Genomic DNA, 56,580 nt, shown 5'->3' with positions numbered 1-56,580 from the left:
CACAAAGGGATGTGGCGCAAATACGCTTCGCGGTCACTTTCCCGTCACAATGGTTTGGACGACCAATATTATTCAAGAACCTCAACGCCGGACAACGTCTACAGCTCATTTGCGAGGCGTTTCCCGAGGCGCGTATAATTTTCATTCAACGTGATCTCGATGCAACCGCCCGATCCATACTTCAAGCACGGCGGAAATTTAATGTCCCGGCGGGAACCGTCTGGAGCGTCCGACCACGCATTTGCGCCGATCTCGGCGAATTGCCAGAAGAGGAGATGTGCCGAGAGCAAGTGCGACGGCTCGAGGCTCAGATTGACGAAGACCTGAAGCTGTTCCCAGCGAGTCAAATATTTCGAGTTTCACATTCTGATTTGTCGCCCGCACTCATCGACCGATTGCGGCAATGGATTGGGGTTGGCTATCGTGATGGGTATTCGCTGCCCGTTTTTCAGAAAGCTCCAAGTGCCAAGGGCTAAAGGAAACGCTATGACCGGCAACCTCGCTGAGCAAACGCCCATCGACCTCTATCGCGCTCATTGTGCCGAAGATCCATCGGTGCCCATCTTTTGTCAGGATTGGTGGTTGGATGCTGTTGCGCCGGATGCCTGGAACGTCGCGCTGGTTAAACAATCAGGGCGGGTGCAGGCTGCACTGCCGTACGTTATCCAGCGACGTTTCGGGATGAGGTTCATCGACCAACCTGCTTTGACCCAGTTCACAGGGCCATGGCTGGCCGAGCGCTCTGGACGAGAGCAAAACCGGCTCACAGCCGAGAAGGATATTTTTTATTCGCTGATAGATCAGCTACCTGATTATGATAGCTTCAGGCAAAATTGGCATCATTCGCTGGCGAATTGGTTGCCATTTCATTGGCGCGGTTTCTCCCAGACGACACGATACACCTATCGTCTAACTGATTTAGCCGATCTGGATGCGGTCTGGAAAGGCTTCAGCTCGAATATCCGTAGCGACGTGCGGAAAGCAGAAAAGCGGTTCGAGGTCAGGTTGCGTAAGGAGCCGACCCTGGACGCGCTGCTAGCGCTAGCACGAAAGACCTTCGAGCGACAGGGCAAGTTGATGCCCTATACGGCCAATTTGGTCGGCCGAATCAATACCGCATGCGCAGCGCGTGGGCAGCGGCGGATTTTTATTGCAGAGGACAGTCAGGGGCGCGCCCATGCCGGATGCTACTTGGTTTGGGATGATCAATGCGCGTACTATTTGATCGGTGGTGGAGACCCTGAGCTACGAAATAGCGGTGCGACCAGCTTCGTGGTATGGGAGGCAATCCGATTTGCTGCCGGCATCTCAAGCAGTTTTGACTTCGAGGGATCAATGTTGGAACCCGTCGAACGGTTTTTCCGTAGCTTCGGCGCGACACAGACCCAGTATTTCAATGTCTCACGCATCAATTCGAGATGTCTTATTGCAGTGCATGCCCTGCGTTCCATGCGGAGATTGGGACGATGACGTCAGGCTTGGCCAAGTATTTAGGGTCGGCTCCTGCACTACGAATAATCACGCCTCCCGGCTCTGACGCTGAGTGGGAATGGATCTTGACAGTGGTTCTCGAGGATTGGCTGGGTGTAACTATCCAGCGAGAAGTGAAAGCCGGAGCAAAGCACATAACACTCGCTTCGGGCGTAGAGCCAAGTGCGGAAGCCCCCCTGATTCTTGGCGCTGATTTCTGGTTGCGACAGGCAGGCCAGTCCGAGGGGTATTCTAACCCAGTTGAGCCCCTTGGTTCTTGGACTGCCGAGTTGCCGGATCAACGACAGGCGCTCATCGAACCACAAATCCCGGTGCTGTTCGGTTCAGCACCAGGTGCCGAAATTCCGATCGACATTTTCGGGTCGGCATTCTGGATGCTGGCCCGGATCGAAGAGCTGTCAATTGGAGTGCTTGACGATCACGATCGTTTCCCCGGAGCATGTACGCTCGCTGTGCGGCAGGGGTTCCTCGACAGACCAATCATTGACGAGTATGTCGCATTGTTGCGCAACGAGTTGTCGACCCGCTTTCCCTCGCTGCGGTTACGCCGTTCAAAATTCCGTATGCACGTCTCGCATGACGTCGACGCGCCCAGCGAATTCGGTCTCGGCATGTCGATGCCTTGGATAAAAGGAGTTGTCCGCCAGGTCCGCAAAAGGCGAAATGCAAAGGGGCTAACTGTCGCTGCCCATAGGCTGGTAAGGACGCCGCGCAGCATTGAGCCCAGCGATCCGATGAACACTTTTGAGTATTTGATGGCTCAATCCGAAATGCGGGGCCTCAAGAGCGCCTTCTATTTCTTCGGCGGGCGAACAGACCCACGTTCCGATGCCGGCTATTCGCTTTCGCATCCAGCGATCCAGTCGTTGCTAAAAGAAATTCACGCGCGCGGGCATGAGATAGGTCTGCATCCGAGCTACCGCACTTATCTGGCTCCAGACGTCCTCGCAGCGGAGGCGCAGTCACTATTCGATAATTGCCGCCAGCTCGGCATCGAGCAAGAGCAATGGGGTGGACGTATGCATTTTCTGCGATGGCGTTGGCCGGATACGGCACGGGCATGGAATGACGCCGGCATGAGTTATGACAGCACTTTGGGATTTGCCGATAAGGCTGGGTTCCGGTGTGGCACGAGTCATGAATACACTGCGTTTGACCCGATTCGGCGCAAGCAAATGTCACTACGTCTGAGGCCGTTGATAGTCATGGAATGCACGGTCGTTGCACGACGCTACATGGGATTGGGTTATAGTGAAGCCGCCTACGAACTGATTTTCAGACTCAAGGATCGGTGCCGGAAATTTGGAGGGGGTTTCTCTTTCCTCTGGCACAATTCGCATTTTACTAGTGCGGACGATTATGCGTTGTATGAAGCAGCACTCGACCGATAGCATAAGTATCTGAAAGGGTGCGGAGATGAAACTCGTTACCATCATCGGGGCTCGGCCACAGTTTATCAAGGCAGCGACCGTCTCTCGGGTTGTTGCGGACCGCGCTGAGATTCGGGAGATGATAGTCCATACCGGACAACACTATGATGCCAATATGTCCGATGTCTTCTTTGAAGAATTGGCAATTCCGAAACCCGACTACAACCTGGGGGTTGGTGGGGGCATGCATGGTAGCATGACCGGTCGTCAGCTTGAGGCGATCGAACGTGTTCTGCTCGATGAAAAACCCGATTGGGTGCTGGTTTATGGTGACACAAACTCGACGCTGGCCGGGGCGCTGGCCGCGGTCAAACTGCACATCCCAGTCGCACATGTCGAGGCGGGGCTGCGCAGCTTCAACCGGCGGATGCCAGAGGAAATCAACCGGGTTCTGACCGATCACGCGGCGGATTTGCTTTTTGCCCCCACTGATACAGCGGTAGGCAACCTTAAAACCGAAGGATTGCCGATTGAGCGCATCGAACTCTCTGGCGACGTAATGTACGACGCTGCATTGTTCTACAGGCACAGGGCTCGGCAGCCTGGCTGGTTCGCAAAGCTTGGACTGAAGATCGGCGACTTTGTTCTGGCCACCATACATAGAGCCGAGAATACCGACAATCCCGCTCGCCTCGCCGGAATTATCGACGGTTTGGCAAATTCCGAAGAGCCAGTTGTGCTCCCGCTCCATCCGCGGACGCGCGCCCGACTATATGATTTCGGAATTAAGACGCCAGGGAACATTCATATTGTTCCGCCTGTCGGATATCTTGAGATGGTTTGGCTGGAAGTCGCCTGCAAGGTCATCGCGTCGGATTCCGGAGGCCTTCAGAAGGAAGCCTATTTTCATAATCGACGCTGCATTATTCTGCGGGACGAGACCGAATGGGTGGAACTTGTCGACGCCGGTTACAATTTGATTGCCGGGGCCGATTCTGCGCGTATCGTTTCGGCCCTGTCCAAACCTTTATCAGATGTCGACGGCGCACCTCTCTATGGGACTGGGGTCGCGGCGGACCTCATCATCGAAAGGCTGATATCTTGAGCCCGTTGCGCATTGCGATAGTCACCTATAACTGGCCGCCGCGTAACGCTATCGGCACGCACAGGCCCTATGCTTGGGCGCGATACTGGAGCGAAGCTGGGGCGGTGGTGACCGTTTTGACCTCCGTGAAGCAGGTCTTTGATGAACCGCTCGATATGCCCCTGCCTTATCTCGACGGGGTCGGCGTGGTTTCCATTTCCTATGGCGGTGTCAGGAGCGGCCTGATCAACCGGCTGCTCAAGTTTCAACGCGCGCGGAACCTGGCCAAGAAAGTCAAGTCTTGGCTTGCGCGGAGTGTGGGGACCAACCGCGATCCCAGACTGGCTTGGCGTGCGGCTGCAAGGGATACTGCAATCCGGCTGGCAACAGAGTGCGATGTCGTAGTCAGTACCTATGGGCCGTCAGCTTCACATTTGATCGCGAGCGACATGAAGAAAGCTAATCCGTCACTACACTGGGTTGCGGATTATCGCGACCTCTGGAGCCAAAAGCATTTGGGAGAGGTAACAGAGCGCTCGCGCAACGAGTCGCGCGAGACGGAACTTGCCGCCGTAGGGCGCTATGCGGACAGTCTGACCGCAGTGTCCAACGACATGGTTCAGCAACTCGGTGATCTCACGTCGAAGCCGGTAAGAATGTTTCCGAACGGTTTTGATATTGACGAGGATCTGGTTCGCAAGCGTTTGCGGGAGCCTATACGCCAGCCAATCGGTACCTTGCGCATCGTGTATACCGGTATGATATACAAAGGGCATAGGGATCCAGTGCCGCTGCTCGACGCTTTGGCAAGCTTGGCTGCGAAGGGTAAATTAGCACCGGAGAGCGTGACCGTCGATTTCTACGGTGCCCGAGTAGATGTCGCTCGCGAGCTCTCGCAGAATCCGAAATACGCACCATTCATTCGCGTTATGGGCCATGTATCGCGGCAGCAGGCGTTGGATGCCCAACGCAACGCTTGGCTGCTTCTCCTTCTGGAGAGCTCGGAAACAGAGGCCCGCGGCGTTTTAACCGGAAAGATATTCGAATATATTGCGGCGGGGCGCCCGATCCTTTGTGTTGGAAGCCGGCCTGATTTCGAAATTGGGCGAGTTCTATCGCAAACCGGCACAGGAACGGTTTTCGCGAAAAACGAACAAGTGAGACTGGAAGGGGCAATTTCGGAAACCCTATCTGGGAGGGGGCTCTACGACAGCTATCGCCCTAACTTTCAACAGGTTTTACGGTTCTCGCGAAAACGGATTTCTTTCGAATTCCTCGAAATGCTTGAAGGAACTTCAACAAAGAATTTGCAGATTTGAACCAGAAAATTGAATAGAATTACAAAATATTTAATTATTCTTGGGGTTGCACTTTTGCCCGTCTACGTTTTTGATTCGGGCGGGATGCAGCCATCTCATTTATTACTGTTCACCTATTCTATTATTATTCTCATAGCTCGTGGATTTCCCGTAAGGCCATGGTCTGTGGCATTAGTCGCTTTATTCCTTTACGCCTCCGCTGTTGAAAGTTTTTATGTGATCTTGGGCGGCGATCTCCTATTTCTTATTAATGCAGTTTTCTTTCTCTTCAACTTTATTGTTGTTGCCGCAATCTATACGCATGTGCGGGAAACAGGCCTAAAAACATTGCGGTTCGGAGTAATGTTTACCGCCGCGATCGCCTTTGGGGCGGTTGCCTATTTCGGGGTCAATCTCAGCGAACTCGATGGTCAAGGCCGACCAACTGGCGCATTCAACAATCCAAACCAACTTGGTTACTTTTCTGTTTGCCTGTTGTCGTTTACTTATCTGCTCTACCGGGAAAAACAGCTGAGTTACTGGATGGCTGCTGCAATCTTTTCAATTGCAATGTTCCTTGCCATTGCCTCTCTTTCCAAGGCCGCCATGATTTCAAATTTTGCAGTGATTGTTCTAGCATTGAAGCCGGTGAGATCACGCAGCGCGGTGCTAGGCTGGGCGCTGGCCGGCCTAATTGGACTATTATATCTCTTTCAACAATACCAGGGTGGTGCCTTTGACGATCTACTTTTCGTGAAAAGACTGGCGAACATGGCACGCGAGGGGGATAGTTCCCTGGAGGCGCGAGGGTACTTTGCCTTTCTGCATGGTACGCCACTGCATTTACTTTTCGGAATGGGTACGCAAAATATCAATGAAATCGTCGGGCATGAGGTCCATTCAACCTTTGCCAGCATCTTAAACAATTATGGCCTTTTTGGTCTGATGATTTTTTCGGCCGCCATCTTCATTTGGGCGGCTCGACTTTGGCAGTATTTCGGGTTGGTAGGCTTCATCTGCTTGACGGTGCCTCCGATGGCTTATGGGATCACCCACGACGGAACGCGCTTCACCTTTTTCTGGCTGCTCTTTGCCGCCTCCATGGCTCTTGCGGAGCGTGAAAGGCGGAGTTCATCTTTGCAGCCAATGGCAAAAAGCATTGGAAGTGTCCGGGTTTGACCGGCCAATCAAAACATATTTTGCTTCTGGCGTCCTCGCCGAGATCGCTGGTGAATTTCCGGGGGCCGCTCATTCGTGATTTGCTGTTCGCGGGGCACAAGGTTAGCGCCGGAGCTCCCGACATCACGCCCGAGCTTCAGGTTCGGTTGCAGAAGATGGGCGCAGCGGTTCATGAAACGCCGTTGCAGCGGACGGGAGCCGGCATCCTTGCCGATATTCGTTACGGTGCAGGATTACAACGGCTCATGGCACGTGAACGCCCCGATATCGTTCTCACCTACACAATCAAGCCGAACATCTGGGGTGCGTTCGCTGCGTGGCGCCTTGGCATTCCCTCCGTGGCCATGGTGACGGGACTTGGCTACGCCTTCACAGAAGGCGGTACTAGGAAGCTCAGACAGCGGCTAGTGCGAGGCATTGCACGACGGCTGTATCGAGCCGCCACAGACCGTAACCGCAAAGTGATCTTCCAGAACCCGGATGACCCAAGGGACTTCGTGGCACTCGGATGTCTAAGGGATGAAACAAAGATAGCCATTGTCAATGGATCGGGCGTAGATCTGCAACACTACGTACGCACTCCCCTGCCTGAGGCGCCGGTCTTCTTGATGATCGCGCGCCTTTTGCGCAACAAGGGGGTAGCCGAATATGGCGAGGCAGCGCTGCGCGTGTTGGCGAAGTATCCGCAGGCACGTTTTCTGCTTGTCGGTCCATTTGACGAAGGGCCGGATACGATCACGCGAGCCGAGCTTGATCGCTGGGCTAATGGCGGTCTTGAATACCTTGGCCCCAGCAGCGACGTGCGCACTGTGCTGGATCAAGCTCGTATCTTTGTATTGCCTTCATATCGAGAAGGAACGCCGAGGTCCGTGCTCGAAGCCATGGCGACAGGGCGCTGTGTGATTACGTCAGACGCACCGGGCTGTCGCGAGACCGTCCACGATGGCCAGACCGGCTTTCTCGTTCCGGCTCGAGATGTGGATGCCCTTTCGAAGGTAATGGAGATCGCCATCAATGATCCGGAGCTGATCGCCTGTATGGCTGAGGCTTCTTGGCGCCTCGCCCGTGATCGCTACGAAGTCGGTGCTGTAAATCGTGAGGTCATGCGCCACCTAGGTTTGTAGGCAACGCACAACGCGCCGTGTCTCGATGTGCATCGCATTTGCCAATTCAGCATGTTAAGAAGGTCCGATCATCGTCTGTATATCGATCAAACGGAATGTCCCTAAAATGAAATTAAATGCAATATGAAAAGATTATTAGATATATTTGGCGCAGGACTAGGCCTTATCCTTCTTTCTCCAATAATAATTCTTTCTATCTGTGCTATTAAAATTGATGGCGGGCCAGTATTTTTTAAACAAGAGCGCGTGGGATTGGCAGGACGCATCTTCCAAGTCTACAAACTGCGTTCGATGATCGTGAATGCTGACCACTATCTTGACGCACAAGGCGAACCAACGCGAGAGCGGGTTACTACAGTTGGAAAAATCATCCGCAAGCTTTCGATTGACGAATTACCTCAGCTCCTCAACATTCTTATCGGCGACATGTCTCTGATTGGACCTCGTCCGATCCTGCCACAGATGCTACCCTATCTTACGGTGCGCGAACGGGGCCGCTTTGCGTTGCGCCCGGGAGTGACTGGCCTGGCACAGGTCAAAGGCCGAAACCACATAAAATGGAGCAGGCGATTTCATTACGACTTAATCTACGTGCGTCATAATTCGATCGCCCTTGATCTCTGGATCTTTTGGCGCACCCTAAAGATTGTAGTAGTTGGCGACGGCGTAGCTCATGATCGCAACTCTGGGCAAGTAGACGACATCACCATCCGCCCTCTTCAGGCACACGAGGTATGAAATCGTGAACCCGGAAGCCGCCTTCTCTGCGCTCAACGCAGCGATCAAAACGATGGACCCCATGCCTGTCGCGGCCGAGGTACCGCCGATAGTGTTCATATGCGGTGCACCGCGCTCAGGTACAACGCTCGCCTATCAGACGCTAAGCCATGGCGGCGGCATGGCCAGCACCACGAATCTCGTCGCCCGATTTACAACCAATCTCGTACTGGGCGTGCGACTGGCGCAAGCTCTTGACCTTCCCAGCCAGTTCAGCGGCCAGTCGACCTATGGTCAGACCCAAGGCCTGAGCGAACCGCATGAGTTCGGGCGAGGCTGGCTGCGCATACTCGGGCTCGACGGACTTGCACAACCAATCGAGCGGCGGCTGAAAGACGGCGCGGCCGCAGAGATCGCCCGCTTTGCGGCCGCGTGGGAAAAACCTGTTGTATTCAAGTCCTTCCCTTACCTATGGTTCATTGAGGAACTAGCTGAGGCCCTGCCCAATTCGCTTTGGTTGCGCATCCACCGCGATCCCGAGGCAAACGCCGCGTCCCTCGCGCGCCTATACCGCTCCCGTGGTAACTGCGGGACCGCTGAGACTTGGGAAAGCGCCGTCTGCCGCAAGACCATGAACGAGAGCGGGGGCCTCCCACTCGTAGCACGCACACTCGCCCAAGTTCGCGACATCGACGCCCATATCTCAGAGAGCTTTGCCCGCTTGCCCGCCCGACGACAAATGTGCGTGTGCTACGAGGACTATGCGACTGCACCGCGTGCAACGACAACTTCTATCCTATCTCACTTCGGTCTGCCCGCGGTGCCAGAGCAAATGATGGACATTCCACAATGACGTGCCCTCAGGTGTTCGACGACCCCGCATTTGTATCCCTTGAAGCTAACCGCCTCGGCGGCCGTCCAGCCTTTTTCGACCTTGGGGGCGGGCCAGTCCTTGGCCTCATCGCACAGGCAATTTCTGCCACGAGAGCGACCGACCTCGTTTCGGTTTACGGCTATCCGGACAACTTCGCAGTCCCCGATGAAGCAGGTATAATCGATACTGATGCCCGACTCGCGGAAATGGGCGAAACGGCACGCAGGCAGGGACACATCGCAGCCTATCTGCGCCTTGGCCTCGCCAACGAAACCCCAGCTCCGCTACCGGAAACCAAATCCTCGGGCGTCTCGGCCATTCGTGTCGAAGTGGGGGAAGTTGTGGCCATCGATTTGACTCAGAGCGTTGAAGACTTGATGGCGGGCTATCGGAAACAACTCCGCTATGATCTACGAAGAGGTCATGACCTTCGTATAGAGCGCTCAGACGACGCCGCTGCCTTTCACCATATATATACCGAAAACATGCGGCGGGTCGGAGCCTCTGCCATCTACCACTTCAGCGCCGACTATCTTGCGGCGCTATGCAGCTTACCGGGGGCCGAACTATGGTTGGCGCACGACGCTGAGGGAGTGGCGACTGGGGGAATCTTCCTGCGACAAGGAGAGATCACCTACTATCACCTTGGCGCCACGGCTGACCGGGCAATAGCAGCGAGCCCACTGAAGCACTTACTCCATAATCGCATCGCGACACTTGCCATGAGTGGCTCGACTCGCCTCGTCCTCGGAGGGGGGCGCGCTGGGGCAGACGACGCACTCTTGCGCTTCAAGCGCGGTTTTTCTCGGCTGACTGTGCCCGTTCACGCGCTGCGCGTAATTCTTGACCCTAAGTCCTATGCTCGCCTCTCCGGTCTGCCGGTGCAACCGCCGCCGGCTAATGGTTTCTTTCCGACTTACCGAGCGCCCTGAGAAGTCGCGTTGCCCCTAAGGCAGGATCACCAGATGCGCATCCACCTCTCCCGCCCCCATATGTCCGGCCAGGAGCAGTGGCGCGTCGCCGAGGCCTTTGCTTCTAATTTTGTGGCCCCCCTTGGTCCGCAACTCGACGCTTTCGAAGCGTCCGTGCGAGAGTACCTCGGCGCGGATGTGCATTGCGTTGGCTTATCATCGGGCTCTGCTGCTCTGCATCTTGCGCTGCGCATCGCCGGTGTCGGTTCGGGCGACGAGGTTTGGATTTCTTCCATGACCTTTGCGGGCGGCATCTTTCCTGTGAATTACCTTAACGCCAAACCGCGCTTCTTCGATCTCGATCCGACAAGCTGGACCGTTGATACCGCATGGCTGTCCGAAGAACTTGCCAAGGCTTCGCGGGAAAACCGTTTGCCCAAAGCCATCGTGCCCACTGACCTCTACGGCCAGTCGGTGGATCTTGAGCCTTTGCAAGCCTTGGCAGAACAGTATGGCGTTAGGCTGATCGTCGACAGTGCCGAAAGCCTTGGCGCCACCTACAAGAACGGGCGCAAGGCAGGGACGGGTGGCGATGCTGCGATTCTTTCGTTCAATGGTAATAAGATCATCACCACTTCGGGCGGCGGTATGCTGGTCACCCGTCACAAGGCCTGGGCTGCCGAGGCGCGCTTTCTCGCAACCCAAGCGCGAGATCCGGCGCCTCATTACGAACATTCCACCTTTGGCTACAATTATCGCCTGTCCAACATCTGTGCCGCCATCGGGCTCGGTCAGATCGAGGTTCTGGACGCTCGCGTCGCACGCCGTCGCGAGATCTTCGCGCGCTACAAAGGCGCTCTCTCGCGGCCTGGCATTGCGTTTATGCCGGAGCCCGATGGATTGCACTCAAGCCGATGGCTCACGGCTTTAACCATCGACCCTACCGAAACCGGCATTGCGCGTGAAGATATCCGCCTGACACTTCTGGAACACCGGATCGAGTCCCGCCCACTCTGGAAACCAATGCACATGCAGCCGCTCTATGCAGGAGCACCTTACCACGGCGCCTGCGTCGACGAGCGCCTCTTCGCCAACGGTCTCTGCCTACCCTCGGGCAGTGACATGACCGATGAACAGCAGAACGAGGTGATCGAGCGGATTACAACGTTGCTTGACAGAGGCCGCTGAACACTGCCGGGTATTCATTGTGGATAGGCTAAATCGGGTTATGCGGGCGACAACCTCAGATAGCTCTGATCCTTGGCCTGTTAGACAAGTAAGATCGTGGGCATTCCTATTGCTGTAGCCTTTTGAATCAGACCGCCGTACGCCTGAATAGATCGGGGCCACCGGCGCGTTCGACTTCGCCGACTGAAATCAGACAGTCATCAGCGTAGCATCGATCAATCAGAACACGGTATTTATCGTCTGGGTCACGCGGGTAGCACTTCCACTCAACAATCGTGCCCATCCCAGAACAGGTAAAGCCCAATAGTACAGTTCCGGGCTCGTCGCCTCCGATGTAGAAACGTGGCTGTCCGGCCACGAGGCTTCCCAGAGCCAAGCCGAAACGCCGTGTCTTTGCCCTGGCGACCTCCTCCGAAAAATTGTCCGGCGACCTCACGTAAAAGATCGGCGTGTTGAAAACTGCCGTGGCAGAGAGCGTACCGAGCCAGCAGCAGATAACCAACCCCGACCAGCGCGGCGCGCTGCTGATCTGTCAATCCGTCGACTGCAGCGGTTATTGAAACAATATCGAAAAATGCGTCGTTAATGGCCACGGGAAAATGTGGGAGAGACAATGTGAACGTGGGATCGAACGCAAAACAGCGTCTGGCCCATTACCGACCCGGCTCTACAACATTCAAATATAACGGGTGACTTTCAAAGCTAAACCGTTTTGAGAAAGGCCTCAAACGTAAAATGGCGGAGAGGAAGGGATTCGAACCCTCGAGACGGTCTCCCGTCTACTCCCTTAGCAGGGGAGCGCCTTCGACCACTCGGCCACCTCTCCACGCGCCGCATCTAGGCCAAATGGGCCTCGCTTCGCAATAGGCAAAGGGCAAAGATTACAACATCGCCTGCCTGGTTTTTAAGGAAGACCGGCTAGTCCTTCAACTCGCGCCGCCAGGGCGGGTTTGCACCGGTCCGGCTTACCGTGACTGCCGCTGCCTCGATTCCAAGACCGAGGCACTCGGCCATCTGTTCATCGCTCATTGCTTCGATCGCCGTACGGGATAAGCGTCCCGCCTCGTGAAGAGCGCAGAGGACGCCTGCATTGAAGGTGTCGCCCGCGCCAACGGTATCGACAACCTCGGCTCGCCGGGAGGGCAGGGCGGCATGCGCCGTTCGTGTGACGCCGAACGCGCCTTCAGCGCCGCGCGTGACGACAACCATGGCGGGGCCACGCTCGAGCAACTGGCGCGCAAGATCCTGCGTATCGCCCGCGCCCGACAGCCAGGCCAGATCCTCGTCTGATATTTTGAGAATCGTGCTGGCTCCGATCATCCTTTCGATACGGGCGCGGTAGGTCGTCTCGTCCTTGATAAAGCCTGGACGAATGTTCGGATCGAGCATGACGGGAACCTGTTCGGCCGCCGACAGCGCGAAAGCCTCATAGGTGCTCGCCGCCGGTTCGCCAATCAGCGAGATGCCGCCGAAAAAGAGCGCGTCGATCGACGCCGTTTTGCGGTCGGGCAGGGTGTTTTGCTCAAGCATCCGGCCGGCGGTGTTCTCGTCGTAGAAATTGTACCGGGCCTGCCCATCGACGAGATTGACGAAGGCGAGAGTGGTGGGCCGGTCGGACCGCGCCGCCATGGAATAATCGACACCGCTTTCATCGAGCGACCGGCATAATTGTTCACCGAATACATCGGTTGAGAGGCCGGTGAAGAAAGCGGAAGGCGCGCCGAGGCGGCCGAGCGCGATAGCGGTATTGAAGACTGCGCCGCCCGATACCGGCAGAAAGGCCGTGTCGCCATCGCTCGTCTGGCGAGGCAGCATATCGATGAGAGCCTCACCGCAACAAAGGATCATAACATTTCGCCATCGTTTTCGATGACGCCTCCAATTGAAACTGAATGAAAATAAGCGGTCCGGAAGGAAGCTTTACCCCGACCATGTCTGTGAAGCCGAGAGTGAGCGCGGTGGCAGCAGATACCGATCGAACAGCGGCAGACTGGCGGCGCCCAAAGCCCGCGCATTCGCGCCGACAGCTCCTTCCCGAACGATTGGCAGGTCGATACCGCGGTCGTTCACGGTGGAGAGCGTATCCTTCGCCCGATCGACGATCCGCGCGCGAACGCTTTTCGGCAGGCTGCCGTCGATGATAACGGCCTCGAAGTCGATCACGGCACAGGCGGCGAGTGCAGCCTGGGCCAGCGCATCTCCCGCCTCCCGAACCCAGCTTTCCAGCAGATCGTCCGGCACTGTCCAGCTATCCGGGGAGTTACGAACGCCGGATAGGTGTAAGTCGGCGAGAATCATCTTCCTCTCCAGTGAGGAGATGGACGCGACATCGATCAACTGGGTCAGAAGGTGTCCGCCCCGATCTCGTCGGGTGATCGGCATGGAGCCGAGAGCGCCGGCATTGCCGCGACTGCCGGTGTAAAGGCTTCCATCCAGAACGACGCCGCCGCCGATCAGTGAACCCAGAAAGAAATAGAGAAAATTGTTTTCCGGCGGATTGCCGAAAGCGAGTTCAGCGCCGCAGGCGGCCGATGCATCGTTTTGAATGTGCACGGGCCATGAGAAACATTTACGAAGCCGCGCACCGATGTCCGCGTCTCGCCAGGACGCGATGGTCTCCGGCGGCGCGCCGATCTGCTCCGCCCATTCCCAAAGCTGAAATGGCGTTGCGACACCGATTCCGGCGACCCGCTGGCGCGCTTCGGCAGGCAATGTTTCCAGGAGCTTTGTCGTACCATCTTTCGCGAAGATGATTGTCTCGTCGGGGGTCGGACAGAAATGCGGCTGCGAGCACTGATGCAGAATCTTGCCCATGAAATCGATAAGAACCATTTCGCTGACGCGGCGGCCGATTTTCAGGCCGATGAAATGGGCGCAGTCCGGCGCGACCGCCATCGGCACGGATGGCTGGCCCACTCGGCCTCGCTGCGGAACGCCGCGCCTCAGAAGCCCCTCCGTCTCCAGCCGGCTCATAATCACGCCAGCCGCTTGGGCCGAGAGGCCGGTCAGCTTGGCAATATGCGATTTCGACATTGGGCCTTTGTTGCGAAGAAGCGTCAGGACAAGCCGTTCATTGTGTTCGCGCAAAGCAGACTGATTGGAAGCCCGCCCGAAACGACCGGTCTCTTCGTTTGAGACATTCTCCGCATCGTCCATCAAATCCTCCTCCCTCTTCGCTAGGCTAGCGTAAAGCTCGGCCAGCGCGAAGCTTAATAAGAATGAAGGAGGCGAGGGGCAGGCGTCAATTACTAAATCGATGTGATTTATTATTGACAGCTCGCGTTCTTCTCGCAATGCTAAAGTTCGGAGCGAGCCGGGGGAGGCCGGTTTGCACGATCGAAATCGAGCGTTGCACGCGCTCGGTCATGTTTTGATCGATGGGAGGAAACCACATGAAATCGATCTGTTTTCGCACGACTTTGTTGGCCGGCGCTGCCCTTGCTGGCTTGGCTCTGTCCGCACCGGCCAACGCGCAGGATTCCACAACGGCCTGTCTAATCACGAAGACGGACACCAATCCGTTTTTCGTCAAGATGAAAGAAGGCGCTCAGGAGAAAGCCCAGGAGCTTGGCATTGAATTGCAAAGCTACGCTGGCCGCATCGATGGCGACAATCAAAGTCAGGTTCAGGCCATTGAAAGCTGCATTGCGGCCGGCGCCAAGGGCATTCTTATTACGCCATCCGACACCAAGGCGATTGTCGATTCGGTGCAGAAGGCCCGTGATGCCGGTCTTCTTGTGATTGCGCTCGATACGCCGCTGGACCCGATCGATGCGGCGGACGCAACCTTCGCTACCGATAATTTCGTCGCTGGCCAGCTCATCGGTCAGTGGGCCAAAGCGAAACTCGGCGATGAAGCCGAAAACGCAAAAATCGCCATGCTCGATCTTTCCGAGGCTCAACCAACCGTCGACGTCCTGCGCGATCAGGGCTTTCTCGATGGTTTCGGCATCGATACCAAGGACGAAAACGTAATCGGCGACGAAGATGATGCGCGCGTCGTGTGCAACGATGTGACGCAGGGCAACGAGGAAGGCGGCCGCAAGGCCATGGAAAACTGCCTTCAAAAGGACCCTGGCATCAATGTCGTCTACACCATCAACGAACCGGCAGCGGCCGGCGCGTATGAGGCGCTGAAATCGGTTGGCAAGGAAGGCGATGTGATGATCGTCTCGGTCGATGGCGGTTGTCCGGGCGTCAAGAATGTCGAAGGCGGCGTGATCGGTGCGACCAGCCAGCAATATCCGCTTTTGATGGCCTCCATGGGGATCGAAGCGATTGCGGCCTACGCCAAGGACGGCACGAAGCCGGAAACGACCGAAGGCAAGAATTTCACCGACACCGGCGTTAGCCTCGTGACAGGCGAGGCGGTCGATGGCGTGGAGTCCATCGATGTGACCGAAGGCACCGATCGCTGCTGGGGCTGATGATTTCCGGACCACAATGAAGCGATCTTGGCCGGCAGGCACGAACCTGCCGGTCATTAGCCATACGCCGGTCTCAGACGGGCGGTCAAAATGGCTTGCCCAGCAAGTCCGGGAGGCATGGCATGAGCACAGGGGAAACGTCGAAGTCCGACGATTATGAGTCCGTTTTGGCCGGTTCGAGCCGAAACGTAGCGAGTTTCGAGCGCAAACGCAGTGTCCTGGAGAATATCCAGCATACGCTGCACTCCAATCCGTCTTTGGTGCCGTTGATCGTTCTGGCGGCTTCTATCCTGATTTTCGGGCTCTATCTCGGCAGTCGTTTTCTGTCGGCGTTCGCGCTGACTCTCATTCTGCAACAGGTGGCTATTGTCGGCATTGTCGGCGCGGCCCAAAGCCTGGTGATCCTGATCGCGGGAATCGAACTGTCCGTCGGCGCCATCATGGTGCTGTCATCCGTCGTCATGGGGCAGATGGCGATGAGTGTCGGGCTGCCAGCGCCGGTCGCCATTACGATTGGGCTCGGGGTTGGGGCTCTGTGCGGCGCGATCAATGGTTTTCTGGTCGCCTGGGTCAAGCTGCCGCCCTTCATCGTCACTCTTGGAACCTGGCAGATCTTTCTGGCCACCAATTTTCTCTATTCGGCCAATGAAACCATCCGTAGTCAGGAGATCGCACAGGAAGCGCCTCTTCTGCAGTTTTTCGGCGAGAGCATTCGGATTGGCGGCGCCGTCTTCACCTTCGGCGTTATAGCGATGGTGCTCCTGGTAATCGGCCTGGCCTACTTATTGAACAACACCGCTTGGGGCCGTCACGTCTATGCGGTAGGCGACGATGCGGAGGCAGCCGAACTTTCAGGCGTTCAAGTCAAACGGACAGTTCTGTCCGTCTATATTCTCGCCGGCGTCATCTGCGCCTTCGCTGGCTGGGTTTTGATCGGGCGGCTGGGATCGGTATCGCCCACCTCTGGCCAGTTCACCAACATCGAAAGCATCACCGCTGTGGTGATTGGCGGTATCTCGCTATTCGGCGGCCGCGGCTCGATCATGGGCATGTTGTTCGGTGCATTGATCGTCGGTGTTTTCAATCTGGGCCTGCGGATTATCGGCACCGATCCCCAGTGGACCTACATGCTTATCGGATTTCTCATCATCGGCGCTGTCGCCGTTGACCAGTGGATCAGGAAGGTATCGGCATGAGCGACGACATCATTCTTTCCGCCAGAAATCTGGTCAAACGCTATGGCCGGGTCATCGCAATGGACCATGCAGACTTCGAACTGCGAAGGGGAGAAGTGCTTGCGGTGATCGGCGATAACGGCGCCGGCAAGTCCACCCTCATCAAGGCGCTTTCAGGCGCTGTGACGCCAGACGAGGGCGAGATCGTGCTGGAGGGCGAGCCCGTTCACTTTGCTTCACCGCAGGATGCCCGCGATCACGGCATCGAAACTGTTTATCAGAACCTGGCGCTATCGCCGGCTCTTTCCATCGCGGACAATATGTTCATGGGCCGGGAGATTAGAAAAAGCGGGGTCATGGGCACCGTATTTCGTGCGCTCGACAAGAAGAAGATGGAGGAGATTGCTCGTCAGAAGCTCAGCGATCTCGGCCTTATGACGATCCAGAGCATCAATCAGGCCGTGGAAACGCTTTCAGGCGGCCAACGCCAGGGGGTGGCGGTGGCGCGCGCGGCCGCGTTCGGCTCCAAAGTCATCATCCTGGACGAGCCCACCGCCGCCCTTGGCGTGAAAGAAAGCCGCAAGGTCCTTGAATTGATTCAGGATGTCCGTGCGCGAGGCGTTCCGATCGTTTTGATCAGCCACAATATGCCGCACGTCTTCGAAGTGGCGGACCGCGTTCACATTCACCGGCTTGGCAGGCGGCTTTGCGTCATCGATCCAAAACAGCATTCGATGAGCGATGCTGTCGCCTATATGACTGGCGCGAAAGTACCGGACGAGGTGGCGACCGCCGCCTGAATGGCGGCGATCAGTCCATTCTCTTTCAGTCGTGAATTTCGAAGTCGATGCCGCGTCGTTTGGCGACGTTGACATTCGCCGAGACGTAGCCGCCAGGATTGCCGCAATCATAGACGTGGCCATGATATTCGCAGGCGCGGACCTCCTGCGTTTCCATCAGCTTCACAATGGCATCGGTTAGTTGAATCTCATTGCCAGCGCCACGCTCCAGCGTCTCGATAATATTGAAGATTTCCGGCTGAAGGATGTATCGTCCCGACACGTAGAGGTTGGACGGCGCTGTACCCTTTTCGGGTTTTTCGACGATTGCATCGATAAGCGGGCCTTCGCCCTCCAGCGATACGATGCCGTATTTATGCGCGTCGGCCGGATCGCAGGACATAACGGCAATAATATTCCCGCCGGTCTCTGCGTACATCTCCGCCATTTCCGTCAGGCAGCCACTATCGCCCACTTTCAGCATATCCGGCAGCAGAACGGCAAATGGTTCGTCGCCGATCAGCTGACGGGCGCTCCATATCGCGTGGCCAAGACCTTCTGCGCGCTGCTGGCGAACGAAGGAAACGGAGCCGACGCCCGGCACATCCGATTGCAGGCGGTCGGCCAGTTCGGTTTTACCGCCTTCGCGAAGCGTGCGATCCAGTTCGAAATGCTCGTCGAAATAATCCTCGATCTCGCCCTTCTGGCGGGACGTAACGATTGCGACATGCTCAATTCCCGCCTCCAGCGCCTCGGCCACGATATAATGAATGAGCGGACGATCGACGACGGGAAGCATCTCTTTCGGAATACTTTTGGTCGCGGGCAACATACGGGAGCCGAACCCCGCCGCAGGAATTATCGCCTTGCGTAGTTTGCCAGCCTTACTCACGTCCGATGCCATGCGTTCTTGCCTCCACTTAACTGTCCATTTCGATCGCGTTCTAAACTATAGGCCCCGATTGCTTGGCTCCAAGTGTAGCCGGTTTCACCTTTTTGAAGTCGGTGGGCCATTCGAAACCACTTGAAAATGTGTGAAACCGGCAATGCCTTAAATCCTGTTTAAGGTCGGATGGGCCGCTTGGCGACTAGTCACAGCATGTAGCGGGGGTGTGGATGCACGAATCGATGGGCTGTCTTGCGGCCAAACTGTCCAATTATGTTCATTTGACCGAACGCGACCTTGCGCATCTGGCATTGCTGGAGCGTGAGGAGCAGACATTCCCGCGCCATCATGAAATCGTCGCCAACGGCGAACCATTGAAGAATCTCTACATCGTCAAGGAGGGGTGGGCTTACTCTTACGTCGATACGCGCGACGGACGGCGGCAGATCGTAAAGCTGCACATGCCGGGCGATCTGATCGGCTTCGAGAGCCTTCCATCGGCAACGGTCGCCTGCAGCGTACGTAGCGCGAGCACAGTCGTCCTATGTCCATTTCTGCCGGAAGCGCTTCAGATCGTCTTCAGCAAAGCCGAACGTCTTGCAGCCATTCTCTTTGCCATGTCGTGCAGGGATCAGGAGATCATGGTCAGTCGACTGCGCGCCATTGGACGGATGGATGCGCGCGAACGCCTGATCCAGATGCTGCTCGATATGATCAACCAGATTCGTTTGACCGACGCAGATATTCAATGGCCGCTGACCATTCCGCTTTCGCAGACCGAGATCGGCGACTATGTTGGCCTGACGAACGTCCACGTCTCTAAAACGCTTATCCGCCTCGAGCGTGAGGGTCTTATTGCCCGGACGGATGGCTACAGGCTGGAGATTTTGAACGAGGCGGCGATGGAGCGGATTGTCGACTACGAAAACTACCATCGCGCGCTCGACACGAGCTGGTTTCCAAAATATTAGCTTTAGCGTATCTTGATATTTTATAATGCGAAATTTCAATTCTGTTTATAGCCCCGTCATGTCGGGCGCTCTACGGAATATGAGATGATGCGGCTGCGGGCCGTATAAGGGTGGCGGGCTATGGCGATGTTTTATGGAAAGCGATTTCTCGTGTTGGAGGATGAACCTCTGATCGCGCTCGACATCGCATCGGAGATCGAGCATCTCGGCGGCGAAGTCGTGGCCGATCTGCGCTCTGTTTCCGCCGCCGAAAAAGCTTTGAAGACTTTGAACTTCGATGCTGCGATCCTGGACCATAAACTTTCCGATGGCACGAGCGTCGGGATCGGACAGGCGCTTCGTGAGAGAGGAACGCCCTTCGTCTTCTGCACAGGCGGCATGGCCGACGACGTCACCACGGGCTCGCTGTCTGGCGTGACTGTCTGGCAAAAGCCTTGCGACTGGCCTGTTCTGCTCGAACGGTTTGCGCGTGAAATTGCCGAGCCGGAACGCGCGGCAAGCTAGGATCGACGCCCCGATTTGGCGGTGACGAACGCATCGGACTTGCATTCTGACCGCCGAACGAAGAACCTTCCCTGCGCCCAAATGTCAGGACACAGGGAGAAGGCCCGATGGAGGGAATATCGGGTGAGTATTGGCCGGATCGGCTCGGTGCTGTCGGTCGGATGATCACAGAGCGTGCAAGCCAGTTTTTGCCTGCGCCGGTCGCAGGGTTGGTCGAACAAACCTGGTGGCTTCTCCTGATCGTTTTTCTTTTGGCGGCGGTCATTGGGTGGAAACTCGGCGCGCGGGGCAGGGCGCAATGAGCGTCAGCCTGCCATTTCTACAGGCTTTGATCCTGTTTGTATGGGCTGTCGTGATCGGCATCGCGGCCGGATGGCTTTTGCGTCGCTTCTTCGGTTTGTTCAGAAGGTCACCACGGCGACAAACTGAGATTTCGTCGACACCCAAACAAACTGTCGCCGCCGATCACTCCAGGAGTCGCTCGACTCATAAAATTTCTGACGTCGAGACGGCGGAAGCGTCCCGGCGGACGCCAATAACACTCGCCAAGCGTCGAAGCGCGACGCAAGGCGAGCTAGAAGAAATGGCGCGTTCGGCCAGTGCATCGGCAATGGCTGGAGCGGGACTTAGCGCCGGGCCACAATTGCCGCCGGTCCATACAGACGAGCGCTGGGGTTTGCGAGGCGTATCGGCGGAGGCGCCGCGCTCGGACGAGCCATGGCCAACAAGGGACGGTGCGGCGGAAATTCATTCGTCCTCTGACTGGAAGGCTCAAAAGACGGGATTTGGTGACTACGCCCCCTCGGTCGAAGCTGACCCTGTCTTCCGCCCGCTCGATCAAGCGATTGCGAAAACCGTTCTCGGCGCGGCCGTTTCCGCGGACATCGATCCGAGCGAACCGGCAGAAACCCTTTCTCACAGTGAGGCCGAGCTGACGGGCAGCACATTGTCGGGATCTGACACGTCAGGCAGCGGTGATGAAGCAGACGGGCGCGAAAAGATCGATCCGGCCGCCCTGACTGCGGCTCTCTGGCGCGTGCGCGCGGCTACGGAGGGCAAGGTTCGCCCTCCTTTTCCGCCCTCGTTAACGGACGAGACGGTGCGCCTGAAAATTCAGTCGCGGGAAGTTGAACCTGGCGAGCCGAGCGACATCTATGGTTTCGATTCTGCTGCACTTGCCGCGGCCCGGGGGGCCGAGGGCTGGCAGCCGACGAGAAAAAGCGGGAGCGAGACCCAAGGCGAAAGCGTCCGGCCCTTCCGGCCGATTGGTGATTTGAGCGCTCTTGCAAGAACGCGCTGGGGCATCCCGGCAATCCCGCCCGAGACATTGGATGAGACTGTGACAGACCAGAATTCCAACGATCCAATCATTGATATGGACGCTGAAGTACCAAGCGGACGATTGTGGGGTCCGGCCGTGGCCTTGCCGCTACCGTCCGCCGTGGCAGCCGATGCGCTGAGCGGGCGCGAAAGTTCGACAGCGACGAGAGATATCCTTGAAGATTTCGACGCTGACGGTTCCGATGTCGACGAAACAGCCTTCGCGATCGGCATGGACAATGGCGACCGTCCGGACCATCTCGCGGAAGCGGCCGATGAGCTTGCGTCTCAGTCAGAACCGGCCAATGAAGAGTCCGTCATCCCTGAGCTTGAAGAAAGTGAAATGCAGCAGGTGGCGGCGGATGATGAGGCTTTGGCTTCCGCCGATGAAGTCGGCACATCGACCGCTATTCTCGCGCCGGGTCCGGCTGAGGATGAAGAGCCTTCTGTTATTGAGAGCGATTTCGAGCCCATTTTGAAGGGGCGCGGAACACCGGCCCCGTCTCCTGACGATCCTCGGGTGTCGCCCGAGGAACCTCAACCCATAGACCTGCTGGATCAGCCGGTGCCGGAAAGCCCGCCAGCGGGGACTGAAGATCGTCAGGCGGGAGACGACCTCAGCCGTATCAAGGGCGTTGGCCCTGCGACCGAGCAGCGGCTGCACGAACTGGGCGTCACGCGTTACGCGCAGATCGCGGCCTGGGGGCCGGAGGAGGCAACCTGGTTCGGCGAACAGCTATTCTTCCCCGGCCGTGTCGAGCGGGAAAACTGGATCGAACTGGCGCGTCAATTGGTAGAAGAGCAGACCGCACAAAACTAAGAGATGGCAGAGACAGCATGTCCGGCGCGCGGGGTCGGCCGCTAGTTCGTTCCGACCGCCTCGTGATGCCGGGCCTCCGCATCGTTGAAAAACGTGGCGATGCGCCGGGGTAGGTCGCCCGTCTCCAGCAAGACCGGATGGCCTTGCCCTGGCACAGTAATAGCAATGAGATCGGGATCGGCAGCCTGCATCTGCTCCACTGTCTGTGCGTCCAGCAATTCGGAGTTTTCGCCGCGAACAACCATAAGCGGCATCGCCGCGAGACCCTCGAACTGATCCCACATTGGCGGCAATGGCTGACCGGGCTCCCATGATTGCAGGGTTTTGAGCAGGTCGAGGTCGAAATCGGAAGTCAGCTTTGCGTCTTCGGTTCGCCGCATGCCAGCGAGACCGAACCGCTTGAAGTCCTCATCTGACACACCGGAAAACCCATCCCCAAGGGCTTTGCGCATACCAGGCAGGATGGCGTCCTCATGAACAGCGTTACCCGCCCGCGACAGATAAGTTTTTATATGAGCAAGGCCCGCCGCGCCGATAACTGGCCCGATATCGTTGAGAATGCCTGCCGCCATGACGGTCGGTCGCATGGCGGCCAGAAAATGCATCACCATTCCACCGCGCGACGTACCGATAAAAAGCGCTTCAGGAAGGCCGAGCGCCGTCATCCCGGCCAGCACATCGCCGGCCTCGACAATTATGTTGTAATCTTCCCATTTTTCGCTGTGCTGTGAGAGCCCGCGTCCACGAAAATCGAAGGCGAAAACCTGCCGGCCCCTGTTGGTTGCGACAAGCTTCTTGGCAAGCGCGGTAAAATCGCGGCTGTTGCGCGTCAGGCCCGGCAGGCAGACAATCGGCAGACGGCCCGGCATCGGCTCGCCAAACACGCGAACGGCAATATTGGTGCCATCGGGCGCGCTGAAACGGCGGATTTCTCCTTCATCGCCAAGAGCCTCTTCATCGATCATTGCCGCTATCCCTCATGATTCCTCATGCGAAAGGATAGGCGATGGGTCGAAACTTGCCAGCGCTAGCGGGTCAGGTCGGCGGCCGGGTTCACCGAACCGGTCAGCCTCATACGATAAACCTGATAGTTTTCCATCACACGCTGCACGTAGTTGCGCGTCTCGGTATAGGGGATCCGCTCGACCCAATCGACAGCGGCCTCGACGCTTTTACCGCGGGGATCGCCATAGCGCTGTACCCATTCGGAGGCCCGTCGCGGTCCGGCATTATACCCAGCAAAGGTCAGGATCATCGAGCCATCGAACCGGTTGAGCTGTTCTCCGAGATAATGCGTGCCGAGAATGGCGTTGTAGGCAGGATCGCTTGTCAAACGTCCCGAGCTATAGGCAAGGCCGGCTTTCCGAGCCATCTGCTTGGCGGTGCCGGGCATCAGTTGCAGCAGTCCTCGCGCGCCGACATGGGAAACTGCCCCGGCGTTGAATTCGCTTTCCTGCCGTGCAATCGCATAGGCCAGCGCCTTGTCTGAGCCGCCAATCTCCGCCTTTGCAGGGATCGCGCCGATGGGATGCGCGAGGGCGCCGATATCGAGGCCGCGCGAGGCAGCGATCTTGCCGACCTTCAGGCCGAGATAGGGGCCTTTGCTGCGTTCCGCCTTGACCGCGAGAAGCGCGAGTTCGCCGGGACTGGTGAGTTCGCGGGCCAGATCGAAGTAAAGCTGGCGTGCGCGATGTTCGTGACCCGCCGCCTCCAATCGTTCGATGGCCTGCACGGCGTGGCGCTGCGCAAAGGTCGCGCGGTCGGCATCGCTAGGTTTTGGAAAATCGACGGATAGGCGGGTTCGGCCAAGCTTGGCGGCGGCGAGCTGGCCATAAAAGGCGACATCGTAGCGCGCTGCCTGTGCGTAGTAGTCGCGTGGGTCGCCGCCGGCGGCTTCTATCGCCCGGCCCAGCCAGTAATAGCCACGGGCGCGGGAGATCGGACCTTCGGCGCGCAACAGAATATTGCGGAAATGATCGGCCGCGCGCTTTGGCTCGTGAAGGAAGCGCAAGGCGTACCAGCCAGCGTGAAACGAAGCGTCGATCCGGGTGCCTTCGCGGCCGCCGCCATGCTCGGCAACGACGCGATAGGCCAGGGCGGGCTGGTCGATATCGAGCAGTTCGCGCGACAGAACACGCCGTTCGAACCACCAGGCCTCGGGATCGATCCGTCCGGATTTCTCCGGGGCTTCCAGCAAAGCTTTGGCGGCTTCGTTATATTTGCCCTGCCAGCGCAAATACCGGGCCTTGGCAAAATAGAAAGCGTCGCTTCGTTCACCTTTAGGAACTGCCGAAAGCCTGCTCCAGGCATCGTTTTGCTTTCGGGTCACAGCCGCGAACGCGGCCTGGAGGCGTTGCCGTCCGCACAATCCGGAGACACGTTCCGCGCTGCGAAGACGGTCCTCGTAGAGCATGGTCTCCATTCTGCCGCAGTGAACGGAGCGGGGGATGAGCTGCCCATAGCGACGCAGTATGTCGATCTCATCTCCGGCATCGAGCTTGGTTGTTTGCCACAAAGGCGAAATTGCCGCTGCGGCTGCGCGTTGGTCGCCCAGCGCCAGTTGCGCGGCGGCGAGGGCTCGCGCGCCTTCGATGGTTTCCGGTTCGCTCGCGCCGAAAGCGGCAATGACCGACCGGGGAGCGTGATTTTCCGACGCCAGCGCTCTTTCAGAATTTTGACGCAGCCTCTGGGTGCCCGGCCATCCCGGCAGCGTGGCCGCGGCGGAGGCGACTTCAGCGGATGGGATGTTCTTTCCGCCGTAATAGGCAACTGCCCACATCATGATTTCACGGTCGAGTCCGCCAAGGCTGTCACGAATAGCGCGCGCCTCGTTCCACCGATCCGCCGTTATCGCATCGAGACCAGCCTTAAGCCGCACTGGATTGTATGCGGATGGTCGCTCTGTCCGTGGCGGTATGCCGGATGTCTCCTGCGCCAGCGGCATGGAGGGCGCAGCGACACAGAGGCCGGAAAGTAGAACGCTGGCGGAAAAAACAGAACGCAGACGCATGGTCGCTCCAATAACGCGGAACCGGGGACTTTAGCCGGTCTCACGCGATAGCGCGTATAAACCAGCCTACATTAGCGCATGACAATAAGGTGCGACAGTGAAGTCCGGGTTAATCAAACCTTGCCGGTTGGTGTTCAATTTGACCCGAAACACAGTGACAATTCCACGCCGTCAGAGGCTTGCCGCGCCAAGGCGCGCAAATTATGGTGCGCCGCTTCTGACAGGGTGCGGTTCCTTCGCGCCCCTTCGACCATCTGGAGATGATGATCATGCTAAGAGGATCGCTACCCGCGCTCGTCACCCCCTTCACACAGGATGGGGCGCTGGACGAGAAAGCGTTCGGCGATTTTGTCGAGTGGCAGATCTCCGAAGGGAGCGACGGTCTGGTGCCTGTCGGCACGAGCGGCGAAAGCCCGACTCTGACCCATGATGAACACAAGCGCGTCATCGAGATGACCGTCGAGATCGCCGATGGCCGCGTGCCTGTGATCGCCGGCGCCGGTTCTAACAACACCGCCGAAGCAGTCGATTTCGCCCGTTTCGCGGAAAGCGTCAAAGCCGACGGCGTGCTCGTCGTCACCCCCTATTATAACAAGCCGAACCAGCGCGGTCTTTACGCACATTTCGCAGCGATTGCCGAAGCGGTGTCGATCCCGATCGTCATTTACAACATTCCGGGCCGGTCGATCATCGATATGACGCCGGAGACCATGGGTCGGCTCGTTCAGAATTTCAGTAATTTCATCGGCGTGAAGGACGCAACGGCGAAGGTCGATCGTGTCAGCGAGCAGAGAGCGGCGTGCGGAAAAGATTTCATTCAGCTTTCCGGCGAAGACTCCACCGCGCTCGGTTTCAATGCTCATGGCGGGGTAGGATGCATTTCGGTTACGGCCAATGTCGCGCCTGCGCTTTGCGCTGAATTCCAGAAGGCGACGCTTTCGGGCGACCGCGATAGAGCGATTGAATTGCAGGACCGGCTGATGCCGCTTCACAAATCGCTATTCATCGAGCCAAACCCGACGGGAGCAAAGTACTGCCTGTCGCGCCTTGGTCGTATGCAGAATGTCGTCCGCTCTCCGCTTGTACCGGTGGATGAGGATACGGCCTCTACGCTGGACGCAGCGATGCGCCATGCCGGCCTCTTGAACTGACGGCCTGACGAGCAGACTTAAAGGCATGGCCAAAAAGAGTGATCCAAACAGCCGGACGATTGCCGAAAATCGCAAGGCTCGCTTCAACTATCACATCGACGATACGATTGAAGCGGGTCTTGTGCTCACCGGCACGGAGGTCAAAAGCCTTCGCAATGGCGAGGCGAACATTGCCGAAAGTTACGCTTCCGAGGAGAATGGCGAGTACTGGCTGATAAACAGCTATATTCCCGAATACACCCAGGGCAACCGCTTCAACCATGAACCGCGGCGTTTGCGGAAACTGCTTTTGAATAAGCGGGAAATGGCGCGCCTTGCCAAGGAGATCGATCGGCAGGGCATGACCGCCGTTCCGTTGAAGCTCTATTTCAATGAGCGTGGCGTCGCCAAGCTGCTATTGGGTATCGCCAAAGGCAAGAATGTCGCCGACAAGCGCGAGACCAGTAAGGAACGCGACTGGAACCGACAGAAGCGCCGCCTCATGAAAGAGCATGGCTGACACACGGACGCGCTTCTCAAAAAATTCCGTTCCTAGACGCTTGGCCGCACCAGCAATCATTCATCGTATTCGTAATCTTCCGCTTCTTCATCTTCCACATCCGGCTCATAGCGCCGCGGCAGTCGATCACCGCTACTGTCACGACCGATTTCCTTTCTCATATCGGCGATATCGAGAAAATGATCGGCCTGCCGTCGAAGATCGTCGGCTATCATGGGCGGCTGGCTGGAAAGCGTCGATACGATCGAGACTTTCCGCCCCTGCCGCTGCAGTGCCGCGACCAAGCTGCGAAAATCGCCGTCGCCGGAAAAAATGACGTAATGATCGAGTGAAGGCACCAGTTCGAGCGCGTCGATCGTCAGCTCGATATCCATATTACCCTTGATCTTCCGGCGGCCCATGGAGTCGGTGAATTCCTTGGCCGGCTTGGTGACGACCGTGTAGCCATTATAGTCGAGCCAGTCGATCAACGGCCGGATCGAGGAGTATTCCTGATCCTCGACAAGAGCGGTGTAATAATAGGCGCGAAGCACGTAGCCCAGCGATTTGAAGTGCGCCAACAGACGGCGGTAATCGATATCGAAACCCAATGCCTTGCTGGTGGCGTACACATTGGCGCCGTCGATAAATAGTCCTATTTTTTCTCGTTGATCAAACATTGTGAGATGTCCTGAAAAGGCCGAAAACCAAAGCGGTCGGAAAATCTAAAATCATGAAGAAACAACGGTCCGCTTCACAAAACGTTGCATTTGTCACATAGCTTCTTCCATCCTTGCCTGTACGCTGAATGCCTTGCGTTCGCCGCCCTGTTCGGCTATGGCAGCGCTTCATCAGCAGACAGGCACCGTCACTGAAAGGAACCCGGCATGGCCCGTGTGACCGTCGAAGATTGCATTGACAAGGTCTCCAACAGGTTCGACCTCGTTCTTTTGTCGGCCCATCGCGCTCGGCTGATCAGCCAGGGTGCGCCGATTACCGTCGACCGCGACAACGATAAGAACGCGGTTGTATCGCTACGCGAGATCGCCGACGAGACGCTGTCGCCCGAAGATCTGCGTGAGGACATGATCCATTCGCTGCAGAAGCATGTCGAAGTGGATGAACATGAGCATGCCGCGTCCGATTCGCTGATCGAGCCGGCGCGTGAGATGGCTGACCAGGAAGCTGGGCCTGATGTGAGCCGCGATGAGGTCGATGAGCCGGCCACATTCGACCGGATGAACGAGGAAGAGCTTCTCGCCGGTATCGAGGGTCTTGTTGCACCGGAAAAGAGCGACGATTATTAAGCGTTCAACGCTTGCCGTCAGCCTTGCATTCAAGCGCGTCCGGTCGATTGGCCGGGCGCGTTTTGCTTTGGAGCATGGTAAACCGGCGCAGGAGTCGATGAGCCGTTAGGGGAGTGGTGGAACCATGATGCGCCAGTACGAGCTTGTGGAGCGTGTTCAGCACTACAAGCCGGATGTGAATGAGGCGCTGCTCAACAAGGCCTATGTCTATGCGATGCAGAAACATGGCCATCAGAAGCGTGCGTCCGGCGATCCCTATTTCTCCCACCCGCTCGAAGTGGCCGCCATTCTGACGGACCTCCATTTGGACGAAGCAACGATCGCCGTGGCGCTGCTTCACGATACCATCGAGGACACCGACGCCACGCGGCAGGAGATCGACCAGATATTCGGGCCGGATATCGGTAAGCTGGTCGAGGGTCTCACCAAACTCAAAAAGCTCGAGCTTTATTCCAAGAAGGCTGAGCAGGCCGAAAATCTGCGCAAATTGCTGCTGGCGATTTCCGACGACGTGCGCGTTCTGCTCGTGAAGCTCGCCGATCGGCTCCACAATATGCGCACGATGGAGGCCATGCGGCCGGACAAGCAGGTCCGCATTTCCGAAGAAACGATGGAGATTTATGCGCCGCTGGCCGGGCGGATGGGCATGCAGGATTTGCGTGACGAGCTGGAAGCGCTGTCGTTTCGCTACATCAATCCCGAAGCCTACCGCATGGTGACGGAGCGACTCGGCGACTATGTCGCGCGTAATGCCGATCTCATCGAGACAATCGAAAGTCAGCTCGGCGAACGCTTCGAGGCGGCGCATATCGGCGCGCGGGTCAAAAGCCGGCAGAAGACGGCATGGTCGATCTTTCGCAAGATGGAGCGCAAGACACTTTCCTTCGAGCAGCTATCCGACATTTTCGGGTTCCGCGTCGTCGTCTACGACGAGAATGACTGCTACCGTGCGTTGGGTGCGATTCACCGCGAATGGTCGATGGTGCCTGGCCGCTTCAAGGACTACATTTCGACGCCCAAGCAGAATGGCTACCAGTCGATCCATACCACCATTGTCGGCCCATCACGCCAACGCATCGAACTGCAGATCCGTACCGAAGAAATGGATCAGGTCGCCGAATACGGCGTGGCGGCGCATGCTGCCTACAAGGAAGGCAGCGACGACCCCCTCGGCCAGACCTTTGCATTCGCCAATCTGCGCCGGACCATCGAAACGCTTGTGCAGGGCGAAGCGCCGGAAGAATTTCTCGACAATACCAAGCTTGAACTGTTCCACGATCAGGTCTTCTGCTTCACGCCGAAAGGTCGGGTCATCGCACTGCCGCGAGGCGCCACGCCCATCGATTTCGCCTATGCGGTCCATACGCAGATCGGCGACACGACGGTCTCCTGTAAAATCAATGGAGCGATTTCTCCGCTGATGACGGAGTTGGTGAACGGCGACGAGGTCGAGATCATCACCTCCGATACACAAACCCCGCCGGCCGCCTGGGAAAATATGGTCGTGACCGGTAAGGCGCGGGCGGCGATTCGCCGGGCAACTCGGCTGGCGATCCGTAAACAATACTCGGGGCTGGGCCGACGAATTATCGAGCGCGCCTTCGGCTACGCCGGCAAGGATTTCTCCATCGAGCTTTTGACGCCGCATCTGCATCGGTTCGGCCAGAGAGATCCTCTCGATGTGCTGGCCGCTCTTGGGCGCGGAGAAATTTCGTCGAACGATGTCATGAAGCTGGTCTACCCGGACTGGCAGGGCGACCGTGCGGCGCATCTGGAAAGCAATGGCGGCGACCATGCCCGTCCCCGTGATCGGCAGGGCTGGTTCGGCTTGTCCGCCGGCCCGGGCATGCTTTTCCACATGCCGCAGAACGGACAGAACGATGATCCGGGTGACGGCGAAGGTGCGGGTCATCCCGATAGCAGCGATGACCAGATCAACGCCTTGCCGATCCGCGGCGTAACTGGCGATTTGCCCGTCAATTTTGGTGCGGCCGGTGCTGTGCCGGGTGATCGCATCGTCGGGATTCTTACGCCGGGCAGGGTCATCACGATTTATCCAATTCAAGCCGACGCCCTGATTGCCTTCGAGGATCAGCCTGAACGTTGGGTGGACGTTCGCTGGGACATCGATTCCGCCTTAGGTGAGCGCTTTCCGGCTCGGATCGCCGTTACACTTATCAACCAGCCCGGCTCGCTGGCGACAGTCGCCAATATTATCGCATCTCTCGACGCCAATATTCACGAGCTTTCCATGACGCGGACCGCTACCGACTTCACCGAAATGCGGATCGATCTGGAAGTATGGGACCTCAAACATCTGACCCGCCTGCAACAGTCACTGCGCGAATGTGACATGGTCAGTGACATCCGCCGGCTTTTCAGCTAGCGCGGACGTAATAGCGGGACGAGGACGCAAATGAGTATGACAGTCGACGAAGTGTTGGACGTTTTCCGGCAGGCAGGCGCCGTGCTGGAAGGCCATTTCATACTGACATCCGGCCTGCGCAGCCCGGTTTTTCTGCAGAAGGCGCGGGTCTTCATGCATGCCGACAAGACCGAGACGCTGTGCAAGGCGTTGGCAAAGCGTATCGGCGACGAAGTGGATGGCAGGATCGATTACGTCGTCGGACCGGCTGTCGGGGGACTCATCCCGGCCTATGAGACGTCTCGTCATCTCGGCGTGCCGGCAGTCTGGGTCGAGCGGGAAGACGGCCGTTTCCGCCTCCGCCGTTTCGAGATGGAGCCAGGCGCCAGAGTGGTCATCGTCGAGGACATCGTGACGACCGGACTATCTATTCGCGAGACGATTGAAGCGTTGCAGGCGATTGGCGCCGAGGTCGTCGCCGCGGCTTGCATCATCGACCGCTCGGCTGGAAAAGCGGATGTCGGCGTGCCACTCATTGCCCTTGCAGAATATGAAGTCCCAGCCTATTCACCCGAAGAACTGCCCGCTGCACTTGCTGCAATACCGCCCGTGAAACCGGGCAGCCGCAACATCGGCTGACCGGTCCTCGGCCTGAGACGAATGCAGCCGGAAGCCAAGGCTGAAACGTAGACTGCACATCGGTGCGTCAGGATTTTTTTGAGAGATGCTGTTCAGACGACGTCGGGAGGAAACGGGATGGAAGCGGTTTCGCATCGCCGTCTGGCCGCGCCGCTCCTGGTCGCGCTCAGTCGCCTATTTCACCAAGCGTGTGCTGCGGTTGAGCGGTAGCCCCCATGCGATCGCGGCCGGCGTGGCCGCCGGCGTATTCGCGTCGTTCACTCCCTATCTTGGTTTTCATATTATCGGCGCTGCCGCCATTGCATGGTTGATCGGCGGCAATGTCATTGCGTCGGCCATTGGCACATTTGCGGGCAACCCGCTCACCTTTCCGGTCATATGGACAGCAACGCTCGAAACCGGGCGTTACATTCTCGGCTATAATGCCGCTCCGTCGGATCGCTGGATCGGCAGGCGTCTGATGCATATGGAGTTTGATGCGCTCTGGCAGCCCCTGTTGAAGCCGATGACGGTCGGGGGACTGTTGTGGGGCACGCTCGCTGCCGTGATTGCTTATGGGCTTTTGCGGGGTTCCATCGCTGCTTTCCAGCAGCAGCGTCGCAGAAGACTTGTCGAGCGGGCCAAGGCTCGGGCTCGGCTCCAGGCCGACGCGCTTTCGCGTCAGAAGACAACGGCGACCGCATGATTATTGGACTCGGATCGGATCTCATCGACATTCGCCGAATCGAGAGGGTGCTGGAAAAGTACAGCGGCCGTTTCGAAAAACGCGTCTTTACCGAGGTGGAACGCCGAAAATCGGACCGGAGGGCTGAGAGAGCGGCCTCCTACGCAAAGCGGTTCGCTGCAAAGGAAGCGTGTTCCAAAGCCTTGGGAACCGGAATACGGCAAGGCGTTTTCTGGCGGGATATGGGCGTCGTCAATCTGCCGTCCGGCAAGCCGACGATGGCGCTGACCAACGGCGCGCAGGAAAGATTGCTGGCAATGATGCCGGAAGGCCACAACCCCGCCATTCATTTGACCATAACCGATGATTTCCCCTTGGCGCAGGCCTTTGTCATCATCGAGGCTCTGCCGGAACGATAGGACCGGGTGGACACCACCGGCCGACACTTGAACAAGCCGCATTGCGGCATTGGCATTGGAACTGTAAAGACGACTCCGAAACAGGCGGCATGGGCTAAGGCGCATGTATGGCTAGGGCCGGCGAAAACGAGGACGGCGTGGCAGAACAGGGCGATAGCGAGGCCAGGGCCGACAAGTCCGGCAAGGGCGGATTTTCTGAAACGATCTCGGTCATAGTGCAGGCGCTCATTCTGGCGCTTGTGCTGCGAACCGTGCTGTTTCAACCTTTCTCGATTCCTTCCGGTTCGATGCGCCCCACTCTTCTTGAAGGCGACTATCTATTCGTCAGCAAGTGGTCCTATGGCTATTCACGCTACTCCCTGCCGCTCGGACTTGATCTGTTCGAGGGTCGCATTTTCGATAGCGAGCCGGAGCGCGGCGATGTCGCGGTGTTCAAATTCCCGCCGGACCCCTCGGTCGATTACATCAAGCGCGTCATCGGCTTGCCTGGCGACCGCATCCAGATGCAGGACGGACAGCTCGTCATCAATGGCAAGCCGGTCGAGCGCGAGAAGATCGGCACCATTGATGACGAAGACATCACCGAACTGGATCGTCCCGTCGATGTCTATCGTGAAACCATGCCAAATGGCGTGGCGTACGAAACGCTCGATATCACGCCAAACGGAATCTACGATTCCACGCGCGAATTCGTCGTGCCGGAAGGCCACTATTTCATGATGGGCGACAATCGCGACAACTCCAATGATAGCCGCGCTGCCGTCGGTTTCGTGCCTTACGAGAATTTGGTCGGCAAGGCGCAGATCATCTTCTTCTCGGTGGCCGAAAGCGCCAGCCCGCTTGCGGTTTGGCGCTGGCCCTCGACGCTGCGTGGCAGCCGTCTTTTGAATACGATCGATTGAGGAATGAGCCACGGCAAAGCCAACTCGCAGGCGCTCGCTCAACGAGCCGGCGAACTGACGGGCCATACCTTCAAGGATACCGAGCGTCTGGAGCGGGCTTTAACCCACTCCAGTGCGCGCAACGCCAATAAGAGCAACTACGAGCGGCTGGAGTTTCTCGGTGACCGGGTTCTCGGTCTCGTCATCGCGGAAATGCTATTCACTGCTTTTCCAAAAGCCGATGAGGGCGAACTCTCCGTCCGGCTGAACCAGCTTGTCGACGCGACGACCTGCGCGGAGGTGGCCGAAGAGATTGGCCTTCATGAATTGATTCGCACAGGGTCGGAGATCAAGAGCCTCGCTGGCCGCAAGCGGCAATCGCTACGGGCCGATGTGATGGAAAGCGTGATCGCAACGATCTATCTCGACGGGGGAATGGAGGCCGCGCGGCCATTCATCGAGAAGCACTGGCAAAGCCGAGCCCTTGCCAAGACGGCCGGAAGACGCGACGCGAAGACCGAGCTTCAGGAGTGGGCGCATCAGAAGATTGGCGCACCGCCGCTTTATTCGATTCTCGACCGCAGCGGCCCGGATCATGACCCGGTCTTCTCGGTGCGTGTCGAGGTAGAAGGTTTCGTTTCGCAAGAGGCCAAAGGGCCGTCGAAACGTGAGGCGGAACGTCTGGCTGCGGAAAAGATGCTAATCGCGGAAAAGGTCTGGCAGAGCGAAGGAGCGGCCAGCTAATGGCGGAAAGAGGCGAAGGCGACGCGATTGGACGTGAGGGTGCGGACGTTGACGGTCTGGAAACCCGATCGGCTTTCGTTACGCTGCTCGGCGCGACCAATGCAGGAAAATCGACTCTGTTGAACCGTTTCGTCGGTTCGAAGGTTTCCATCGTCACCCATAAGGTCCAGACGACGCGTACAACCATGCGCGGCATCGCCATCCATGACAATGCACAGATCGTGTTCATCGACACGCCTGGCATCTTCAAGCCGCGCCGCCGGCTGGACCGCGCCATGGTGGCCAGCGCCTGGAGCGGCGCGCGCGATGCGGATATCGTTCTCTTCGTGGTCGATGCCGAACGCGGGTTGGAAGGTGACGCAGCCACCATTCTGGAGCGGCTGGCCGAAACGCGGCAACCGAAGGCGCTGGTCCTGAACAAGGTGGATCGCGTCAAGCCGGAGCAATTGTTGGCGCTTGCAGCGAAGGCCAATAAGGCCGTTGCTTTCGATCAGACCTTCATGATCTCTGCACTGAACGGTTCGGGCACTGACGATGTGATGGACTGGCTTGCTAATGAGGCCAAACCCGGCCCGTGGTATTATCCGGAAGATCAGGTGGCCGATGCGCCGCTTCAGCTTCTGGCGGCCGAAATCACGCGTGAGAAGCTTTACCTGCGTCTGCACCAGGAATTGCCCTACTCATCCCATGTCGAAACGGAGCGTTGGGATCGCGGAAAAAAGGGGATCCGTGTCGAGCAGGTCATCTATGTCGAGCGCGACAGCCAAAAGAAGATCGTGCTGGGACAGAAGGGGCAAACCATCAAGGCTATCGGCACGGCGGCGCGTGAGGAGCTTTCGGCGCTCCTCGAAGAGCCTGTTCACCTTTTCCTCTTTGTCAAAGTGCGGCAGAACTGGTCGGACGATCCGGACCGTTACCGCGATATTGGTTTGGACTATTCGCAATAGGGCACTGCCCGCCAGCGGGCAGCGGTAGAGCGGAGACGTCATGCAGTGGGCCGATGAAGGCATCGTCCTCGGTGTCCGCCGTCACTCCGAAAGCGCAGTGGTGCTGGAGTTGATGACGGCTGCCCATGGTCGGCACCTCGGTCTGGTGCGGGGCGGCCGCTCACGACGGATGCAACCTGTTCTGCAACCGGGCAACCGCGTGTCGGCGGCTTGGCGCGCGCGTCTGGACGAGCATCTCGGCACTTATACGGTCGAACCATTGCAGCATCATGCAGCCCGCCTCTATGGCAGCGCAGTGGGCTTGTACGGGCTGCAGGCCATGGCGGCCCACTTGCGACTTCTACCCGAGCGCGATTCTCATCCGCGTCTGTTCGATATGACGGCGCTGCTCGTGGAGCACTTCGAGGAGCCGGAAAAAGCGCTCGAACTCTTTCTCCGCTTCGAACTGATGCTGCTGGACGAAATGGGCTTCGGCCTCGATCTACGCCAATGCGCGGCCACCGGCACGACCGAAGAGCTCATTTATGTGTCGCCGAAGTCCGGTCGCGCGGTCAACAGAGAGGCCGGCGCGCCATGGGCCAGCAAGCTATTGCCATTGCCGGGCTTCTTGCGTGAATCGCAAAGAAGGGCAGACCGCGCTGCCATGCAGGACGCTGCGACGCTTCTGATCCACTTCTTTGAGCGTGACATTCACGGTCCGCGAGGCAAACCGCCCGGGCCGGAACGACAATCCTTTCTGGAGGCCGCTTTTCAGGCGATCGGCGCTCACCAGACGCTTTAACAGGTTTACTCCGCTGGCGCGGTGACCGGGCGCTCGACACGCTGTTCGCTGATCGGCCAATGGAGAATAGCGGCAATCAGGCCAAGAACGACGCCGATCCACCAGACCGGATCGTAGGAACCCATCGTCTGCCTGAGATAGCCGCCGAGCCATACACCCAGAAACGAACCCACCTGGTGAGAAAGGAAGACGATTCCACCGAGCATGCCGAGATATTTCGTGCCGAACATGACTGCCACAAGCGCGTTGGTCGGCGGAACTGTCGACAGCCACAGAAAGCCCATCGCAACCGAAAAGGCGATCACCGTTGCCGGCGTTTGCGGCAGCAGGAGAAACGCCGTCACGGCAATCGAACGTCCGATGTAAATGAGCGCAAGCATGACCGGCTTACTTTTCCGCTGGCCGATTATACCCGAGGCCAAAGAACCGATGATGTTGCAGAACCCGATAAGCGCCAATCCGAGGACAGCGTAGCTGGCGTCCACGCTGATATCGGCCAAGTAGGCGGGAAAATGCGCGGTGATGAAGGCCACCTGGAAGCCGCATACGAAAAAGCCGGACGTCAGCAGCAGGTAGGAGGGATGGCCGAAGGCTTCGCGCAGCGCCTCGCCAATCGTCTGATCATTCGCGACCGGAACCATCCGGCCCGTTGACGACGTGCCGTTCAGCGGGATGGCGAGAAACGGAATGACCAGCATCATAGCCGCCATCCAGAACAACGCATCGGACCAGCCGAACATTTCGATGAGTTGCTGGCTGAGCGGCGCGAAGATCAGCATGCCGGCGCTTCCTGCTGCCGTCCCGATGCCGAAAACCAGACTGCGCTGGTCTTCCGTCACGTTGCGGGCGAACGCGGCCAGTACAATACCGAAACTGCCAGCAGCGACCCCGAGCCCGATCAGTATGCCCGCGCCGATATAAAGAAGGCCGGCTGTTTGCGCCGTCGCCATCAGTACGAGGCCCGCCGCATAGGTGAGCCCAGAAACGGTCAGCACGCGCCACGTGCCATAGCGGTCTGCAATGGCGCCAAACAATGGCTGGCCGAGACCCCAGAAGATATTCTGGATGGCAAGGGCCAGCGCGAAGGCATTTCGGTCGAAGGGCCGGTCGGCCAGCATCGGAAGCTGGAAAAAGCCCATCGCCGAACGGGGACCGAAAGTGAGCGCGGCAATGATGCAGCCGCACGCGACAATGAGAACGGGAAATCCCGGTTCCGCAGGCGTGCTTTTCACCGTCTTCGCCCGCGCCTTACCGTCCATCATGCTGCTGCTCCGTCCAGAAAATAGGAACGGTTCATGAGAGCCGATGGCGCAATGTGCGGCAAGCTTGGCGGCGGCAAAATCGTGTCACCGACGCAAAACCGTTCGACCGGTCAGCTTTCGGACGCGGCCTTATCGACTATCGCATTCTGCGGCTGCGAAGGATCTGTCTGTCCGGAAACGATATGCAGATCGCGCTGCGGAAATGGGATGCTGATCCCTTCGGCATCGAACCTTTCCTTGACCAGCTTGCGCAGGTCGTTGAGCGTATTCCAGTAATCCTTGGTCAGCGTCCAGTATCGAGCCTCGACCGCTACGGCGCTATCACCAAGGGACTGCACGTAATAATACGGCTCAGGATCGGACAGCACCCGGTCGTCCCGCTCGACGATGCCGCGCATGATCGCGATGGCCGTGTCTGCGCTGTCGCCATAGCCGATACCGATATTCAGATCGCCGCGGCGCTGGCTGTTGCGATGATAGTTGGTGATCGGCTTGTTCCAGATCTCGCTATTGGGCACCATCATGTAGAGCCCATCGAGCCGCTTCATCTCGGTGGTGAACAGACCGATCTCTTCGACAATCGCCATGACGCCGCCCGCTTCAATCAGTTCGCCGACCTTGAGAGGACGAAGAACGAGAAGCATGATTCCCGCCGCGACATTCTGGAGTGTGCCCTGCAAGGCAAGACCGATGGCAAGGCCGGCGGCGCCGAGCGCGGCAATAATGGACGTGGTTTGTACGCCGAATTGGCTAAGCACCGTCGTGATGACGAAGGCCAACACAATGTAGCGTACCGTTTTGGACAGAAACCGCGTGAGCGTCGCATCCATATGCTTGAATGCGGACAGTCCGCTGCGTGTCCAGCGTTCCAAGACCTTGGCGAAGATCCAGCCAAAGATGAGTATGAGAATCGCACCGACGACGGAGAAGGCATATTCGGCGACCAACGTCGTCAATTCGCCTGTCGCGTTGTCGATGGCGCCGGTCACGTCGCTAGCGACCTGCTGGGTCAGGTTTTCCATACTTTCATTCCATGGTCAGTTTGGTGGAGGTCGCGCGCGCGGCCCGAAACTTCACGCGCATTCGCAATTTTTGTCGATTACCGCAAGTTTTTGCCGCTTGCTGCGGGGGCGGACACATCGGCGGAACCGACGGCCTGCTCAAGCAATCGGACGCGCTCAAGAAAGGCACATTCCACGTCTGCGACTGGAAGCGGCGTAAGATCCAGTCCCGTCGGATCGAAACCACGCGGACGGGCAAAGGTCTGTCCGGCTTCTTTCTCGGAGAACCCGGCTAGGGTAATGGCTTCGTGCCAGGCGGCGATGGTATCGGCGCGCTTGATGCAGCGTGTCCAATCGGTGGGGAGGGCAGCCGGTAGCCCGAAGCGTAAATGAATCGCCTCCTGAAGGCGCTTCTCGACAAGCTTATACGTGCCGCCGACAACCGCCTTAAAGGGCGAAATCATATCGCCGATCACATATTCAGGACCATCGTGCAAAAGGGCGGCGAGACGGAGCGCCACTGGCGCATCCGGCTTCAACCGTTCCACGATGTCGGTGACCAATAGACTGTGCTGCGCCACCGAAAAGGCGTGATTGCCCCGCGTTTGCCCGTTCCAGCGGGCGACGCGCGCCAGGCCATGGGCAAGGTCGGAGAGCTCGACATCGAGCGGAGAGGGATCGAGGAGATCGAGCCGCCGCCCGGACAGCATACGCTGCCAGGCTCGCTGTACCTTCGGCTGGCTCACGCTTCACTCGCCTCATTCGGCGCGGCTGGCTCGATGGAAAAGGAGAAGCGGTCTGGCACTGCGATCTGCACAGGCGTTTCATCCGCCAGAATCGGAAGAGTTTTACCAAGCGCCGCCGCCACGCGGTCTATTCGCACCATGGCGAGGCCTGATTGGCCAGAAACGGTGCCGAGTTCTCCCACCGGCTTTTCGTCGGCGATAAGCGGCGTACCACCTTCGGGCAGGTTCGAATCGGCTGTGATCTGAACAATCCGGCGCCGGGCCGTGCCCCGGTGATACATTCGCGAGACGACTTCCTGCCCTACAAAACAGCCCTTCCGTAACGAAAGCCCACCGAGTTGATCGAGGAGGATATCGAACGCGAAGGCCTCGCCAACGGTATAGTCCTTATCGGCCTCCGGCACGCAATGACGGATACGAAGCTCGGTTACTGCATCGGCATCGGCTGGTGCGCCGTCGGCATCGGCGCCATAAAGCCGGTGAACATTTTCCGGTGCCGGAAAACGTCGGTCAGTGAGGCCATTATCGACGTCAACGCCCAAAGCAACATGCGTTTGGTCCAGCTTTTCCACCGACACCTTCGCTCTCATCCGATAAAGGTTGAATCGCGTCGCCAGATCGTCGCTGCGATGATCCTCCGTGTCGATCAGAAAGCCTTTTTCGATACGGCTGATGAGAAACGGATAAGCAACCTTGCCCTGTGGCGTCAGAAGTGCGGCCGGCCGGACCTCATCATCTTTCAGTTCGGCCAGATCAAGCGTGATCAGGTTCTGAAGAAAATGGGTGGCATCTTCGCCCTTGATCGCGATCAGGGCGCGGCCATCAATAGCGTATAGTCGGGCCACAATCAGTCTCCCGCCACAAAAAACGCCCATTCGCCATCGGGTGTGATCCCGACACGATAAAAGACGTAAGCGCCAATCTGTAGCATATCGGCATAATCGCCCGCCGTGACGATCCGGAACAATTCGACCTTCTGCTCTGGCGTCAGCGTTTCCAGCGAACGACCGAAGAAATAGGGCCAAACGTAGAGTTCGGTTTTCTCGCCCTCGTCGAAATGGACGTAGCCCGCTTCGAGAATCTCGGAAAGTATCGCCAGGATTTCCTGGCCTTCCTCGTCACCGCTCACCTCTTTGAGAAACGCGATGACATCGCCATCGACACCGCCGAGAGACAGCGTTGTCTGGCGTTCGCCCATGCCAAGAAGCGGACGAAGGCGTTCCACGTCACCGGAGCGGGCTGCATCGATAATAAGCTGGCGCATCCGGGCGACCGGCTCGGGAAGTGTAGAGAGGTCATGGCTGACGGGTGGAGGCGGCGCGCTTTCAGGAGCGGGCTCCGCGACCGTATCGTTTTGCGACTGCTCCTCCGCCGCCTGTGCTTCGGTTTCGCCAGTTACCGGCGCTTCGATGAGGGGCGTATCGGAGGCTTCCGCTGGCAACTGCGAATCGGCCGGCGCCGTTTCAACAGGCAGCGATGATGGCGCGGGGGGTGATGTTGGCTGTGGCGTGTTGCCGCTGCCCGGCGCACTGGGTGGCGGCAATGGAGCCGTTTCCACCGGTCCCGGCTCACCCACCGGAGCAGCGACAGGCGCATCGTTTAGCGGCGGCAAATCCTGTGATCGGGGCGACGGATCGACTTCTGCCGGCGTTCCGTTGCCTGGAAGAGCTATGGGGCCGGCCGGATTTTGTCCGTCATCCGTCGTTAGTTCGCTAAGCGCGAACGCTGTCGAAGAAACGAATAGCACGGCTCCGGCGAAGAGGACGCCGCGAAGAAAAAAAACGGAGGTATGGCGCATCATGCGCCATAGATTGTCTTCTTGAGCGCGGGCGTCAATGGGGTCCGATGCTTCGAAGCGGCGGGTATTTAGTGATGGCGCGCCGTGCTGTCGAACTCGCCAGCAGTCAGGCGGTCGCGCATACGATCCAGCATATCGGACGCAGCCTGTTCGCCGGCTTCGTCCTGCAGGGCGGAGAGCGCCGTGGCGATCGCCGTCTCAGCTAGAATTTCGACGTCGATGCCGGCGAAGCGTCCCTCGGCCCAAGCTTCATCATGGGATTCGATGGCGCATAGGCGCATCTCTTCCAAAATCCGGCTTTCCACATCGCTCGGCGCATCCTGCATAAAAACGTCCCGATTTTTATCGTTCATTAAGCGAGTCTTAATCGGTGTAGCACAGCCGTGGCGGACCGCACCATCCAAGCGTGGAATTGGTTAACCGGTAATCGACGGCGCAGATGGTCGTTTCGAATCGGAACGATCAGTTGCCGAAGCGGTCGACCAGGCTTTTTGCCAACAGCCGGCCCTCGACCCGGAACCGCTCCGCGGCGTTGACCGAGGCGGTCGTGCACTGCCGGTGATAGCTCGCGTAACGCCTGTAACCACGATTATAAGCGGCCGTCAGGCGGCGCTCGATGGCTTCATTCCCGCCGCTATTGGCGATGATCGTGCCCACGGCCTGCCGCCAGCTATCATTGTCCTGACCGCAAAGGCTCCGCAGATATTGCATCGAGCCGGAAATCTCCGCCAGCCGGACGAGATCGGGCAAATAGGTCGATTCCGCACTTTCCACCGTGACAGCGGGCTTTTCCTCCGCCTCGGTTTCAGAAGTCTGGTCACCGTCTGTCTGCGCCATGACACCGCATGACATGGCCAGGAGGACCGTGACGATGAGAGAGGACCGAATGGGGCGAGGGAAGATCATGAGCTTTCTCTGCCGGGAAAGCGCGGCGTATTCAAGACTTTCGATATTCTCGATCTCATCGATCGGTCGCAAACTTTCGTGCAAGACGAAGCGTATCGGCCGTCACCGATTCGCCGTTGGCTTCCATTTCAGCAAGATCGAGCCACTCTATCGAGGCGGCATCGTCGCCGGCGCGCTCTTCGCCGCTGGCTTCCGTCACGAAGACATGGAGGTGAAATCGGGCGGCGCCGGCCTCGATTATGAAATTGTCCACAGGAGTCATCGTTTTGGCCGTAAGAGCCGTCTCCTCGAATAGCTCTCGTCGCGCCGCCTGTTCCAGCGTCTCTCCGTGAGCTACGCGACCGCCGGGAAACGCCAGCTTGCCCTCGAATGGCGGCCGTGCTCTCCGGACCAGAAGGTAATGCTCCTTGCGACAGACGATCACGGAGACGCCGGCAATCGTTTCGCTCATGTGCAAACTCCGCTTGACGCCAGGCAGGGTGGCGGGAAAGTTGCGTCGCATGTGCGGACGCTTCTCCCTTACCAGCCCTGCGGAGGCGGTCGAAAGCTATTTCGACCTCGATCCGATAGAGCCGTTCCCGCCACGCTACAACATCGCGCCGAGCCAGCCGATACTGATCGTCATGGGCTATACCGACCGACGCGCCGGCGTGAGCGAAACCGCGCGGCAGGTTCGGCTGGTGAGGTGGGGCTTGGTGCCGTCCTGGGCAAAAAATCCTGCCGATATGCCGCTTATGTTCAATGCGCGAAGCGAGACCGCTGCCGACAAGCCGGCCTTTCGCGGCGCCATGCGTCACGGACGCATTCTCATTCCGGCGTCCGGCTTCTACGAATGGCGTCGAAACGGCAATGAGAGGCCGCAACCCTATTGGATCAGTCCCGCTCGCGGCGGACTTATCGCCTTCGCCGGCCTCTACAGCCCATTCATGGCGCCTGACGGCTCAGAGGTGGAGACCGGAGCCATCCTGACAACCCGAGCAAATGAGACTCTCGGCGCGATCCACCACCGCATGCCGGTAACGATCCCGCAGGCCGATTTCGACCGCTGGCTCGATGTACGAAATTACGAGCCGCGCCATATCGCCGATCTTCTTCGTCCTGCCGATGAGGATTTCTGGCGCGGCGTGCCGGTATCGGCCGAGGTCAACAAGGTTGCGAATATGGGACCGGAACTTCAGGAGGCGGTCGAGGAGGTGGAGTTGAGAGAAAAATCTCCTGCGCCGCAAATGGAACTGTTCGGCAGTTAGTGCGATGGAATTCTCGCCAGCCCTCATCGGACCGTTCGGCACGGGTTTCGCGCTTGGCGCAACGCTGATCATCGCCATCGGCGCGCAGAATGCCTTCATTCTCCGGCAGGGACTGCTGCGGCAACACGTCTTCATCCTCTCTCTGATCTGTTCACTCTCAGATGCGCTACTGATTGTGGCGGGCGTGGCCGGTCTCGGCACGCTGATCAGCAGTGCGCCTTCATTGATTTTCTGGGTGACGCTTGGCGGAGCGGCATTCCTCTTCACTTATGCGGCCATCGCGTTTTATCGGGCCTGGCGTCCGTCAGTGATGATGCCGACAGACGGCACGGCAAAGGCTGGCAGATTATCCGCCGCTATTGCCACATGCCTCGCCTTCACCTTTCTCAATCCGCATGTTTATCTGGATACGGTTCTGCTTCTCGGCTCTCTATCGTCCCGATATGAAGGGGCGGCCCGTCTGGCATACGGGGCAGGCGCGGCGACCGCTTCCTTTGTCTGGTTTTTCAGCCTCGGCTACGGCGCACGCCTCCTGGCGCCGCTTTTCGCGCGACCCATTGCCTGGCGTGTTCTCGATGGCGTCATCGGAATCGTGATGGCGGCAATTGGCACCAAGCTATTGATACAGCTTTAAAAGTTCCGCCGACAGCCGGTTAAGGACAGTCGATGTCGCGGATGTAGCGGGCCTTGATCCAGCCGCTTATGACGCGATCGGCCTCGTAATGCGTGACGGGACACCAGCGCGAAGCCCAGGGCCGGCTGAGCGGACGGCACTTGGCGTCGAGATGAATGATGCCGTGCCGGCGCGGTGGCAATTGGTCGACGATGGCCGAGCGGGCGCTGGGCCGCGCGCGCATGTTCAGAACATCGTAGGGCGCGACATTAACAACATACAGGCAGCCGGGACCGGAGGTCGCCTGAGAGGGAGCAGTGCCGACAGCAATTGAAAGAGCTGTTGCGCCAAGCAGAATGAATTTTTGGAGACGAGCCATAACCTGTGTCCTCCGACATGCGCCCCTCTCGTCCACGATGCCGGAAAGCCGGGGCACGCGCAAGAAAATCGGGATATGAAACGCACAATGCCGTCCGCATGTCGCGAACGGCATCGAGAAAGACCGGAAATTTCAGTCAGATCGTTAGTTGGAACGACCCGACTTGGCCGTGCAGCGCCCGGCGACAGCGCCGGAAACGGCAGGGTGAGCGATCGACTTGTATTTGGGCGTGAGCTGGATGCCCCAATCGCTAGTCGCTACGCGGCCCTCGTTCCGGCGGGCTGCATCTTCACAACGCTTTGCTGCTTGTACGGCTTCAACGATTTCCAGTGCCATCGGCTTTTCCTTTTTGGCAACCAATTACAGTGTTTAGGTCGCCCGTTACGCTTATGCATCACAATGAAACGATCTGCTTTACAATTGGCTAACTCAAGCCTTCACCATGAGTTCCAAGCCGATTTTGGTTTGGTGAAGATATGGTTTGGCTAACCATGTTGCCGCCGCGCCACAAACGCCGACGCTGCGGACACCTTCCTTTGCATTTGAGCGGCTATGGAGAGACGCTTGACGGTTTCCCGCCCGCTGGCCCAAAAGACCGGCTCGCGATAAGCGCCAAAATCACCGGGACCCGACATGACTGAACTGCGCCTTTACAACACGCTGACCCGTCAAAAAGAGGTCTTCGAATCGGCCGATTCCAACAATGTGCGCATGTATGTCTGCGGACCGACGGTTTACGACTATGCCCATATCGGCAATGCCCGACCGGCCATCGTCTTCGACGTGATGTTTCGGCTGCTGCGGCATATCTATGGTGAAGATCACGTCACCTATGTGCGCAACATCACGGACGTCGACGACAAGATCAACGCCCGTGCGTTACGCGATTTCGGACCGCAAATCGAAGCCGGTGAATTGACGCTGAACGGCGCGATCCGCGAAGTGACCGAAAAGACCTTCACGCAATACCAGAAAGATGTCGCGGCCCTCGGCTGCCTGGAGCCAACCATCCAGCCACGCGCGACGGAGTTCGTGCTGCCGCGCGAGGACGGCAAAACGGATATGGCGGGCCTGATCCAGACCCTGCTCGACCGAGGAAATGCCTACATCGCCGAGGGCGGGGAGGGCGCCGAAGTGCTGTTCGATACCGCTTCGATGGCGGATTACGGTCATCTCTCGAAGCGCAAACTGGACGAGCAGCAGGCGGGCGCGCGCATTGCTGTCGAAAGCCACAAAAAGAACCCGGCCGATTTCGTCCTCTGGAAGGAAAGCGCGGCTGACCAGCCCGGCTGGGACGCGACGTTCCGCGTCGATAGTGCTGAGCGTACCATCCATGGCCGCCCCGGCTGGCACATCGAGTGCTCGGCGATGAGCGCCGCCTATCTCGGCGAGACCTTCGACATTCATGGCGGCGGGCTGGACCTGATCTTCCCGCATCACGAGAACGAGATCGCCCAGAGCCGCTGCGCCCACGGCTCCGAGACCATGGCCCGGTACTGGATGCATAACGGCTTTCTACAAGTGGAAGGCCGCAAGATGAGCAAGAGTGAAGGCAACTTCATCACCATCCACGATTTGCTGGAAACGGAAAAATTCGGCGGGCGCAAATGGCCGGGCGAGGTGCTGCGCCTAGCCATTTTGATGACCCACTATCGCGAGCCCATCGACTTTTCGGTGAGGCGGTTGGAAGAGGCGGAGGCGATCTTAAACCACTGGATTGGAATAGCTTCCATCGAACCTGCCTCTTCGGCTCCAGATGAAAAGTTTTTGAGTGCTTTATCAGATGACCTCAATATCGGCGCAGCGATATCGGCCCTGACAGCAAGTGTGAAAGGGGGGTGGGCCGGCGAACAAGTGCACGGGCAATTCTTTTCAGCGCTGAAATTGCTTGGGTTCGATATCTTTGCCATCAAAGCGGCTCGTCGAAATGCTATTGAGCTTTCGGAAGAGGAAATCGCCACCAGCGTAAGCCAACGCCTCGCCTTCATCCACGACAAGAATTGGGCCGAGGCGGACCGCATTCGCGATGAACTTCTGGAACAGGGAATCCAGCTAAAGGATTCAAAGGATTCCGAAACCGGCGAACGCGTGACCACTTGGGAGGTGAAGCGGTGACCCTTACCGGAGGCTGCCAGTGTGGCGGGATACGTTTCGCGGCCAGCGGCGAAGTGAAGGAAGCGGCCATCTGCCATTGCCGCATGTGCCAGAAGGCGGCTGGCTCGGTGATCTGGCCGTTCTTCACCGTTGAACGTGTGAATCTGGATTGGACGCAAGGCGAACCTTCCCGCTGGCGGTCTTCGCCATCGGCGCAGCGCGGTTTCTGCTGCGCGTGCGGCACGCCGCTGACTTTCGAGCCGGACGGCAAAGAGACGATCGACCTATCAATTGGCACGCTAGACGAGCCAGCCGCGCTGCCGCCGACCCATCACGTCTGGTCGCAGAAGATGGTTCCCTGGTTCGACACTCTGTCAGGCCTGCCGAGGACCACAGAACCGGAATCCTCATCGGGTGAGTCGTTTCAGCATCCCGATTACGGTACCAAGGACTGGCCACGGGAGCATAAGCCATGACCATCACCGGCGGCTGCCAATGCGGGGCGGTGCGGTTCGAGGCCGAGAGTCTGGGGCGCGCCTCCATCTGCCATTGCCGCATGTGCCAAAAGGCGTTCGGCGCTTTTTTCGGCCCGCTCGTGACGGCCCACGGTCTGAAATGGATGCGCGGCGAGCCGAAGCGTTTTGCCTCGTCCAACAAGGCCAGACGCGGCTTTTGCGGCCATTGCGGCACGCCGCTGACTTATGAATATGAGTGGGACGGTAAGCCCGTGGTTGAGATCGCTATTGGCGCACTGGACGATCCGGAACACGCTCCGCCAGCGGTTCAGGTCAATCCGGAAAATCGGCTGTCCTACTTCGCGACCCTCCACCAGGTCCCGGACCGTGGAGCCGATGACGCTGCGAAGATGCAGGACTTCTACGACGGCATCGTCAGCAATCTGCATCCCGACCACCCGACGGATGAGGGCGAAGACTGGCCGAAGGGCTGACATGCTTCCCCCGGCGGCTTCAGAGGTGTAAGGGCGGGCCATGACGAAAGAACGCCTCTACCTCTACGATACCACCCTTAGGGACGGTCAGCAGACGCCCGGCGTCGATTTTGCGCTGGAAGAAAAGCGCCAGATCGCCCAGTGGCTGGACGATTTCGGCATCGACTATGTCGAGGGCGGCTATCCCGGCGCGAACCCGACCGACACGGCGCTCTTTTCCGCTAAAGCGACAAAATCCGCAACTTTCACTGCATTCGGCATGACCAAACGGGCCGGGGTCTCGGCATCGAACGATCCGGGGCTGGCCGGAACGCTCGCCAGCAAGGCCGATGCGATCTGCCTGGTCGCCAAAAGCTGGGATTACCACGTCCGTGTCGCGCTCGGCTGCACGTTGGAGGAAAATCTCGACAATATCCGCCAGTCGGTTGAAGCCGTTGTTGGGGCTGGCCGTGAGGCGCTGATCGACTGCGAGCATTTCTTCGACGGCTACAAGGCGAACACGGACTATGCGCTCGCCTGCGCCAAAGCCGCCTTCGACGCTGGTGCGCGCTGGGTTGTGCTGTGCGACACCAATGGCGGAACGCAGCCCATCGATGTGCGCGCCATCGTGGAGCATGTCATCGGCGAAGCGGGTATTCCCGGCGACCATCTCGGCATCCACGCTCATGACGATACGGGTCAGGCGGTCGCCAACAGCCTTGCCGCCGTCAATGCCGGCGTCCGTCAGATTCAGGGCACACTGAACGGCATCGGCGAGCGTTGCGGCAATGCCAATCTTGTCTCGATCATCCCGACGCTATTGCTCAAGGAGAGCTTTTCGGAACGATTCGAGACCGGCATCGGCGCCGATAAGCTGAAGAGCCTGACCAGGCTATCGCGCCTGTTCGACGATCTGTTGAACCGCACGCCCGATCCGCAGGCGCCCTATGTCGGGGCATCCGCCTTTGCCACGAAAGCGGGCATTCACGCCTCCGCCCTTCTGAAAGAGCCGGAAACATATGAGCATGTCGCGCCGCAGAGCGTCGGCAACAATCGACGGGTCATGGTCTCCGATCAGGGCGGCAAGGCGAACTTCATAGACGGTCTCGCCAAGCGCGGTATCAGCGTCAGAAAAGACGATCCGCGCCTGGATTCGCTGATTGCGCTGGTCAAGGACCGCGAGGCGGAAGGCTATGCTTATGAGGATGCCGATGCATCCTTCGAAATGCTGGCCCGGCGTCATCTCGGCGCCGTTCCCAATTATTTCAATGTCACCAGCTATCGCTGCGTCGTGGAGCGCCGCATCAATGCCGTAGGCGAAAAGATCGATCTTGCCGAGGCGGTGGTGAAGGTCGAAATCGATGGCGAAGAGAAGATGAGCGTCGCCGAAGGAAAGGGGCCGGTCAACGCGCTCGATGTTGCGCTGCGCAAGGATCTCGGCAAATATCAGACCTTGATCGAGGATATCGAACTGGTCGATTATAAAGTCCGCATCCTGAACGGCGGCACCGAAGCCGTCACCCGCGTGATGATCGAGACGCGGAACGGGCACGGCCGTCACTGGACCACCATCGGCGTTTCGGACAATGTCATCGACGCCTCTTTCGAGGCGATGATGGACTCCATCGTTTACTGCCTTTTCGAACGGCTGGAAGCACAGAAAGCGGCCTGATGGCTACCTCAGCGAACGGACCGGTCGTGACCGACACCGGTGATACGCTCACAGGGTTCTTCTATGCGTTCTCCGCTTATCTTTTGTGGGGATTTCTGCCGTTCTACATGAAGGCGGTGGCCCATATCGGCTCGATCGAGGTGGTGGCGCACCGCGTCCTCTGGTCCATCCCGCTTGCGGGCGCATGGATATTATGGCTGCGCCGAACGGACGATCTGAAACGCGCGCTGGGCGATTGGCGCATTATCGGCATGGCGGCGGTCACGGCCACGCTTATCAGCATCAACTGGTCGATCTATGTATGGGCTATCGCCAATGATCGTGCTCTGGAAACGTCGCTCGGCTATTACGTCAATCCGCTTTTCACCGTAGCGCTCGGCGCGATCGTCCTGCGCGAGAAGATGACGCGTTTGCAGCTTGCCGCCATCGTCTCGGCGGTGATCGCGGTGGCAATCCTGACCTGGGAGAGCGGCGGGCTGCCGTTGGTCTCGCTCGGGCTTGTCCTGTCATGGGGCGGCTACGCCTATTTCCGCAAGACATTGCCGGTGGGTCCCAATCAGGGCTTTTTTCTTGAGGTCTTGCTGCTTGCGCCCGTCGCGTTCGGCTATTTGCTGTGGCTGACCTGGTCCGACAATAAACCATTTTTTGGCGGCGGAGGCTGGGAGGATGTCGGCCTTCTTCTCTTCGCTGGCGTTGCGACAGCCATTCCTTTGATTTTATACGCCAACGGGGCGAAACTGCTGCGGCTGTCGACTATTGGCGTCATGCAATATATCGCGCCGACCATGATCTTCCTGATCGCGGTTTTCGTGTTCAAGGAACCGTTCGGCCCGGCCCGGCTCGTCGCATTCTGCTTTATATGGCTGGCCTTGGCGCTTTATGTCACGTCGATCCTTCGCGAACGCCGGCGGCAAAGGGCCAACCTTCCGCTCGTCGAGCCCGGCACGCGGACATAGCGCACCTGGCCTCTGCATCTGCGGCCTTCCGAGAAAGTCTGGTTCGACAGGCTTCTAGATGCTAGCCAACGAGACATGGATCGCATTCTCGTTTCAGCCTGCCTGCTCGGCCGCCCGGTTCGCTACAATGGCAAGGACAAGCTTTCTGGCAATGCGATAATTTCGCGATGGTTGGCAGAGGGCAGGGTGGTGTCGGTCTGCCCGGAAGTCGCTGTCGGATTTCCGACACCGCGCCCACCGGCGGAAATTAGGGACAGCCTGATGGAATCCGGTTCGCCACAGGTCCGCGACGCAGGTTGGCAGCGACCGGACGGCGAGACGGTGTTGCTTGGGTCGGCTTCCGTGGTGGACGCGACGGGCAATGACGTAAGCGCACTTTACATCAAGGCAGCCGGGGAAACGGTCGCGCTTGCACAGCGCGTTGGCTGTCGCCATGCCGTGCTGACGGACGGTTCCCCATCGTGCGGCTCGACATTCATCTATGACGGCACGTTCAGCGGAAACCGGATTGAGGGGATGGGCGTGACTAGCGCTGCATTGCGTGCCGCCGGAATTGAAGTCTGGCCGGAAACCCGCCTGGCGGAACTGGACGAGCGCCTTCGCTCGTGATGCGAAGGCCGCAGTAGCGATAAGCGGCGGCCTTCGCGTGACGCGAGAACGAATGGACCTCAGTTGCTCGCCTGCTCCATGCAGTTGGCAAAGAAGGTGGTGGTCGCCGGCCAGTCGGAGAAGAGACCCGCGACGCCCACTTCGTTGTATAGCACGTCCATCAGCTTGAAGACGTCGCCATCATCGTCCGTTACATCCGCGATGGTTTCGTAGTACCAGCCGCCACCCTCATGCAGATTGCCGGAACGCTCTGCCGTCCAGGTGATGATCTTCAGGCCGGCATTCTTGGCCATTTTAGCGTACTCGCTCGGCACGATCTTGCCGTTCTCGGCTTCGACCAGCATCCACATCGGCGGCGCGATATAATTGATACCCTCGGCTTTGAGATCCTCGAACTTGTGCTCCCAGGTCGAAGGGTTGGCGATGTCGAAGCCTTCATTGTCGTACTGGTCGTCCAGATAGACGGCCTGCTTGCCGAAGTCCGGCTCGTTTGCGATCCAGTATCGGATGTCCTCTATCTCGAAGGATTGCGGCCATACATCCGACGGATCGACGCCCGCTGCCTTTAATTCGTCGATCATCTTCTGCGCATACTGTTCCTGGCTGAAGCCGCCGAAAGGCATATCGACCGAGGGCTTTTTCAATTCCGGCGTCATTTTCACGCCGAGCTGCTGCATCAGTTCTATCGATTCGGCGAAGGTCACGAGGCGTGCGCCTGGGGTGTAAAGGTCGGTGCGGAAGTTCGGAGTGCCGTCTTGATAGTCCTCAACCGTTGTCGCCCTGCCATTGGCAGCATCCTGCTTGGGCGAGAGCGTTCTCAATTCCGCCAGCGTCAGATCGGATGTCCGACATTCGGCTGCCGCGTCCTGATCGCCGGACGCAGGCGTAAACCCGGTTGTGCACTTCTCGGCGAGATCGGTGGTCAGGATATTCGTCGTGGTGTGCAAGTCGTTCTGTGCGTGGCGGCATACCAGCTCATGGTCTTTGGTGAACGTCACGTCGCATTCGACAATGCCGGCGCCCATCCGGGCGGCTGCGATGTAGCCCTCGGCCGTATGCTCGGGAAAGGCCAACATCGCGCCCCGATGGCCGATCGACCAGTTGGACTTGGTCGGCGTATTGGCAAGACAACCCTGGAGTTTTGTCTTCAGCTCGCCCTCATCCATTACATCGACGAGGTAGGCTGGACGAACGCCATAGGTGATCGTGCCGACATCCGGTGCCTGGATTGACGATGCGGGGGTCTCGGTATTGGTATCGCCCGATTGGGCGAAAGCTGGACTGCCGGCGAAAATCGTCGCGGCGGCTAATATGTTGCGTAGGGCGGTCATGTGGGGCTCCCTCAATGAAAGGGACGGCAGCAAGCTCCGTCCGTCCTTCACTTTAGGATGCCGATCATGACAGCCGCTTGGCGGTTCGATGACGGTTTGACGAAACGCGCCCAGCGCGTCAGCCGCCATCGCTCCAGACTGTCCGGTAAAGGTCGAATCGGCGATCGCGCATATTGCGAACCGAGCCTTTGGCGCGCGCCCACGTCACCGAATTGAGGTTGAGATCGGCGACAGAAACCTGCTCGACATTCTCGCTGGCAAGCGCTGCGATGCCGTCTCGCGCAAAGGGAAAGTCAGACGGCGTGAAGATGCCGCTTTCGGCCCATTGGATATCGAGATTGGAGACATTGGCGAGATTGCCGGTCATGCCGGATGTCACGACGTAGCACTGGTTTTCGATTGTGCGCGCCTGGCAGCAATAGCGGACGCGCCAGTAGCCATGGCGGGTATCGGTATTATAAGGCACGAAGAGGATACGCGCGCCCTGATCGGCAAGCCGTCGGGCAAGTTCCGGAAACTCGCTATCATAGCAGATCATGACGCCAATCGGTCCGCAATCCGTCTCGATTGCCTCTACCGCATCTCCGCCATGAATGTTCCAGTAGGTGCGCTCGTCTGGCGTAGGATGGATCTTCTCCTGTGCATGCACAGAGCCGTCGCGCAGAAAAACATATGCGATATTATGGATATCGCCATCGTCCACGATTGTTGGATGGCTGCCGCCGATAATGTTGATGTTGCGCTTCACGGCCATGTCACGCAAGCGGCTGGTGAACTCTTCGGTATGTTCCGTCAGCCGCTGGATTGCGGCGTCAGGGGCAAGTTCTTCAGGCTCACAGGAAAGAAGCTGCAGCGTGAAAAGCTCCGGGAAGACAACGAAATCGCCTTCATATTCCGACGCCACGTCGACGAAGTAATCGACCGCTTCGTAGAACTCCTCGGTGTTTTTGAGGGTCCGGGCTTCCATCTGGACCGAGACGACACGCACGACCTCCGGGTCGAGGCGGGTGACGGGTTGGGTATCCAGCTTCGGATCGTAATAGGGGTTGCGCCAGATCATCAGCGCAGCGTGGCCGTCAGACGGTTTGTCCTCGCGATTGTAGAGCCGAAGGACGCGCTCCGGTTCGAACCCGGCGCGGATCTGGAAATCGAGCGTCGGGTCTTTTGTTTCGCGTTTTGCGACGGATGCCAGATACTGATCCGGATCTGGAAAGGCTTTCCGTCTGCGCGCATAGCCGGCGAGACGGCCGCCAAAGGCAATCCCTTTCAGGTCCAGCTCGACGCATAGCGCCTGACGGGCGTCATAGAGACGCTTGCCGATCCGTAGGCGTCGGCGTGATGGGTCGACCATGACCTCGAAGCCGTACATCCAGTCGCCATTGCCATCATGGGTGGATGCATACCCACCGCCGGTGATCTGTATCCAGTCGTGCTGACCGAACGCTTTGCGTTCCTTGACCCGCAGGGTTGCCGCATATCCGACGACTTTACCTTCGTAAGTCGCAACGAACTGGCCGCGCCCGAAGGCGTTGATGTGGCCCCGTATCATGCCGGGAGTATAGGGCGTTTCGACCGGGTACACGCGGCGCGACAATTCGACGATCTCGTCGATATCCTCCGCAGTCGCATTGCGGATTTCCAGTTTCGCCTTCGTGGATTTCATGGTCCTGCACTTTTCGGATTATGTTGGCCGCGCAGATAAAGCCGCCCGCCGCGCCGGCAACCCGAACGGCTCAAAGCTTTTCGATGGGTGCGACGCCGCTGTCGTCCGATTCGTCCGGGCCAGCGTTCTCACGCCATCCAGCCTCCACGGCCGGCAGCACTTTTTCGGCTGTTGTGACAGTGATCGGACGCAGACGGTCCGCTGAATGAACGAATCCGGCCGTGCCCATGTGCGAATAAAGCTTCTCCATGGGTGCCCAGAAATCGTTGAAGGAAGCGAAGACGATTGGCTTTTCATGACGGCCAAGCTGAGCCCAGGTCATGATTTCCACAATTTCCTCCAGCGTGCCGATACCACCTGGTAGAGCGACGAAAGCGTCGCTTCTGTCGAAGAGCAGATGTTTGCGCTCATGCATGCTCTTCACGACGATATAATCGTCGAACAGTGAGGGATTGCCGTCGCCGCGCTCGCGGTCGAGAAGAAAATCCGGAATGATTCCCGTGACGTGACCGCCAGAATCCTTGGCTCCAGACGCCACCGCGCCCATCAGTCCCCGCATGCCGCCGCCGAAGACCAGACCGTATCCGGCCTCGCCGATCTGGCGTCCGACGGCATAGGCGGATTCGAGGAAGCTGGGATCGGCGCCGTCGCTGGAGCCGCAATAGACGCAAATTGATCGATTCATTGCGTTTTCCTTTTCCCAACGCTTCGATCGCGTCATTCGCCGCCAAACCTTTTCTAAGCGCCTTTGGCAGGCTAAGCCTCTTAGTGACGAAAAGTGGAGCCTTCAAGGGGCGGGAGACGAATCGATGGGCCGGCTACTCTTTGCCATTGTGTTGTTCGCTGTAGGCTTTCTCGGTGCGGTTTGGCTAACGGCTGTTTCGACCGATCGGGAGGTGGGTGACCTTCTGAGCCAGAATACGCTTCGTCAGCTCTTGTCCGGCGAGGAAATAACCCTCGAAAGTGCAGAAAATGAAGGGGTAGAGCCAGCGGAAGGCTCCGGACAAACCGTTGCCCAAGCCGACGGCGATGCGGCCGAAACAGACGAGAAAGATACGGCTTCATCCGAGCAAAATTCCGCAGAAATTGCTCAGGTAGACGTCGATCCAGAGGAGGATGCGGCGACAGCCGAGGACGTAGATCAGGAAGAATCGGATACGAATGAGGAGCAGACCGATTCGTCTGAACAACTCACCGACGACCAGTTCGCTTTCGATGCAATTGAGTCCGATGATGAAGGTCGGCTGACGATCAGCGGAACTGCGCCTGCCGAAGCGCCCGTTGAACTGCTCTCAAAGGATGAGGTTATTGCCTCCGGGGCGGCTGACAGCGATGGTAAGTTCGCTCTTCAGCCCGAGCCGCCACTGACGCCCGGTGAGCACGAGCTTTCGATCCGCTCAGAGACCGAAAGCGGCACGGCGGTGATGTCGCCGGAAACACTGGCCCTGACGCTCCCCGACGAGGGCGCTCCGACGGCCGAGGCCAACAACAGCGCAAATGGTGAAACTCGGACAATCACGGTAATCCCGACCCCGCAGCAACAGACAATAGCTGAAGCGCCGACGCCCGATGAGGAGACATCGCCGGGTATCTCTGAAACAGAAAGCGCCGCCGCTAACACGTCTGAGCAGGATGTTGTCGTCGGTGGACCGGAAAGCACTGATGAGACTGACGCGACTGACGTAGCAAGCGCAGAGCAAAGCAAAGAAACCGCGCCCGCAGTGGATGAATCCAATCCTGCCGTCTCGGAAGAAGAGGTTGCCGAAGCGGGTGCCGAGAGCGGCGACCAGCCCGATGAAGGCGAAACCGAAGTCGCTACCGTGGGCGAAGAAACCGCTGTCGTTGATGAGAGCGAGACTGCCGACGCCAGCACTGAACAGTCAGCGGGCGAAACAGATCGGCCCTCGGAAGAAATCGACGTCGCCGCCGCGGATTCTGCGCCCTCAGAGCCGGACAACACAGTGGAGCCGGAGAGCGTCGAGCCGGAATCAGAACAGGTTGTCGAAACCACCGATGACGCCACGGACGGATCATCGGCCCCGGAAGCACCAGCCTCGCCGTTGGTCGAGGCCATCGAAATCGATGGCGGTTCGGTTTTTGTGACCGGGTCGGCTGCGCCGCAGACACGGCTACGGCTTTCCGCTGGAGAGACGGAACTGGGCACCGTCACGGCTAACGAGAATGGACGCTTCCTGCTGGAGGCGGAGGCAGACATCCCCGTGGGAAAAATTCCGCTTCGTGTAGAGACGCTGGGCGATGATGAGGCCGTCTTGCAAGCGATGGTTACATCTTTCGACCGGACGCCGGGCGAGCAGATGACGGCCGTGGTAGAACCGCCGGTCAGCGATCCGGTAATAGCGACCCAAAGCGCCTCCGACGCCGCTGAAGTCATGGCCAATTCGTCGAAAGAGTTGGCCGATCGGGACGTCGAAGGTGCTGACACGGCTCCACCATCGGGGTCAGAAAACACGCCCGCCACCGCAGAGCCGGCGGATCAGACTGCACAACAAGAAGGTGGTAGTGAGGAGAATGAGTCGGAAGCCGATGCCGAGACCGGTGAAGCTGAAGCGCCTTCGGTTGCCGATACGTCTGAGATGGCTGATGAGCCGGCCGACGAGGCTGGTCGGCAGGAGGAGACGGTAACGGATGGCGACGAGGTTGCCCGTCAGGAGCCGCCGTCCGAATCGTCCAGTGACGCCAGCGAAGAAGAGGCCGGCGAACAACCTTCGCTGGCAGCGCCGACGCAGACGGATGTGGCATCCGCCCCAACCGATGAAGAAACCAGCCCTCCGTCGACAGAGCCGGCTGAGGCCGTTACAGATGAGGAAGATGGCAGTCTTCAGTCACCATCGGAAACGCGGGGCGAGACCGAAATCGCTGCCGTTCCGGCCGATGAAGTCGAGGAAGTGGAAACGCCGCCCGCATCCGTCACAGACGACAACGAGGTCGAAGGGACGACCTCGAATGACGGGAGCGCTTCGCAGGTCGAGGCGGTATCGCCCGCCGACACCGAGATGGCGGCAAATGACTACTCAACTACCACAGAGGATGCCGACCCGGCCGAGGCCGAACAATCGGATTCGGCATTCGAGCGAGCACGCTCGGCTGTCGAGCGCGCCGGCAATGCTCTGCGCGGTATAATGGTCGATGACGATATCGACGCTGAATCGGAAGTCGATGGAGACGCGCCCACCGAGTCGGCGCAGGAGACCGAATCCGGCGCGGACGAAACCGAGCCTGCCAGCACGGCGGCTCCTTCTTCATCCGAAGCGCCTCAGCCTGCGGCTGAGGATGGAGACACGAGTGCAGCCGACGCTGTGCCTACCGAGATGCCAGCGAGCGAACCCGTCGATCCAGCCTCGGATGATTCTGCAGCCGAAATGACGGAAGGCGATACCTTGTTGCCGGCGCTGCCGCCCGTGTTCGAGGTTCGCCGGGGCGATACGATCCGCTCCTTGTCCCGTCTCCTCTACGGAGCGGATGCGACGGACGCCGATTTCATCAATGTCGAGAGCGGCAAGGTGGTGTCACAGTCTGACTTGAGAACGGGTATGCGTTTGCGGCTTCCGGAGAATGGACCGGAAGGGCGGACCGCCGATCTCGACCGGATCGGGGCGCGCCTGCTTTCCAGCACGGACAAATAGGCGCACACCGTCCGAACGACTAAAGTCTCCTGACTTGTAATCCTCCCTTCATCGTATAATTACGATGAAGGGAGGATCGTCATGGACATCAGTCGAATTCTGGCCGCGTTGGCGCATCCGGCTCGGCTGGAGATACTCCGCCAGCTATGCGGCTGCGGCTGCGCGTGCTGCGGTCAAATGAAGGATTTGACGGGTCTGGCGCAGAGTACGACGTCTCAGCATTTGCG

General features: G+C 58.5%; 58 protein-coding genes and 1 tRNA gene (2 of these 59 only partly in view). 39 read left to right on the top strand and 20 right to left on the bottom strand.

The genetic code is table 11. The annotated features are described in order from the left end of the window. From NIM86_RS01395 to NIM86_RS01345, 11 genes are all read left to right on the top strand, one after another. Positions 1–476, top strand: the 3' portion of a protein-coding gene (locus NIM86_RS01395; protein ID WP_253378547.1) for a sulfotransferase. 415 nt of this gene lie to the left of the window's left edge; 476 of the gene's 891 nt are visible here — the last part of the coding sequence; its start codon lies off the left edge, out of view; its stop codon occupies positions 474–476. 10 nt (positions 477–486) lie between these two features. Continuing rightward, positions 487–1,470, top strand: coding sequence for a GNAT family N-acetyltransferase (locus tag NIM86_RS01390; RefSeq protein ID WP_253378545.1), 984 nt, complete (start codon positions 487–489; stop codon positions 1,468–1,470). 92 nt (positions 1,471–1,562) lie between these two features. Then, positions 1,563–2,882 carry a polysaccharide deacetylase family protein gene (locus NIM86_RS01385; protein ID WP_371872842.1) on the top strand — a complete coding sequence of 440 codons (1,320 nt, stop codon included), beginning with the start codon at positions 1,563–1,565 and terminating at the stop codon, positions 2,880–2,882. 25 nt (positions 2,883–2,907) lie between these two features. Then, positions 2,908–3,966 carry a non-hydrolyzing UDP-N-acetylglucosamine 2-epimerase gene (gene wecB, locus NIM86_RS01380; RefSeq protein WP_253378541.1) on the top strand — a complete coding sequence of 353 codons (1,059 nt, stop codon included), beginning with the start codon at positions 2,908–2,910 and terminating at the stop codon, positions 3,964–3,966. Then, positions 3,963–5,264: a hypothetical protein gene (locus tag NIM86_RS01375; RefSeq protein ID WP_253378539.1), complete on the top strand. Its 1,302-nt coding sequence runs from the start codon at positions 3,963–3,965 to the stop codon at positions 5,262–5,264. The genes wecB and NIM86_RS01375 overlap by 4 nt, the downstream gene beginning before the upstream one ends. A gap of 9 nt (positions 5,265–5,273) precedes the next feature. Further along, complete coding sequence (locus NIM86_RS01370) at positions 5,274–6,422, top strand: hypothetical protein (protein WP_253378536.1); 1,149 nt, start codon at positions 5,274–5,276, stop codon at positions 6,420–6,422. After that, positions 6,419–7,546, top strand: coding sequence for a glycosyltransferase family 4 protein (locus NIM86_RS01365; protein ID WP_253378534.1), 1,128 nt, complete (start codon positions 6,419–6,421; stop codon positions 7,544–7,546). Before NIM86_RS01370 ends, NIM86_RS01365 begins: the two co-directional genes overlap by 4 nt. 123 nt (positions 7,547–7,669) lie before the next feature. Further along, positions 7,670–8,284, top strand: a complete 615-nt coding sequence (locus NIM86_RS01360) for a sugar transferase (protein ID WP_253378532.1) — start codon at positions 7,670–7,672, stop codon at positions 8,282–8,284. Positions 8,285–8,288: 4 nt separating this feature from the next. Further along, complete coding sequence (locus NIM86_RS01355) at positions 8,289–9,116, top strand: sulfotransferase (RefSeq protein WP_253378530.1); 828 nt, start codon at positions 8,289–8,291, stop codon at positions 9,114–9,116. Between the two features lie 11 nt (positions 9,117–9,127). After that, complete coding sequence (locus NIM86_RS17230) at positions 9,128–10,069, top strand: GNAT family N-acetyltransferase (protein ID WP_253378527.1); 942 nt, start codon at positions 9,128–9,130, stop codon at positions 10,067–10,069. Positions 10,070–10,102: 33 nt separating this feature from the next. Further along, the gene (locus tag NIM86_RS01345) at positions 10,103–11,236 is read left to right on the top strand and encodes a DegT/DnrJ/EryC1/StrS aminotransferase family protein (RefSeq protein ID WP_253378525.1); all 1,134 of its coding nucleotides are present in this window, start codon (positions 10,103–10,105) and stop codon (positions 11,234–11,236) included. A 736-nt stretch (positions 11,237–11,972) separates the two neighbouring features. Here NIM86_RS01345 and NIM86_RS01340 read toward each other — a convergent pair. The 3 genes from NIM86_RS01340 to NIM86_RS01330 form a co-directional block, all read right to left on the bottom strand. Beyond that, positions 11,973–12,062: transfer RNA gene (locus tag NIM86_RS01340), tRNA-Ser, on the bottom strand. A 92-nt stretch (positions 12,063–12,154) separates the two neighbouring features. Beyond that, positions 12,155–13,084, bottom strand: coding sequence for a carbohydrate kinase (locus tag NIM86_RS01335; protein ID WP_253378523.1), 930 nt, complete (start codon positions 13,082–13,084; stop codon positions 12,155–12,157). Positions 13,085–13,156: 72 nt separating this feature from the next. After that, positions 13,157–14,392 carry an ROK family transcriptional regulator gene (locus NIM86_RS01330; protein ID WP_253378521.1) on the bottom strand — a complete coding sequence of 412 codons (1,236 nt, stop codon included), beginning with the start codon at positions 14,390–14,392 and terminating at the stop codon, positions 13,157–13,159. A gap of 236 nt (positions 14,393–14,628) precedes the next feature. Here NIM86_RS01330 and NIM86_RS01325 point away from each other — a divergent pair, with 236 nt between their 5' ends. The 3 genes from NIM86_RS01325 to NIM86_RS01315 all read left to right on the top strand — a co-directional run bounded on the left by NIM86_RS01325 (position 14,629) and on the right by NIM86_RS01315 (position 17,638). After that, a complete protein-coding gene (locus NIM86_RS01325) occupies positions 14,629–15,663 on the top strand; it encodes a sugar ABC transporter substrate-binding protein (RefSeq protein WP_253378520.1) in 1,035 nt (344 codons plus the stop codon). Between the two features lie 122 nt (positions 15,664–15,785). Beyond that, positions 15,786–16,859, top strand: coding sequence for an ABC transporter permease (locus NIM86_RS01320; protein WP_253378518.1), 1,074 nt, complete (start codon positions 15,786–15,788; stop codon positions 16,857–16,859). Beyond that, positions 16,856–17,638 (top strand): ATP-binding cassette domain-containing protein, encoded by a 783-nt coding sequence (locus NIM86_RS01315; protein ID WP_253378516.1) that lies wholly within the window; start codon positions 16,856–16,858, stop codon positions 17,636–17,638. The genes NIM86_RS01320 and NIM86_RS01315 overlap by 4 nt, the downstream gene beginning before the upstream one ends. Before the next feature lie 25 nt (positions 17,639–17,663). Here NIM86_RS01315 and NIM86_RS01310 read toward each other — a convergent pair whose 3' ends face one another. Then, positions 17,664–18,509 carry a UTP--glucose-1-phosphate uridylyltransferase gene (locus tag NIM86_RS01310; protein ID WP_371872841.1) on the bottom strand — a complete coding sequence of 282 codons (846 nt, stop codon included), beginning with the start codon at positions 18,507–18,509 and terminating at the stop codon, positions 17,664–17,666. A 224-nt stretch (positions 18,510–18,733) separates the two neighbouring features. Between NIM86_RS01310 and NIM86_RS01305 the strand changes: the two genes are divergently transcribed. The 4 genes from NIM86_RS01305 to NIM86_RS01290 all read left to right on the top strand — a co-directional run bounded on the left by NIM86_RS01305 (position 18,734) and on the right by NIM86_RS01290 (position 22,118). Further along, positions 18,734–19,474, top strand: a complete 741-nt coding sequence (locus tag NIM86_RS01305) for a Crp/Fnr family transcriptional regulator (RefSeq protein ID WP_253378512.1) — start codon at positions 18,734–18,736, stop codon at positions 19,472–19,474. 120 nt (positions 19,475–19,594) lie between these two features. After that, positions 19,595–19,978 (top strand): response regulator, encoded by a 384-nt coding sequence (locus tag NIM86_RS01300; protein ID WP_253378510.1) that lies wholly within the window; start codon positions 19,595–19,597, stop codon positions 19,976–19,978. Positions 19,979–20,085: 107 nt separating this feature from the next. Beyond that, positions 20,086–20,280 carry a hypothetical protein gene (locus NIM86_RS01295; RefSeq protein WP_253378508.1) on the top strand — a complete coding sequence of 65 codons (195 nt, stop codon included), beginning with the start codon at positions 20,086–20,088 and terminating at the stop codon, positions 20,278–20,280. Positions 20,281–20,561: 281 nt separating this feature from the next. Continuing rightward, positions 20,562–22,118: a hypothetical protein gene (locus tag NIM86_RS01290; RefSeq protein ID WP_253378506.1), complete on the top strand. Its 1,557-nt coding sequence runs from the start codon at positions 20,562–20,564 to the stop codon at positions 22,116–22,118. Positions 22,119–22,159: 41 nt separating this feature from the next. Here NIM86_RS01290 and NIM86_RS01285 read toward each other — a convergent pair whose 3' ends face one another. Further along, positions 22,160–23,083: an alpha/beta fold hydrolase gene (locus NIM86_RS01285; protein WP_253378504.1), complete on the bottom strand. Its 924-nt coding sequence runs from the start codon at positions 23,081–23,083 to the stop codon at positions 22,160–22,162. Positions 23,084–23,145: 62 nt separating this feature from the next. Continuing rightward, positions 23,146–25,128: a lytic transglycosylase domain-containing protein gene (locus NIM86_RS01280; RefSeq protein WP_253378502.1), complete on the bottom strand. Its 1,983-nt coding sequence runs from the start codon at positions 25,126–25,128 to the stop codon at positions 23,146–23,148. Between the two features lie 269 nt (positions 25,129–25,397). Between NIM86_RS01280 and dapA the strand changes: the two genes are divergently transcribed. Together dapA and smpB are read left to right on the top strand one after the other, a co-directional pair. Beyond that, positions 25,398–26,279, top strand: coding sequence for a 4-hydroxy-tetrahydrodipicolinate synthase (dapA, locus tag NIM86_RS01275; RefSeq protein WP_253378500.1), 882 nt, complete (start codon positions 25,398–25,400; stop codon positions 26,277–26,279). A 25-nt stretch (positions 26,280–26,304) separates the two neighbouring features. Continuing rightward, a complete protein-coding gene (gene smpB, locus NIM86_RS01270; RefSeq protein WP_253378498.1) occupies positions 26,305–26,778 on the top strand; it encodes an SsrA-binding protein SmpB in 474 nt (157 codons plus the stop codon). A 56-nt stretch (positions 26,779–26,834) separates the two neighbouring features. On the opposite strand, the gene NIM86_RS01265 is transcribed toward smpB, so the two are convergent. Then, a complete protein-coding gene (locus tag NIM86_RS01265; protein WP_253378496.1) occupies positions 26,835–27,437 on the bottom strand; it encodes an NYN domain-containing protein in 603 nt (200 codons plus the stop codon). A 207-nt stretch (positions 27,438–27,644) separates the two neighbouring features. Between NIM86_RS01265 and rpoZ the strand changes: the two genes are divergently transcribed. The 9 genes from rpoZ to recO all read left to right on the top strand — a co-directional run bounded on the left by rpoZ (position 27,645) and on the right by recO (position 35,504). After that, entirely contained in the window at positions 27,645–28,064 is a 420-nt protein-coding gene (rpoZ, locus tag NIM86_RS01260) for a DNA-directed RNA polymerase subunit omega (protein WP_253378494.1), read from the top strand. A 124-nt stretch (positions 28,065–28,188) separates the two neighbouring features. Further along, a complete protein-coding gene (locus NIM86_RS01255) occupies positions 28,189–30,450 on the top strand; it encodes a bifunctional (p)ppGpp synthetase/guanosine-3',5'-bis(diphosphate) 3'-pyrophosphohydrolase (protein ID WP_253378493.1) in 2,262 nt (753 codons plus the stop codon). A gap of 36 nt (positions 30,451–30,486) precedes the next feature. Next, positions 30,487–31,068 (top strand): orotate phosphoribosyltransferase, encoded by a 582-nt coding sequence (gene pyrE / locus NIM86_RS01250; protein WP_253380635.1) that lies wholly within the window; start codon positions 30,487–30,489, stop codon positions 31,066–31,068. 85 nt (positions 31,069–31,153) lie between these two features. Beyond that, on the top strand, positions 31,154–31,753 hold the full coding sequence (locus NIM86_RS01245) for a DUF2062 domain-containing protein (protein ID WP_253378492.1): 600 nt from the start codon (positions 31,154–31,156) through the stop codon (positions 31,751–31,753). Next, positions 31,750–32,151, top strand: a complete 402-nt coding sequence (gene acpS, locus NIM86_RS01240; protein ID WP_253378491.1) for a holo-ACP synthase — start codon at positions 31,750–31,752, stop codon at positions 32,149–32,151. Before NIM86_RS01245 ends, acpS begins: the two co-directional genes overlap by 4 nt. Before the next feature lie 107 nt (positions 32,152–32,258). Continuing rightward, positions 32,259–33,053 carry a signal peptidase I gene (lepB, locus tag NIM86_RS01235; protein ID WP_253378489.1) on the top strand — a complete coding sequence of 265 codons (795 nt, stop codon included), beginning with the start codon at positions 32,259–32,261 and terminating at the stop codon, positions 33,051–33,053. Positions 33,054–33,056: 3 nt separating this feature from the next. Continuing rightward, positions 33,057–33,776, top strand: a complete 720-nt coding sequence (gene rnc, locus NIM86_RS01230; protein ID WP_253378487.1) for a ribonuclease III — start codon at positions 33,057–33,059, stop codon at positions 33,774–33,776. Continuing rightward, positions 33,776–34,723 carry a GTPase Era gene (era, locus tag NIM86_RS01225; RefSeq protein ID WP_253378485.1) on the top strand — a complete coding sequence of 316 codons (948 nt, stop codon included), beginning with the start codon at positions 33,776–33,778 and terminating at the stop codon, positions 34,721–34,723. The genes rnc and era overlap by 1 nt, the downstream gene beginning before the upstream one ends. A 40-nt stretch (positions 34,724–34,763) precedes the next feature. Beyond that, positions 34,764–35,504: a DNA repair protein RecO gene (recO, locus tag NIM86_RS01220; RefSeq protein WP_253378483.1), complete on the top strand. Its 741-nt coding sequence runs from the start codon at positions 34,764–34,766 to the stop codon at positions 35,502–35,504. 5 nt (positions 35,505–35,509) lie between these two features. Here the strand turns inward: recO and NIM86_RS01215 are convergent, their stop codons facing one another. The 8 genes from NIM86_RS01215 to NIM86_RS01180 all read right to left on the bottom strand — a co-directional run bounded on the left by NIM86_RS01215 (position 35,510) and on the right by NIM86_RS01180 (position 41,668). After that, on the bottom strand, positions 35,510–36,766 hold the full coding sequence (locus NIM86_RS01215; protein WP_253378481.1) for an MFS transporter: 1,257 nt from the start codon (positions 36,764–36,766) through the stop codon (positions 35,510–35,512). 110 nt (positions 36,767–36,876) lie between these two features. After that, positions 36,877–37,788, bottom strand: a complete 912-nt coding sequence (locus tag NIM86_RS01210; protein WP_253378479.1) for a mechanosensitive ion channel family protein — start codon at positions 37,786–37,788, stop codon at positions 36,877–36,879. Between the two features lie 77 nt (positions 37,789–37,865). Further along, on the bottom strand, positions 37,866–38,477 hold the full coding sequence (locus tag NIM86_RS01205) for an HD family hydrolase (RefSeq protein WP_253380633.1): 612 nt from the start codon (positions 38,475–38,477) through the stop codon (positions 37,866–37,868). Between the two features lie 32 nt (positions 38,478–38,509). Further along, entirely contained in the window at positions 38,510–39,358 is an 849-nt protein-coding gene (locus tag NIM86_RS01200; RefSeq protein ID WP_253378477.1) for a folate-binding protein, read from the bottom strand. 2 nt (positions 39,359–39,360) lie between these two features. Then, entirely contained in the window at positions 39,361–40,314 is a 954-nt protein-coding gene (locus NIM86_RS01195; RefSeq protein ID WP_253378475.1) for a hypothetical protein, read from the bottom strand. A gap of 65 nt (positions 40,315–40,379) precedes the next feature. Then, on the bottom strand, positions 40,380–40,664 hold the full coding sequence (locus NIM86_RS01190) for a hypothetical protein (protein ID WP_253378473.1): 285 nt from the start codon (positions 40,662–40,664) through the stop codon (positions 40,380–40,382). A gap of 109 nt (positions 40,665–40,773) precedes the next feature. Beyond that, complete coding sequence (locus NIM86_RS01185) at positions 40,774–41,289, bottom strand: TIGR02301 family protein (protein ID WP_253378471.1); 516 nt, start codon at positions 41,287–41,289, stop codon at positions 40,774–40,776. After that, entirely contained in the window at positions 41,273–41,668 is a 396-nt protein-coding gene (locus tag NIM86_RS01180; protein WP_253378469.1) for an NUDIX hydrolase, read from the bottom strand. Before NIM86_RS01180 ends, NIM86_RS01185 begins: the two co-directional genes overlap by 17 nt. A 49-nt stretch (positions 41,669–41,717) precedes the next feature. Here NIM86_RS01180 and NIM86_RS01175 point away from each other — a divergent pair, with 49 nt between their 5' ends. Together NIM86_RS01175 and NIM86_RS01170 are read left to right on the top strand one after the other, a co-directional pair. Continuing rightward, the gene (locus NIM86_RS01175) at positions 41,718–42,464 is read left to right on the top strand and encodes an SOS response-associated peptidase (protein ID WP_253378467.1); all 747 of its coding nucleotides are present in this window, start codon (positions 41,718–41,720) and stop codon (positions 42,462–42,464) included. A gap of 4 nt (positions 42,465–42,468) precedes the next feature. Beyond that, positions 42,469–43,098: a LysE/ArgO family amino acid transporter gene (locus NIM86_RS01170; RefSeq protein ID WP_253378466.1), complete on the top strand. Its 630-nt coding sequence runs from the start codon at positions 42,469–42,471 to the stop codon at positions 43,096–43,098. A 19-nt stretch (positions 43,099–43,117) separates the two neighbouring features. Here the strand turns inward: NIM86_RS01170 and NIM86_RS01165 are convergent, their stop codons facing one another. Then, complete coding sequence (locus NIM86_RS01165) at positions 43,118–43,456, bottom strand: hypothetical protein (protein WP_253378464.1); 339 nt, start codon at positions 43,454–43,456, stop codon at positions 43,118–43,120. Between the two features lie 144 nt (positions 43,457–43,600). After that, on the bottom strand, positions 43,601–43,792 hold the full coding sequence (locus tag NIM86_RS01160; RefSeq protein ID WP_253378462.1) for a hypothetical protein: 192 nt from the start codon (positions 43,790–43,792) through the stop codon (positions 43,601–43,603). A gap of 297 nt (positions 43,793–44,089) precedes the next feature. Between NIM86_RS01160 and cysS the strand changes: the two genes are divergently transcribed. The 6 genes from cysS (at position 44,090) to NIM86_RS01130 (ending at position 49,715) form a co-directional block, all read left to right on the top strand. After that, the gene (gene cysS / locus NIM86_RS01155) at positions 44,090–45,571 is read left to right on the top strand and encodes a cysteine--tRNA ligase (RefSeq protein ID WP_253378460.1); all 1,482 of its coding nucleotides are present in this window, start codon (positions 44,090–44,092) and stop codon (positions 45,569–45,571) included. Beyond that, complete coding sequence (locus NIM86_RS01150) at positions 45,568–46,026, top strand: GFA family protein (RefSeq protein ID WP_253378458.1); 459 nt, start codon at positions 45,568–45,570, stop codon at positions 46,024–46,026. Before cysS ends, NIM86_RS01150 begins: the two co-directional genes overlap by 4 nt. Next, positions 46,023–46,499: a GFA family protein gene (locus tag NIM86_RS01145; protein ID WP_253378456.1), complete on the top strand. Its 477-nt coding sequence runs from the start codon at positions 46,023–46,025 to the stop codon at positions 46,497–46,499. Before NIM86_RS01150 ends, NIM86_RS01145 begins: the two co-directional genes overlap by 4 nt. A gap of 40 nt (positions 46,500–46,539) precedes the next feature. After that, on the top strand, positions 46,540–48,150 hold the full coding sequence (cimA, locus tag NIM86_RS01140) for a citramalate synthase (protein WP_253378454.1): 1,611 nt from the start codon (positions 46,540–46,542) through the stop codon (positions 48,148–48,150). Beyond that, positions 48,150–49,106, top strand: a complete 957-nt coding sequence (rarD, locus tag NIM86_RS01135) for an EamA family transporter RarD (RefSeq protein ID WP_253378452.1) — start codon at positions 48,150–48,152, stop codon at positions 49,104–49,106. Before cimA ends, rarD begins: the two co-directional genes overlap by 1 nt. 75 nt (positions 49,107–49,181) lie before the next feature. Continuing rightward, positions 49,182–49,715 (top strand): DUF523 domain-containing protein, encoded by a 534-nt coding sequence (locus NIM86_RS01130; RefSeq protein ID WP_253378450.1) that lies wholly within the window; start codon positions 49,182–49,184, stop codon positions 49,713–49,715. A 59-nt stretch (positions 49,716–49,774) separates the two neighbouring features. On the opposite strand, the gene NIM86_RS01125 is transcribed toward NIM86_RS01130, so the two are convergent. The 3 genes from NIM86_RS01125 to NIM86_RS01115 form a co-directional block, all read right to left on the bottom strand. Then, positions 49,775–51,046 (bottom strand): glycerophosphodiester phosphodiesterase family protein, encoded by a 1,272-nt coding sequence (locus NIM86_RS01125; RefSeq protein WP_253378449.1) that lies wholly within the window; start codon positions 51,044–51,046, stop codon positions 49,775–49,777. Positions 51,047–51,164: 118 nt separating this feature from the next. Next, positions 51,165–52,709: a bifunctional GNAT family N-acetyltransferase/carbon-nitrogen hydrolase family protein gene (locus NIM86_RS01120; protein WP_253378447.1), complete on the bottom strand. Its 1,545-nt coding sequence runs from the start codon at positions 52,707–52,709 to the stop codon at positions 51,165–51,167. Positions 52,710–52,779: 70 nt separating this feature from the next. Beyond that, positions 52,780–53,394 carry a TIGR00730 family Rossman fold protein gene (locus NIM86_RS01115; protein ID WP_253378445.1) on the bottom strand — a complete coding sequence of 205 codons (615 nt, stop codon included), beginning with the start codon at positions 53,392–53,394 and terminating at the stop codon, positions 52,780–52,782. Positions 53,395–53,518: 124 nt separating this feature from the next. On the opposite strand from NIM86_RS01115, the gene NIM86_RS01110 reads away from it, so the two are divergent. Further along, positions 53,519–56,353, top strand: a complete 2,835-nt coding sequence (locus NIM86_RS01110; protein WP_253378443.1) for a hypothetical protein — start codon at positions 53,519–53,521, stop codon at positions 56,351–56,353. 81 nt (positions 56,354–56,434) lie between these two features. After that, positions 56,435–56,580, top strand: the 5' end (the start) of a protein-coding gene (locus tag NIM86_RS01105; protein ID WP_253378441.1) for a helix-turn-helix transcriptional regulator. Its footprint extends 175 nt past the window's final position; the window shows 146 of its 321 coding nt (coding positions 1–146); the start codon lies at positions 56,435–56,437; its stop codon lies off the right edge, out of view.

It is taken from the genome of Notoacmeibacter sp. MSK16QG-6 (assembly GCF_024158145.1).
GTDB lineage: Bacteria > Pseudomonadota > Alphaproteobacteria > Rhizobiales > Rhizobiaceae > Notoacmeibacter.
This window is presented reverse-complemented; position numbering and strand designations above follow the sequence as displayed.

Bases quoted from the DNA above. Each gene is read 5' to 3' on its own strand.
- NIM86_RS01280 (WP_253378502.1), bottom strand. From the start codon at position 25,128: ATGCGTCTGCGTTCTGTTTTTTCCGCCAGCGTTCTACTTTCCGGCCTC.
- NIM86_RS01160 (WP_253378462.1), bottom strand. From the start codon at position 43,792: ATGGCACTGGAAATCGTTGAAGCCGTACAAGCAGCAAAGCGTTGTGAA.
- cimA (WP_253378454.1), top strand. From the start codon at position 46,540: ATGACGAAAGAACGCCTCTACCTCTACGATACCACCCTTAGGGACGGT.
- NIM86_RS01330 (WP_253378521.1), bottom strand. From the start codon at position 14,392: ATGGACGATGCGGAGAATGTCTCAAACGAAGAGACCGGTCGTTTCGGG.
- NIM86_RS01325 (WP_253378520.1), top strand. From the start codon at position 14,629: ATGAAATCGATCTGTTTTCGCACGACTTTGTTGGCCGGCGCTGCCCTT.
- NIM86_RS01335 (WP_253378523.1), bottom strand. From the start codon at position 13,084: ATGATCCTTTGTTGCGGTGAGGCTCTCATCGATATGCTGCCTCGCCAG.
- pyrE (WP_253380635.1), top strand. From the start codon at position 30,487: ATGACAGTCGACGAAGTGTTGGACGTTTTCCGGCAGGCAGGCGCCGTG.
- NIM86_RS01210 (WP_253378479.1), bottom strand. From the start codon at position 37,788: ATGGAAAACCTGACCCAGCAGGTCGCTAGCGACGTGACCGGCGCCATC.
- NIM86_RS01170 (WP_253378466.1), top strand. From the start codon at position 42,469: ATGGAATTCTCGCCAGCCCTCATCGGACCGTTCGGCACGGGTTTCGCG.
- smpB (WP_253378498.1), top strand. From the start codon at position 26,305: ATGGCCAAAAAGAGTGATCCAAACAGCCGGACGATTGCCGAAAATCGC.
- NIM86_RS01295 (WP_253378508.1), top strand. From the start codon at position 20,086: ATGGAGGGAATATCGGGTGAGTATTGGCCGGATCGGCTCGGTGCTGTC.
- NIM86_RS01315 (WP_253378516.1), top strand. From the start codon at position 16,856: ATGAGCGACGACATCATTCTTTCCGCCAGAAATCTGGTCAAACGCTAT.
- NIM86_RS01115 (WP_253378445.1), bottom strand. From the start codon at position 53,394: ATGAATCGATCAATTTGCGTCTATTGCGGCTCCAGCGACGGCGCCGAT.
- NIM86_RS01125 (WP_253378449.1), bottom strand. From the start codon at position 51,046: ATGACCGCCCTACGCAACATATTAGCCGCCGCGACGATTTTCGCCGGC.
- NIM86_RS01130 (WP_253378450.1), top strand. From the start codon at position 49,182: ATGGATCGCATTCTCGTTTCAGCCTGCCTGCTCGGCCGCCCGGTTCGC.
- NIM86_RS01345 (WP_253378525.1), top strand. From the start codon at position 10,103: ATGCGCATCCACCTCTCCCGCCCCCATATGTCCGGCCAGGAGCAGTGG.
- NIM86_RS01145 (WP_253378456.1), top strand. From the start codon at position 46,023: ATGACCATCACCGGCGGCTGCCAATGCGGGGCGGTGCGGTTCGAGGCC.
- acpS (WP_253378491.1), top strand. From the start codon at position 31,750: ATGATTATTGGACTCGGATCGGATCTCATCGACATTCGCCGAATCGAG.
- NIM86_RS01255 (WP_253378493.1), top strand. From the start codon at position 28,189: ATGATGCGCCAGTACGAGCTTGTGGAGCGTGTTCAGCACTACAAGCCG.
- NIM86_RS01265 (WP_253378496.1), bottom strand. From the start codon at position 27,437: ATGTTTGATCAACGAGAAAAAATAGGACTATTTATCGACGGCGCCAAT.
- rnc (WP_253378487.1), top strand. From the start codon at position 33,057: ATGAGCCACGGCAAAGCCAACTCGCAGGCGCTCGCTCAACGAGCCGGC.
- cysS (WP_253378460.1), top strand. From the start codon at position 44,090: ATGACTGAACTGCGCCTTTACAACACGCTGACCCGTCAAAAAGAGGTC.
- NIM86_RS01390 (WP_253378545.1), top strand. From the start codon at position 487: ATGACCGGCAACCTCGCTGAGCAAACGCCCATCGACCTCTATCGCGCT.
- recO (WP_253378483.1), top strand. From the start codon at position 34,764: ATGCAGTGGGCCGATGAAGGCATCGTCCTCGGTGTCCGCCGTCACTCC.
- NIM86_RS01305 (WP_253378512.1), top strand. From the start codon at position 18,734: ATGCACGAATCGATGGGCTGTCTTGCGGCCAAACTGTCCAATTATGTT.
- lepB (WP_253378489.1), top strand. From the start codon at position 32,259: ATGGCTAGGGCCGGCGAAAACGAGGACGGCGTGGCAGAACAGGGCGAT.
- NIM86_RS01175 (WP_253378467.1), top strand. From the start codon at position 41,718: ATGTGCGGACGCTTCTCCCTTACCAGCCCTGCGGAGGCGGTCGAAAGC.
- NIM86_RS01215 (WP_253378481.1), bottom strand. From the start codon at position 36,766: ATGATGGACGGTAAGGCGCGGGCGAAGACGGTGAAAAGCACGCCTGCG.
- NIM86_RS01320 (WP_253378518.1), top strand. From the start codon at position 15,786: ATGAGCACAGGGGAAACGTCGAAGTCCGACGATTATGAGTCCGTTTTG.
- NIM86_RS01120 (WP_253378447.1), bottom strand. From the start codon at position 52,709: ATGAAATCCACGAAGGCGAAACTGGAAATCCGCAATGCGACTGCGGAG.
- NIM86_RS01205 (WP_253380633.1), bottom strand. From the start codon at position 38,477: ATGCTGTCCGGGCGGCGGCTCGATCTCCTCGATCCCTCTCCGCTCGAT.
- dapA (WP_253378500.1), top strand. From the start codon at position 25,398: ATGCTAAGAGGATCGCTACCCGCGCTCGTCACCCCCTTCACACAGGAT.
- wecB (WP_253378541.1), top strand. From the start codon at position 2,908: ATGAAACTCGTTACCATCATCGGGGCTCGGCCACAGTTTATCAAGGCA.
- NIM86_RS01110 (WP_253378443.1), top strand. From the start codon at position 53,519: ATGGGCCGGCTACTCTTTGCCATTGTGTTGTTCGCTGTAGGCTTTCTC.
- rpoZ (WP_253378494.1), top strand. From the start codon at position 27,645: ATGGCCCGTGTGACCGTCGAAGATTGCATTGACAAGGTCTCCAACAGG.
- rarD (WP_253378452.1), top strand. From the start codon at position 48,150: ATGGCTACCTCAGCGAACGGACCGGTCGTGACCGACACCGGTGATACG.
- NIM86_RS01290 (WP_253378506.1), top strand. From the start codon at position 20,562: ATGGCGCGTTCGGCCAGTGCATCGGCAATGGCTGGAGCGGGACTTAGC.
- NIM86_RS01165 (WP_253378464.1), bottom strand. From the start codon at position 43,456: ATGGCTCGTCTCCAAAAATTCATTCTGCTTGGCGCAACAGCTCTTTCA.
- NIM86_RS01195 (WP_253378475.1), bottom strand. From the start codon at position 40,314: ATGATGCGCCATACCTCCGTTTTTTTTCTTCGCGGCGTCCTCTTCGCC.
- NIM86_RS01190 (WP_253378473.1), bottom strand. From the start codon at position 40,664: ATGAACGATAAAAATCGGGACGTTTTTATGCAGGATGCGCCGAGCGAT.
- era (WP_253378485.1), top strand. From the start codon at position 33,776: ATGGCGGAAAGAGGCGAAGGCGACGCGATTGGACGTGAGGGTGCGGAC.
- NIM86_RS01245 (WP_253378492.1), top strand. From the start codon at position 31,154: ATGCTGTTCAGACGACGTCGGGAGGAAACGGGATGGAAGCGGTTTCGC.
- NIM86_RS01285 (WP_253378504.1), bottom strand. From the start codon at position 23,083: ATGATCGATGAAGAGGCTCTTGGCGATGAAGGAGAAATCCGCCGTTTC.
- NIM86_RS01300 (WP_253378510.1), top strand. From the start codon at position 19,595: ATGGCGATGTTTTATGGAAAGCGATTTCTCGTGTTGGAGGATGAACCT.
- NIM86_RS01360 (WP_253378532.1), top strand. From the start codon at position 7,670: ATGAAAAGATTATTAGATATATTTGGCGCAGGACTAGGCCTTATCCTT.
- NIM86_RS01180 (WP_253378469.1), bottom strand. From the start codon at position 41,668: ATGAGCGAAACGATTGCCGGCGTCTCCGTGATCGTCTGTCGCAAGGAG.